Below are 55805 nucleotides of genomic sequence, written 5' to 3' on the forward strand. Positions count from 1 at the left end.
ACCGTCCGGGTGCCCGAGGCGTCCGCCCAGTCCCACACCTCGGCCAGCAGCTGCTCACGCGAGAGCACCGCGCGCGGGGTGTTGGCCAGGCAGACCAGCAGGTCGAACTCGGTCGGGGTCAGGTGCACGTCGTCGGCGCGGACCCGCACCCGGCGCTGCGCGTGGTCGATCTCCAGCTCGCCGAGGCGCAGTATGCCGCTGCGCGGCGTCACCGCGGCCAGCGCGGCCCGCTCCACCCGGCGCAGCAGCACATGCACCCGGGCGGCCAGCTCACGCATGGAGAACGGCTTGGTCATGTAGTCGTCGGCGCCGACCCCGAGCCCGACGAGCATGTCCGTCTCGTCGTCCCGCGCGGTCAGCATCAGCACCGGCACCGGCCGCTGGGCCTGGACCCGGCGGCAGACCTCCAGGCCGTCGAAGCCCGGAAGCATGATGTCGAGGACCATGAGGTCCGGCTGCCACGCCTCCGCCGCGTCCACGGCCGCCGGGCCGTCGAGAGCGGTCTGCACCAGGAAGCCCTCCGCCCGCAGCCGGGCGGAAATGGCATCGACGATCGTGGCGTCGTCCTCGACCACCAGCACCCGGCGCTGCGCGCCCGGGGTTGCCGCGACGCCGGTCTGGGTGGTGTGTGTCTGTTCCATCGCCCCGCCCCTGCCCGTTCTCACGGAGGCCATTCCCCCGGACGTACGGTTTTCGCTCGTGAATTTCGTGGGTGATCCCGCTACCGGTCAGCAGCGTAGAGGCAGCGGAGCCTTTTCGGCTACGCAGGGTGCAAGGCCGGACCGCCGAGAGGGACCTTCGCACGGGGCGGGGCGACGTGCTCCCGGCCCCGGGCCCACGGGCGTTCGGGGGCTTCCGATACCCGCAGGGGGGATCTCACTCACCCCGGATTGCGAGATGGACCACGTCCGGCACACCTCGGGCAACGCCCACTTCTTCCGCCCTTACCCCCTGGAACCCGGCATTCCGTAGGGCCCGGTCGAATGCGGCGGACGGTTGTGCGGACCAGACGGCGAGCACCCCGCCCGGGTTGAGCCGCGCACGGCAGTCGGCGAGACCGGCGGGGGAGTAGAGGTCGTTGTTGTCCTCGGTGACCGTCCAGTCCGGCCCGTTGTCGATGTCCAGACACAGTGCGTCGTAACGGTCCGTAGTCGTACGCAGATACGCGACGAGGTCGGTCGTCAGGATCGCCGTACGGGGGTCGGCGAGCGCGGGCCCCGAGATCCGGTCCAGCGGCCCCCGCCGGTGCCAGTCCACGATCGCCTCCTCCCGCTCGGCGACCGCGATCCGGCCCCACCGGGGCTCGGCGGCGGCCCGGGCGAGCGAGAACCCGACGCCGAGCCCCCCGATGAGCACGGCGGGCGCGGTGCGGCCGGCCGGGAGCGCGGCGAGCGCGGCGTCGATCAGCAGCCGCTCGGAGCGCCCGTCCGAGGTGTCCATCAGGAAGCACCCGTTGGCGATGATCTCGAAGTCCTCCCCGCGCCGGCGCAGGACGACCTCCCCGTACGGTCCCTCGCGGCGGTCCAGGATGACGGGTGCGTCGGCGTCGGGGCCGAACGTGTGGGGCATGGCGCTGATCTCCTGTGACCGGGGCGGCTGTTCCGGCCATCCTGTCGTGCCGGGGCGGGCGCGTGCCAGCGAGTTCGTACGGGGGACTGCCTCGGTCAGCCGCGTTCGCGGCGCGCCCCGCGTACGGCGTACAGCGCCGCGCCCGCCGCGAACGCCGCCGCCGCCACGGCCCACGCCCCCACCTGCGGCCCCGGCTGCATCGGCCAGGCCCACACGGAGGCCGCGCCGCCCGGGGTGCGCGGCGCGGCCAGATAGACCGCGCCGATGTACACGGTGACCGGGAGCCAGCTGAGCCGGGCGCCGATCAGGGCGGCCGCGGCGGCGGTGACCCCGGTCGCACCGAGCACGTTGCGCACCATGCCGGGCGCGCCGAACGCCTCCGGGTGCCCGGGCACGGCGAGCGCGAGGGCCGCGGCGGCCGGGACGGTGAGCGCGAGCAGGTGCGCCAGCCGGCGGGGCCACCAGCGCCGGACCGCCGTCCGGTCGAGCTCGTCGGCGGCGGCGTACAGGCTCGTCCCGATGGCCGACGAGACGAGCAGCGGGGCCAGGACCAGGACGGGGACGCGGGCGCTGTGGTCGAAGGTCGGCTGCGCCTGGATCCAGTACGCCGCCCAGGCCGCGAGCAGGGCCGTGCAGGCGAGGGCCGCGGCGGTGCGGGGGAGGGCGCGGGAGCGGAGGTAGAGGAGGGGGAGGCTCACAGCGCCGGAACCTCCGAGGGGTCGCAGCTGGTGCGCGTGGCCATGTAGCGGCCGAGCCAGGCGCGGCGCTCGGCTTCGGGCATGGCTTCGAGGCGGCGGAGTTCGGGGGACTTCTCGTCACCGGGGAACGACGCGGAGGGGCCGTTGAGCCAGCTCGCGACAGCCTGGTCCGTCGTCCAAACCCGACCGTCGCCGGCGTCCATGGAGTCCGAACCGTGGCATCCCCGGTCCGTCAAGTGGTAACCCACCTGCCAGGCGTAGTCCTCCGTGTGCTGCAACCGTCCACGCAGGAGGTACCAGCCTGCGTTCGGCGTTGGAATCCACGTGTCGTCGGCGCGCTGCTCGGGAAGGCGATCGACGTAGCGCTCGGGTGCGCCCCGCACCCCCTCCAGCTGCCCGGTCAGTCCCGACAGCGCCTCGGCGACCTGGGGCAGCAGGTGCTCCTGACGCTCGCTCAGGCAGATCTGCGGGCTCCCCTCCGTACACGCGAGGCGGCTCGCCGCCGGGTCGTCCTGGAACAGGTCGTCGCCCGTGGACACGATCAGCGGTGCGAAGGCTGCGGCGACGGCGAGCGGGACGAGAGCGGACATCCGGCGCCTCGCCGCCACGGCGGTGAGCGCGGCGGCCCCCAGCCCACAGGTCCACGCCACCATGGCGGGAGCGAACCACCAGACCGGCAGCCGGTCCCAAAGCGGGTACTGCACGGCCGGGTCGAGGTACCGCGCCGAGGACTCCGAGTAACTGGGCACCCCGAGCACCAGGTACATCAACGCGGCGAGCACGGGCGCGGCCAGCCGCCACCGGCACAGCACGCCGATGGAGAACCCGAGCAGCGCCACGGCCGCCAGGAACGCGCCGTCCACCACGGCGAGCGAGAGGAGCGGGCCCCCGCCGCCCGCGTACGGCCAGGTGGCCGCCAACGCCCCGGCCAGCGCGACCGCGTACCCGACGACCGCCCACAGCGCGAGCGCCAGCGCTGCGACCGCCATCCGCTGCCACCGGGCACGCGGCGTCGAGCGCCACAGCTCATCGGTGGCGCGTCGGTGGTCGCGGGCGCCCTGCCAGCAGGCCGCCGCGGCCACCAGCGGGCCGGCGAGGAGAGTGGCTCCGGAGTGCAGCAGGCTCTGGGTCTCGATCCAGTCGCCCTGCCAGTCGTCGGCCTTCGCGGCCATGGTCACGCCGAGCATGAGCGCCGTGGACAGCCCGGTCCACGGACCGATGCCGCGCCGCGCCTCGGCCCGCAGCGCGGGGCCGGGGGTCTTGCGCCGTACGGGGGCCTCGGTGACGGTCATCGGGCGCCCGCCGTCGCCCGGTGGGAGCGCAGGGCCGTCGTGTAGCCCCGCTCGATCGGGCTGCCGTGGAGCGCGTCCGTCTCCTCGTCCTCACCGAGGGCCGCCAGCTCGTCCGTCGTCCCCCGGTAGGCGACGCGGCCCGCCTCGATCAGCGTCACGTCCTCGCAGGCCGCCACCACGTCCTCGACGAGATGCGTGGAGAGGATGACCGTCGCGTTCTCCCCGAGGTCCCGCATCAGGGCGCGGAACTCGACGCGCTGTTCCGGGTCGAGACCGGCGGTCGGCTCGTCCAGGAGGAGCAGCTCGGGCTCGTTGACGATGGCCTGGGCGATGCCGACGCGTCGGAGCATTCCGCCGGACAGCGTCTTCATCCGGGAGTCGATGCGGTCGGCGAGGCCCACGCGGTCCACCGCGCGCTCCACGGCGGCGGCCACCCGGGTGCCGTCCATCTCCTTGAGCCACGCCACATAGGCGACGAACTCGCGGACGGTGAAACCGGCGTAGAAGCCGAACTCCTGCGGCAGATAGCCCAGCCTGCGCCGGACCTCCGCCCGGGCCCGGTGGTCGGACGCCGACCCCACGTCGGAACCCAGCAGCTCGATCCGGCCGGCGTCCGGCGCGGCGGCCGTGGACAGGACGCGGATCAGCGAGGTCTTGCCGGCTCCGTTGGGGCCCAGGAGCCCGTGCACTCCGAGTCCGAAGGCGAGATCGACGCCGTCCAGGGCGGTCCTGCGGCGGTGCCGGACCGTCAGCCCGGACACCTTGACGGTGCTGTTCACACGATCACGCTCATGACGTCTCCAGATGGTCGAAGGATCGGCGGCGCAGGACGAGCAGCGCCGCGCCGAGCACGGCCGCCCCCGCCCACGCGCCCTGTGCGGGGAGCCCCGCGAAGTAGCGGAGCGCCGTCGGCGTTCCGTCGAGCAGTGCGGACGGGGACGTGTCGAGCGCCGGTACGGTGACGGCGGCCGCCCAGCCCGCCGCGACGACGAGGGCCGCGGTGCGGCAGCCGACGTACGAGCCGAGTCCCAGGGCCGCGAGGGTCAGAGCGAGCCCGGGCAGCAGCCAGGCCAGGGGCCCCGGCCCGCCGGCCGACGCGGGCAGCACCGCCCAGGCCAGGGCGAGCACCGGGACGGTCACCCCGAGCACCGCGGCCGTCCTGGTCAGCAGCAGCCGCAGTCCGCCGCCGGGCGACGCGGCGATGATCTCGTGCAAGGGGTCGGCGGAGCGCCCGTACGAGACCCCGACCCCGGCGAGCGGCAGCACCGGCGCCACGAGCAGCAGCAGCGCCCGCGCCGAACCACCGAGCCCACCCCCGTACGCGAGCGCCACGGCCGCGCACACCACGAGCAGCAACGCCCCGGTCCACGGACCCCGCAGGGCGGGCCCGGCGGCCCAGAGCGCCCGCCCGAGGCGGCGGGATCCGCGCACGCGGCGCCACCCACCCGCGCCGCGCACCCGGCGCCACGTGCCCGCCCCCGCCACCGGAGCCGGCTCCGCCCTCGCCTCCGCCAGCACCGCCGCCCGGACCGTGTCCAGCACCGCCGCTGCGACCGCCCGGTCGCGTACCGCCGCCGACACCCGCTCCGCGCACTCCGTGCAGGATTCGACGTGCTTCTCCAGGGACCAGGAGTCCGTCTCCGGGGCCGTGCTCTCCGCGTACCGCAGGACCAGATCGTCCGTCACGTGCCACGTCGTCATGCCGTGCCTCCCAGGGGGCCGTTCTCCGTGACCAGCCGGTCCAGGGCGGCGCGCAGCTCGCGGCGGGCGCGCATGGCCCGGGTCTTGACCGTGCCCTCCGGTATGCCGAGCAGCCGGGCGGCCTCCCTGGTGGTCAGGCCGTCGACCACCGTCGCCCGCAGGACCTCGCGGAGCTCCGGCGAGATCCGGTCGAGTGCGGCGCCCACGTCCCCGTACTCCAGGCCGGCCAGGACCCGGTCCTCGGCGGACGGTGCGGGGGCGGCCCAGTGGGCGTCGCCCGCCTGCCCGGCCGCCGTCGCGCGGTCCGTCCTCGCCCGGGTCCGCTGGGCGTCGACCAGGCGCCGGGCGGCGATCACCCAGAGCCAGCCGCCCGCCTCCGCGCCCCGGTGCGCGGCGGCGGAGCGCCAGACCGTCACGAAGGTGTCCTGCACGACCTCCCGCACGGTCTCCGGGTCCGGGCACCGGCGGCTCAGCCGGGCGAGGAGCCAGCCGGCGTGCCGGTCGTAGAACGCGGCCAGTGCGGCCGTGTCCCCCTGGGCGACGGCACGCAGCAGCGCCTCGTCGCTCCGGTCGTCCCCCGAAGGGCGCAAGTCGCTCACACCCCCTCTATCGGCGGCCGCCCGCCGCCCGGTTCACGCCCCCGGCGGCGCCGTGAACCGTACGGCCGAGGCGGGTGTGGTGACGTCCGCGTCCGCGCTGATCGCCCAGGCGGCGACCCGGGAGACGACGGCGGCGGGGACCGCGTCGCTGATCCCGGGTGCGGCCGGGACGTCGTGCGTGGCGTGGGCGTCGTGCGGGAGGACGACCCGGTAGCCCCGCTCCAGGGCGGTGCGGGCCGTCGCCTGGACGCACATCTCCGACATGACGCCGCAGATGGCCAGTGACTTCACGCCCGCCTCCGTCAGGGCGGCGCCCAGGGGCGTGTCCTTGAAGCCGTCGTCCCAGGTTTTGCGGATCACCGACTCCGTAGGCCCGGCCACGACCGGCAGATGCAGCGCCCAGCCCGGCGTGAACGGCTCGTCGCCCGACCCGGGGGCGCCGTCGTTCTGGAGGTGGACGACCACCGCGCCCGCGCGCCGGGCCCGCGTCAGCAGCCCCGCCGTACGGTCCAGCAGCACATCGGCCCCGGGGACGGCTCCCGCGCCGGTCACCCCGTCCTTCTGCACGTCCACGACGATCAGGGCCTGCACGGGGAGCGGGGTCTCGGTCATACGGCCATCCTGTCCGGCGCGGCGCGCGGGCTCCACGGAATAACGGGGCCGCTCAGGGGCGGGGCATAAGGACCCCGCGCAGCTGGTTGATCCCCCCGTCTCGACCGCAGCTGATCGCTCAGAGCGAACAACGCTTGGGGAACATCGCGGGGCTCACAAGCATTGAGCCGGTATAGCTCAACTTGACTGCCGAAGGGGAGATCATGGCTACTGAGTCCAACGCCGTCACACCGCTCACCCTGCCCGTGCTGCCGCTCGACGACGAGGTCGTGCTGCCGGGGATGGTGGTGCCGCTGGACCTGTCGGACACCGAGGTGCGCGCCGCCGTCGAGGCCGCGCAGGCCGCCGCCCGGGAGGGCGGGGGCAAGCCCGAGGTGCTGCTCGTCCCGCGCATCGACGGGACGTACACCGGGATCGGTGTCCGCGGCACCGTCGAGCAGGTGGGGCGGCTCTCCGACGGCGACCCGGGCGCCCTCATCCGGGGCCGCGGCCGGGTCCGCATCGGAGCGGGCACCGGCGGCCCCGGCGCTGCCCTCTGGGTGGAAGGGGTCCGGGTGGACGAATCCGTCCCCGACCCCCTGCCCGGGGCAGTCGCCGACCTGGTCAAGGAGTACAAGGCGCTCGCCACCAGCTGGCTGAAGAAGCGCGGGGCCTGGCAGGTCGTGGACCGGGTCCAGCAGATCGAGGGCGTCTCCGCGCTCGCCGACAACTCGGGGTACTCGCCCTTCCTCACCACCGCCCAGAAGGTCCGCCTCCTGGAGACCGCCGACCCGGTCGCCCGTCTCAAGCTCGCCATCCAGTGGCTGGGCGAACACCTCGCCGAGCAGGACGTCGCCGAGTCCATCGCCAAGGACGTCCAGGAGGGCGTCGACAAGCAGCAGCGCGAGTTCCTGCTGCGGCGCCAGCTCGACGCCGTACGCAAGGAGCTGTCCGAGCTCAACGGCGATCCGGAGGACGAGTCCGACGACTACCGGGCCCGCGTCGAGGCCGCCGACCTGCCCGAGCACGTCCGCGAGGCCGCGCTCAAGGAGGTCGACAAGCTGGAGCGCTCCTCCGACCAGAGCCCCGAGGGCTCCTGGATCAGGACCTGGCTCGACACCGTCCTCGAACTGCCCTGGACCGAGCGCACCGAGGACGCCTACGACATCAAGGGCGCCCAGGAGATCCTGGACGCCGAGCACGCCGGGCTCCAGGACGTGAAGGAGCGCATCACCGAATACCTCGCGGTGCGCAAGCGCCGGGCCGACCGCGGCCTGGGCGTCGTCGGCGGACGGCGAGGCGGCGCGGTGCTGGCCCTCGTCGGGCCGCCCGGCGTCGGCAAGACCTCGCTCGGGGAGTCCGTGGCGCACGCCATGGGCCGTAAGTTCGTCCGCGTCGCGCTCGGCGGTGTCCGGGACGAGGCGGAGATCCGCGGCCACCGGCGTACGTACGTCGGGGCGCTGCCCGGACGCATCGTGCGCGCCGTCAAGGAGGCCGGCTCGATGAACCCGGTCGTCCTCCTGGACGAGATCGACAAGGTCGGCTCCGACTTCCGGGGCGACCCGGCCGCCGCCCTCCTCGAAGTCCTCGACCCCGCGCAGAACCACACCTTCCGCGACCACTACCTGGAGGTCGAGCTCGACCTCAGCGACGTCGTCTTCCTGGCCACCGCCAACGTCCTGGAGGCCATCCCGGAGGCGCTGCTCGACCGCATGGAGCTGGTCAGGCTCGACGGCTACACCGAGGACGAGAAGGTCGTCATCGCCCGCGACCACCTGCTCCCGCGCCAGCTGGAACGGGCCGGTCTGGAGAAGGGCGAGGTCGCCCTGGACGAACCGGCGCTGCGCAAGCTGGCCGGCGAGTACACCCGCGAGGCCGGCGTACGGAATCTGGAGCGCGCCGTCGCCCGGTTGCTGCGCAAGGTCGCGGCCCAGAGCGAGCTGGGCGACCGGGAGCTGCCGTTCACGGTGGGCGCGGACGACCTGCGCGGTCTGATCGGCCGCCCGCACCACGTGCCCGAGTCCGCCCAGGATCCGGCCGAGCGCCGTACGTCGGTGCCGGGCGTGGCCACCGGGCTCGCGGTGACCGGGGCGGGCGGGGACGTCCTCTTCGTGGAGGCGTCACTCGCCGACCCGGAGACCGGGGCGTCCGGTCTCACCCTCACCGGCCAGCTGGGCGACGTCATGAAGGAGTCCGCGCAGATCGCGCTGAGCTTCCTCCGGTCGCACGGCGCGGAGCTGGAGCTGCCGGTCGCGGACCTCAAGGACCGGGGCGCGCACATCCACTTCCCGGCGGGCGCGGTCCCCAAGGACGGCCCGAGCGCGGGCATCACGATGACGACCGCGCTGGCCTCGCTGCTCTCCGGCCGGCTGGTCCGCACGGATGTGGCGATGACCGGTGAGGTCTCGCTGACCGGGCGGGTGCTGCCGATCGGCGGCCTGAAGCAGAAGCTCCTGGCCGCGCACCGGGCGGGCATCACCACCGTGGTGATCCCCAAGCGGAACGAGGCCGACCTGGACGACGTCCCGGCCGAGGTACTGGAGACCCTGGAGGTCCACCCGGTCACCGACGTCCGCCAGGTCCTGGAGATCGCCCTGGCCCCGGCCGCGGCGGAGCGCAGGATCCCGGCGGCACAGGCGGCGTAACGGAGGCAGGGGAGCAACGGGAGCAAAGGGGGCAACGGACGCGGAACGGCCCGGGCGCGCGGGCCGTTCCGCGTACCGCCGCGTCTACGGCCGGTAGATCGTGCCCGGCACCGGCTCGGCGGGGGCCATCAGCTGGGGGACCGTCACGAAGGTGTAGCCCTGCTTCTTCAGCGTGTCGATGATCCCGGGCACGGCGGGCACGGTGCCCTTGTAGATGTCGTGCAGCAGGATGATGCCGTCCTTGCTCGCCTGGTCGACTATCCGCTTCCTGATCAGCGCCGAGTCGGTGGTCGAGTAGTCCTTGGCGGTGGCGCTCCACAGGATCTGGGAGAGCCCGAGGTCCTTGCAGATGCCGGAGATCGTGTCGTCGGTGCGGCCCTGCGGCGGGCGCATCAGCCGGGGCTTCCTGCCGGTGATGTCCGCGATGGCGTCCTGCGTCTTCTCCAGCTCGGCCCGTATCTCGGCCGGCTTCCGGTCGGTCAGGATCTTGTGCGACCAGGTGTGGTTGGCGATCTCGTGGCCCTCGGCGGCGAGCCGCCGCACGGTGTCAGGGTGCTTCTTGACGTGGTTCTTGCCGAGCAGGAAGAACGTCGCGTGGACCTTCTTCTCCTTGAGGATGTCCAGCAGACGGGGCGTGTCCTCGGCCGGGCCCGCGTCGAAGGTCAGGGCGATGCACTTGGCCTTGCGGCAGTCCACCGGGCCCATCGGCCCCTTGGCGTCCGATGCGGCGTCGTCGCGGGCCGAGCCGGGCGCGGTGGTCTCCATCGTGCAGCCGCTCAGCGTGAGCGTGAGCGCCGTCACAAGAGCGACGCCCAACCCCGTACCGATCGACTTCCTCTTACTGGGCACGGCGTGCCACTCCCTCCCGTGAACGAACGCACTGGTGTGCAACCTGGAGCGGCGACTATACCTGCGATGTATACACCGGGTGCATAGTGGGGTGGCCCGGACGCGACGGAGCCCGGTGACGGGGTACGTCACCGGGCTCCGCAGGGTCGGGAACTATCCGTTGGCGAGTGCCTGTACGCGGTCGAGGGCGCCGTTGAAGTGGTTGTGGTCGCCCACCGTCGGACCGGAGGACGTGTACTGCCAGATCGTGTAGAAGCCCCAGCCGGCCGGGAGCGTGCCGACCGTGGTGTTGTAGCGGGCCACCCACAGCGGGTTGGTCGTCCCGAAGCTCGCGTTGTTGCCCGTGCAGGACTGCCACCAGCTGGTCGCGGTGTAGATCACCGCGTCGCGCCCGGTGCGCGCCTTGTACGTGTTCACGAAGTCACGGATCCACGAGACCATCTGCGCGGCGGTCTTGCCGTAGCACTGCGCGCCGTACGGGTTCCACTCGATGTCGAGCACGCCCGGCAGGGTCTTGCCGTCCTTGGACCAGCCGCCCCCGTGGTCCACGAAGTAGTTGGCCTGGACGGCGCCGCTCGTGGTGTCGGGCGTGGCGAAGTGGTACGAGCCGCGGATCATCCCGACGTTGTACGAGCCGTTGTACTGCTGCGCGAAGGAGGGGTTCGTGTAGTACGTCCCCTCGGTGGCCTTGGTGTAGGCCCACTTCACGCCGCTGTTCCAGAGCGTCGACCAGGCGACGTTGCCCTGGTGGCTGCTGACGTCCACGCCCTCGGTCTGGGCGGCGCGGCCCTCGACCGGCAGACCGCCCTTGCCGTCGTGGGCGATGACGCCCATGCCCATGGTGGCGGTGCCGCGCGCGGGTGCGGTGGGGTCGCCGCCCGCCGCGTTCGAGGCGCCGGGGAGCGCGATGAGGAGGGAGAGGGCTGCGAGCAGAGTGCCGGCCGCGGCGAGGCGTGGGCGGCGGGACTTCGTGGAGCCGGATCTGTGCACGGGCATTGCGTGCCTCCGAGACCTCGGTGGGGGGATCTGCTGACCCGGGAGGCGCCGCACGGCGACCCCGGCGGCATGCCATGGTGTGGACATGCCATGCATGACGCTACGCACGTAGACCCGTGCGGCGGAAGAGGGCCTGGGCGGCGCCGTTGGTCTACTCCTGCGAAATACTGGCGGAGCTGCGGTGATGACCGTCGGCGGAAGAAACTTTCATCTGCGGGAAAGCTCTTGAGGGGAGTTGACGTGCACGGGAGCGAAAGCGGACGTGAACCCGGCGCTGCCGGCGGAAGTGGTGTGGACCACGAATTCCTCGCCCTGGAGCTGGAGTTGGCCGTCTTTCTGCGCCGGGCGCGGGCCAATTCCGGCGAGATGGCGCGCGAGGTGCACCCCGAACTGGAGGCGGCCGCCTACGGCCTCTTCGTACGCCTGGAATCCGCGGGCCGACAGCGGGCCACCGATCTCGCCGTCTACTTCGGCGTCGGCAAGGCCACCATGAGCCGCCAGCTCCGCGCCCTGGAGGCGCTCGGCCTGGTGGCGCGCGAGCCCGATCCGGCCGACGGGCGCGCCTTTCTCGTGCACCTCACCGAGGAGGGGCTCGCCCGCTTCCGGAGCGTCCGCGACGCCCGCCGCGACCGCTACGTCCGCAAGCTCGCCGACTGGGACCGCGCCGAGGTCGCGGAACTCGCCCGCCTGCTGCACCAGCTGAACGCGAGCGCCGAGGACTGAGCGCTCGCGGGGCTCACGGCCGCCGGGGGCCTACAGGCGTACGTACGCCGCCGTCGCGTCGTCGTGGGTCTTGCCCCGGAGGTGCTTACGCTCCGTGTCCGCGGCCTCCAGGGTCCGGACCCGGTCGATCAGCGCCTGCGGGCCCTCCTTCTCCAGGACCGCCAGGCACGCCGCCCAGTCGCCCTCGCCGAACATCTCCGTCCAGCGGCTCGCCCCGTCCGTCAGCGCGGCCAGGGCCCGCACCCCGGCGCGCGGCGTCCGCCCGGTCACCGCGCGCTCCGCCACGGCCGGGTCGGCGGCGGCCGTGAAGAAGCCGCCCTCCTTGTTGCGCGCCCGGGCGTCGGCCACCGCGTCCGAGACCAGGAACTCCCGGGGCAGCCGGTCGAGCCGGTCGTCCAGGACCGCGCGGACGCCCCCGTCGGGCGCTTCGAGGAGCAGCACCGAATCGGACAGCACCAGGTGCTCCACCTCGGCCTCGTCCCAACGCACCACGACGACGGTTGCCTGTGGCGTACGTACGTGAGAAAGGTCACAGGTCGAGCGGTGGGCGTCCGCGGTGCGCCGGATGGACTCCGCGAGGATCTCCCGCAAGGTCAGATCCCGCCGCGAACCGGACAGTTCGACCAGGGCCCCGCCCAGCCGGGCCGTGAACCACGGAACCGGGTGCACACAACCGGCATCGCCCTGCGGCGGGGTCACGCCGTCGAGCAGCACGAGCCCGCCGCCCTGACCGGAAGCGGGGAGGACCGAGGCCGTCCAGTCCTCGTTCGGGCGGTCCGGAGCGCCGGGGGCGGTCGCGAGTTCGATGCGCATCCCGCCAGTCTGCACGATGCCTTCACTTTGCCTGCACGGCCCCGTGATTGGTGTGTACCAGCAGGTCAGAGGGGTGGCCGGAGCGGAAGGAATCACTCCGCCCGGAGGTGCGGGCGGGCATCCTGCCAAAGCCCGGGCGGAAGTTCCAGCCGGTGTCCACGCATGGCGCCGGGGCCCGCTGGGGAGACTTGTTCGCCAACTCGGGAGTGTTGTTCACTCGTTCGTGTGGCGGAGCGGTTGATGCGCGCCCCCTCCTGAAAAGCACTGGAATGGTCGGGAGCCGTACCAGGGGGCGGGACGCTCGTTCATGTGACCGTGCGTCACCTCTGCTTCAAGGGCGGACGAGTCGAGATTGCGAGCACCGGTGCAGAAGAAGCGGCCTCGGAGCAAGGGCGGCAGCAACAGCGGTTCCGAGGCGGTGCCGACGACCCCGGCCGAGGGCGGTCGTCGCGTGCGCGTCCGCAGCCGGCTGGTCGCGGGCGTCGCCGTCGTCGGGATCACCGTCATAGCGGCGGGGACACCGGCCGTGCTCGCCGCCTCGTCCGACCTCAACGACTCGCAGCACCTGGTCACCCTCGCCGAACTGAACCAGCAGGCCATCTCCCTGGCCCACTCCCTCGCCGACGAGCGCGACGAGGTCACCGTCTACATCGCGGGCGGCCGCGAGGGCGAGCCGGGCAGCCGGGGCGCCCGCGTCGACCAGCAGGTGGACGAGATCCGCGGGACGGCCCCGGCCGACCTCCTGCGCGACCTGTCCACCATCCCGTCCCTGCGCCGCGACGCGATCAGCGGCAAGGGCACGGCCCTGGAGGCCCACCGGGCGTACTCCGAGGTCATCGCCAAACTCCACGGCCTCGCCGACGAGCTCGCCCGCTCCACCCCGCCGCGCGCCGCCGACGCCACGCGCACCCCGCAGGCGCTCGGCCGGGCCACCGAGGAGGCCTCCGCCGCCCGGGGGCTGCTGCTCGCCGCGCTCGCCGTGCCCCGCCCGGAGCCGGCACCCCCGCGCATCGACCCGTTCACCGGGCTGCCCGTGCGGAGCGAGGACGAGGGCGAGACCAAGGAGGACCGCACCCGGAACGCGCTGAGCGCCGCCGCCCAGCAGGCCCGGGTCGGCGAACTCTCCGCGCTCGCCGACTTCGACCAGTCCGCCGGCGCCACCGCCCGCGACAAGCTCTCCTCCACCGTCACCGGCCCCGAGGTCAACAGCGCCGAGAAGTACCTCGCCGAGCTGACCGACCGTCCCGAGCTGTCCGACTCCGACCTGAAGGTCAGCGACAAGAAGGTCGCCGCGGCCCTCGCCGCCCGCGTCGACCGGATGCGCTCCGTGGAGTCCGCGCTCGGCACCGCCCAGGTCCGGGGCCTCGAACAGCTCCGCGACGACGACGTCACCGCCCTCGAACTGCGCATCGCGCTCCTCGGCGGCTGCTTCCTCGTCGCGATCGCCGTCTCCACCGCCGTCGCCCGCACCCTCACCCAGCCGCTCGCCGTCCTCCGGATCGGCGCCGCCCGCCTCGCCGCTGAACCCGCCACCGCCGAACCGGTCCGCTACACCGGCCGCAACGACGAGTTCGCCCAGACCGTCCGCTCCATCAACGCCCTGCACGGCCGCCTGCAGGAGCTGCTCCAGCAGTTCAACGTGCGCTTCGAGAGCCTGGAGACCGAGCGCGCCGAACTGCTCGCCGGACGCGAGGCGCTCACCGTGCAGCGCGCCGAACTCCAGGTGCGCGCGGCGGACCTGACGGCCGAGCTGGAGAAGCTGCGGAACACCGTCCACCACACCTTCGTCAACCTCTCGCTGCGCACCCTCGGCCTGGTCGAACGGCAGCTCGGCGTCATCGAGTCCCTGGAGGAGCGCGAGCAGGACCCGGAACGGCTCAGCACCCTCTTCAAGCTCGACCACATGGCCACGGTCATGCGCCGCCACAGCGAGAACATGCTGGTCCTCGCGGGCGCGGACCACGGACACGGCCACCAGGGCCCGATCCCGCTGGTCGACGTCCTGCGCGCGGCCGTCAGCGAGATCGAGCGGTACGAGCGGGTCACCATCCAGTCCCTGCCGCCGCACGCCCAGGTCGCCGGGTTCGCCGCCGACGACCTCAGCCATCTGGTCGCGGAGCTGCTGGAGAACGCCACCTCGTTCTCGCCGCCCGACTCCCACGTCCAGCTCTCCGGCTGGCTCCTGGAGAGCGGCGAGGTGATGCTCTCCGTGCAGGACGAGGGAATCGGCATGTCCTCCGTGCGGATGGGCGAGCTCAACACCCGCCTGGCCGACCCGGCGCTCTTCGAGGCCGGCGAGCAGAACGCGGACGGGGCCGGGCTCGGTCTCCAGGTGACCTCACTGCTCGCCGCCCGGCACGGCGTACGCGTGGAGCTGCGCGAGCAGAAGGGGAGCGGGGTGACCGCGGTCGTCGTCCTGCCCGAGGCCCTGCTGCCCAAGGCCCTCCCGGCGGCGACGCCCCCGCCCGTCACCGCCCCGGGCGACGCGCCCACGCTGAACCTGCCGGGCTCGGTGGCCGAGGCCAACTCCAACACCCTGCCGGGCCGCACCGCGTCCCCCTCGGACGACCCGATGATCGCGGCAGCGGAACGGGCCCTCGCGGGCGCGGCGCAGCCGCCCGTGGCGCCGGAGACTCCGGTGACCCCTGAGGTCGTCGAGGCGCCGGAGGCCCAAGAGGCCCCTGAAGCCGACGTGACCCCTGAGGCCCCCGCCCCGGCACCCGCCCCCGAGCCGGAGGCCGAGACCGACCCCGAGCGCACCCTCCAGGTCCGCCTGCCCCGGCCCCCCGAGCCGGCGGACGCCGGCCCGTACGCCATCGGCCCCGACCGTCACGAGCGCGCCGCCGACGAGGCCCCGGCCCCCGTGACCACCGAGGCTCCCGCGCCGGCGGACATCGTCCCCGCCCCCCGTCGGCCCGAGGCCGACCCGGTCACCGACAAGGGGCTGCCCAAGCGGACGCCCAAGGTCGTCCGGCCCGCCGGGGCGCCCGTCGCCGAACGGCGGGGGAGCGTCGACAAGGAGGCCCTGCGGCGCAGGCTCGGCGGCTTCCAGCAGGGCGCCAGGGACGGCCGCCGCGACGTCGAGGCCGAACTCGCCGAAGGCGCGAGCCCCACACGTACCGAGCACGCCGAGCCGGCAGGCCGTAGCGACGGCCGGACCGGAGAGACGGGGGACACAGTCGAGGAGGCACGCAGTTGACTGCGCCCAGCACATTCGGGCTGAGCACCGAGGCCCGGAACCTGCACTGGTTGCTGAGCAATCTCGTGGAGGAGGTGCCAGGGGTCCACTCGGTCACCGTCGTCTCGTCCGACGGGCTGATGCTGCTGTCCTCCGACCCCGGCCACCACAGCGCCGCCGAGCCCGCGGGCCCGCAGAGCGGACCGCGCGGTTCCAGCGCCGACCTGGCGACCATCGTCTCCGGCATCAGCAGCCTCACCGTCGGCGCCGCGAAGCTGATGGACGGCGGCGGCGTGAAACAGACCATGGTCGCCATGGAGGAGGGCAGCGTCTTCGTGATGTCGATCAGCGACGGATCGCTGCTCGGGGTGCACGCCGCCCCCGACTGCGACATGGGCGTCATCGCGTACCACATGGCGCTGTTCGTCGGCCGCGCCGGACACGTACTCACCCCCGAACTCCGCAGTGAGCTGCGCACATCGATGGAGAGCGCCCAGTGAGCCACGCCGCAGCCGGACCCGCCCGCAAACTGCCCGTCCGGGGGGCCGGCAAACGGCCCGCGCGGGTCCGTCCGTACTCGCTCACCGGTGGCCGCACCCGCTTCGGGCACGTCCTGCTGGTCGAGACGTTCGTCGCCGCGCTGGAGGCCCCCGAGGAGCGCCGCGAACTCACCAACGGCAATCTGGCGACCCGTCTGATGCCGGAGCTCAGGGCCATCGTCGAGCTCTGCCGCCGGATGCGTACCGTCGCCGAGATCTCGGCGCTGCTGAAGATGCCGCTCGGCGTGGTCCGGGTGCTGCTCAGCGACTTGGCCGACCAGGGAAAGATCCGCGTGTACGGGACCGGGCACGGCACCGGCCAGCCCGACCGCGCACTGCTCGAAAGGGTGCTCGATGGACTCCGCCGTCTCTGAGTCGCTGTTCGCCCCGCGGCAGCCGGGCCCGGAGGAGCGGCCCGAGGAGAAGCTCCAGCCCTGGCAGCTGGACCGCACCAGGGCCCCGATCGCCACGAAGATCGTGGTCGCGGGCGGCTTCGGCGTCGGCAAGACCACGTTCGTGACCGCGGTCTCCGAGATCACCCCGCTGCAGACCGAGGCCATGATGACCCGGGCGAGCGAGGACACCGACGACCTCAGCGCCACCCCGGACAAGGCCACCACGACCGTCGCCATGGACTTCGGCCGGCTCACGCTGGACGACGACCTCGTGCTCTACGTGTTCGGCACCCCGGGCCAGCAGCGGTTCTGGTTCATGTGGGACGACCTGGTGCGCGGCGCGATCGGTGCCGTCGTCATGGCCGACACCCGCCGCCTCGCCGACTGCTTCCCCGCCCTCGACTACTTCGAGAGCTGCGGGCTGCCGTACATCGTGGCCGTCAACCACTTCGAGGGGACGCCGGGCTTCGCGGCCGAGGACGTCCGGGAGGCCCTGACCGTACCGGCGCACGTGCCGATAGTGATCATGGACGCGCGCAACAGGATCACGGTGGTCGAGTCCCTGCTGGCCCTCGTCGGCCACGCCCTCGACGCCACCCCCGCGTAGCCCCCTCAGCACCACACAACGGAGAACCGCGATGCGGAAGATACTGATAGTCGGAGCCGGTCAGTCCGGACTCCAGCTCGCCCTGGGACTTCAGTCCGAGGGCTACGAAGTCACCCTGATGTCCAACCGCACCGCCGACGAGATCCGCTCCGGCCGGGTCATGTCCACGCAGTGCATGTTCCACACCGCGCTCCAGCACGAGCGGGACCTCCAGCTCAACTTCTGGGAGTCGCAGGCCCCCCGCATCGAGGGGCTCGGCGTCTCGGTCGCCGCCCCCGACTCCTCACGGGCCGTCGACTGGGTCGGCAGGCTCGACGGATACGCCCAGTCCGTGGACCAGCGCGTCAAGATGGCCGGCTGGATGGACACCTTCGCCCAGCGCGGCGGACAGCTCGTCATCCACGGCGCGGCCGTCTCCGACCTGGACTACTTCTCGCGCACCTACGACCTGGTGCTGGTCGCGGCCGGCAAGGGCGAGCTGGTGTCGATGTTCGGCCGGGACGCCTCCCGTTCGCCGTTCGACGCCCCGCAGCGCGCGCTGGCCGTCGCGTACGTGCACGGCATGGGCCCGCGCCCGGAGCACCCCGACTTCGACGCGGTCCGCTGCAACCTGGTCCCGGGTGTCGGCGAGCTCTTCGTGATGCCGACCCTGACCACCTCCGGCCGCGCCGACATCCTGTTCTGGGAGGGCGTCCCGGGCGGGCCGCTCGACGCGTTCCAGGGCATCAAGGACCCCTCCGAGCACCTGGCGAAGACCCTGGAGCTGATGGAGACCTTCACGCCCTGGGAGTACGCCCGCGCCACCAAGGTCGAGCTGACCGACGCCAACGGCACCCTCGCCGGCCGCTACGCCCCCACCGTCCGCAAGCCCATCGGCCGGCTGCCCGGCGGCGGCCTGGTGCTCGGCGTCGCGGACGTCGTCGTCGCCAACGACCCGATCACCGGCCAGGGCTCCAACTCGGCGTCCAAGTGCGCCGCCGCCTACCTCGAATCGATCGTGGAGCACGGCGACCGGGAGTTCGACGAAGCGTGGATGCAGTCCACGTTCGACCGCTACTGGGACACCGCCCAGCACGTCACCAAGTGGACCAACGCCATGCTCGGCGTTCCGCCGGAGCACGTGCTGAACCTGATCGGCGCCGCCGGACAGCTCCAGCCGGTCGCGGACCGCTTCGCCAACGGCTTCAACGACCCGGCGGACTTCGAGAACTTCTTCTTCGAGCCCGAGAAGGCCGACGCCTACCTCGCTTCGGTGGCGGGCCCGGCCGCCTGATCCCGCGTGCCCCCGGCCCCGGTCGTCACGCGCCCGGGGCCGAGGAAGCGCCGTACCCCTCGTCCGAACCGTCCGTCGCACCCTCGGGCAGCTCCGGGCCCTGGTACGAGGCCAGCGGCGAGCCGTCCGGGTCGGGCCGGACCGCCCCCAGCACCGGGTTGGACGCCACGGGCGAGACCTTCACGCTGGTGCCGGGCCGGGGCGCCTGCACCACCAGGCCGTTGCCGATGTACAGCGCCACATGGGTCGCCTTCGGGAAGTAGACCACCAGGTCGCCGGGGCGCAGCGCGTTCATCGGGACCCTGGTCAGCAGCCGCCACTGCTCCTGCGAGGTGCGCGGGATGACGCGGCCTGCGTTCGCCCACGCCTGCGAGGTGAGTCCGGAGCAGTCGAACGAGCCCGGCCCCTCCGCGCCCCACACATACGGCTTGCCGATCTGGCGGACCGCGTACTGGACCGCCTGGCCGCCCTGGGCGGTCGGCGGGCGGGTCGAGGAGAGCGCGCCGGAGGCCACCAGGGCGCTCTGGGCCTGGTCCGTGTTCTTCCGCTCCAGGCCGGAGACGTCGGCGAGCTGGTCGGCGGTGAGCGTGGCGAGCCTCGCCTCCACCTGTTTCAGGCGGGTGCGTACGGTGTCGCGGTCCTTCTTCTTCCGCGCGGCCAGGGTCCGCTGCTCGGCGAGCACCTTGCGGGACTCCTTCGCCAGCTCGTCGGCACGCTTCTCGGCCGCGCCCAGCCGCTGCACGGCCGCCACCCGCCCGGCCGCGAGGCGCTGGATGACCTGGCCCTGGGTCAGGGCGGCCTCCGGGTCGCGCATCAGCAGCAGCCGCAGATACGCGGAGAGCTCGGACCGGCCCTGGTACTGCTCGCGGGCCAGCTGTCCGGCGGCGTCCCGGCCCCTGGCCAGCGAGCGGCGTGCGGTGACGAGGGCCGCGTCGAGCTTCTTCGCCCGCGCGGCCCGCTTCTTCAGCTCCGCCGTCGTGCCGTTGTAGGTCTCGGTGGCCTCTTCGGCCTGCTGATAGAGGCGCTGCAACTCGCTCAGCAGCCCGGCGACCCTGCCGGCCGGAGCGCCGGGCGCGGGCGGCGGGGGCGAGGGGGCCGCTACGGCGGTGGCCGGCGAGACCACGACGACGGCGGCGAGCGCCGCCGTACCGAGAGAACGCACCAGGGTGCCCGACGACACGACATCACCTCCGGAACCGGGGTGAATCGTGCGACTACCCCATGAGTGAGCGCAATTCGTCCATACGCTCACCCGTGCGACGGGGCGATGCAAGAACCCACGGCCGTGGCGGCCCCCACCCGCCCTCCGGATTCGCCCGGAAGGCGGCGGGCGGTGGGCCGGGCGGTGCGGTCAGGCGACCGGGAACGCGTACACCGTGCGGCCGCGCCGGACGATCGCCGTCTTGTCGTACGCCAGCACCTGGTAGCCGGCGTTGACGGTCTCGCCCTCCGGGCCCTGGTCGCCGATGTCCTGGAACTTCCAGAGCCGCTTGCCGTCCGCAGTGGAGAAGACGGTGACCTGGCCGGTGTCGGCCGCGAGCAGGGTGTCGCCGGTGGAGCTGACGGAGAGCACGGCGGAGCCGGTCCCGGCCGCCTCCGTGGAGCGCTGCCACGCCGGCTTCCCGCTCCGGCGGTCGACCGCCCCGACCATGTGGTTGCGGTTCGTGGTGTACAGCACGTCGCCCGCCGGGAGCGACGGGCCGAAGACGGAGCCGTTCGCGGTGGCCTTCAGCGTCCACCGAGCCTTGCCGCCCGGGGTCTCGAAGGCGCGCAAACCGCTGCCCTCGGCCGCGTACAGCATGCCGTCCTTGTCGCCGACCGCCGCCCCGCCGAGGTTGACGTTGCCGAACGTGCGGCTCCACTGGGCCTTGCCGGTCCGGCGGTCGAAGCTGCGGAAGACACCCTTGTTCTTCGCGGCCTTCAGGTCGGCCGGGGTGAGCGTCAGACGTTCCTGCCGTACGACGATGGCGTCCGGCCGGATCGCGATCAGGCGGAGCACGGGCGCGATCGGGCCCACCGCGTTGGGGACCGGAGCCCGCCACAGCTCCTTGCGCTGCACGATGTCGTAGCCGAACAGGTAGGACTTGACGACCTGCTGGTCCTTGCCGGGCTTCTGGCCCTTCTTCGGCTTCGGCGCCTTCACGGTGGTCCGGTGCGAGCCGGTGAACCAGATGGTCGCCCCTTCCGACCCGACCAGCGTGCGGATTGTCATGCCGGGCACGCCCTGGAAGCCGTCGGAGAACGGGACCCGGTGGGCGGCCTTGCCGTCCTTCGCCGACAGCCACAGGAACTCCGTCGGAGTCGCGATGAAGCAGAACTCGTCGCCCGCGGCCAGCGCCGCCTGCCCCTTCGCGCCGTCCGCGTTCTGCCACACCCGGCGGCCGGTCCGCAGGTCGACGGCGCTGGCCTGGCTGTCGTCGGTGAGGACCAGCAGGCGGTCCTTCCAGACCGCGGCGGTCCGGGGGAGCGGATCGGAGTCCGGATGGTTGTAGACCCAGCGCGGCGTCGGGGCGGCCCCCGCGACGCTGGGCCCGCCGGAGGTCGGCGCCGGCTTGGGGTCCGGTCCGGGCTTGTCGTCGTCGCCCGAGGTCAACGCGTACAGCGTCCCGCCGCCGACCAGCAGCCCGGCCACGCCGCCCGCCGCCCCGAACAGCAGCCCGCGCCGGCTGGGCCCGGACCGCCGGGGCTCGGCGGGCGGTGCGACGTTCGGGAGGGGCGCGGGCGGCAGCGGTACGGGGACGGGCTGGGGAGCCTGGTGCTGGTACGGGTGCTGCGGCTGCTGCTGCGGGTACCCGTACCCGGACTGGTCCGGCCACGGAGCGGGCTGCCCCTGCTGCCCGATCGCCCCGAGCTGCGTGGTGCGGGTGTCCGGGATGCCGGCGGACGCGTCCGGGACCGTGCTGCCCCCGGCGACCGTCGGCTGCTGCCACGCGGGCACCGGCGTCGGCTCGTGCCGCGGCGGCACGGCGTCCTGTATATCGGGCTCGGGCTCCGGCCGGGGCGCGGGCGCGACGGCGTCCCAGACGTCCCCGTACGACTTCGGGGGATGGGCACCCCGGGCGCCCGAGGGGTTCTCGTCGGACACCGGATACTGATCGGACACGGGGTTCTCCACAGACGCGTTCTGTACGGGCACGGGCAGGTTCACGGGCGGGGCGGCGCTCACGGGCGCGGCGTCGGACAGCGGCGCGGAGTCCGGCGCCGGGGCGGCGGGGTCGGGCGCCGCATCCGCCAGCCTCCGGGCCTCGGCGCCCTGCTCGGCCACCGCCGCCGCCAGCTCCTCCGGGAGCCAGCCGGGCGCGGCCAGCGCCGCCGCGCCCTCCAGGGCGAGTTCGGCGGCGACCGTGCCCGCCGTGGGGCGGTCGGCCGGGTCCTTCGCCAGGCAGCGGGCGATCAGGTCGCGCAGCTCGTCGGGGACCCCGCCGAGCTCCGGGGCGGCCTGCGCGATGCGGTCGGCGGCCTCGGCCGGGGGGCCGTCCGCCAGCGGGGTCGTCCCGGTCGCCGCGTACGCGAGCAGCAGGCCGAGCACGAAGAGGTCGGAGGCCGGGCCCGCCTCCTCGCCCGCGAGCTGTTCCGGGGTCAGATAGCCGAGCCTCACGGAGAGCCGGCCGCCCGGGCCCGCCGACGCCTCGGCCGCCGCGCCCAGCGGGCCGAAGGCGGTGAGCCGGGGGCCGTCCTCGGCGAGCAGTACGGTCCCGGGCGCGAGGCCGTGCAGGACGGCGCCGGTGGCGTGGACCCGGGACAGGGTCTCGGCGAGGCCCGCGCCCAGTATCCGCACGGCGCGCCCCGGCAGCGGACCGGCGGCCTCTATGGCCTCGGCCAGGGTCAGCGCGGGGACGTACACCGCGGCGGTCCACGGCGCGTCGGCCCCGTCCGTGCGGGTCTCCAGCGGCCCGTCGACCCAGCCCCCGGCGAGCCGGCCGGCGAGGTCCGCCTCCGCGTCGAAGCGGTGGCGGAAGGCGGGCGAGGCGGCGAGCCCGGGCCGGGCGGCGGTGACCACGACGAGCTCACCGGGGTCCGCGCCGCGCGCGAGGTACTGCGCCGCGGCGGCCGTCTCGCGCAAGCGGGCCAGCACGGTGTACGGACCGAAGCGGCCTGGCTCGTCCTGACGCGGCGCCTCCATGGCGCATCCCCCCTCGTGACCGTCCCCGTCCCCATCCCCAGGGACCAGACGTTCGATCCTAGTGGGGCGGTTCCTGGCGCCTGCCGCCCGGCTTGGACCACGGCCACCGGGGCCGCTCGCGTCCCTCGGGGGCGTACTCGTAGATCCAGCCCCGCTGGATGCCGAGCCGCTTCGTGTGACCGGCCGGGGTCCTGCGGTACGTGTGCACCGTGGGCGGTCCGCCGGCCGCGTCCGGGACGGGGACCTCGTACCACTTGGGCGGGTGGCCGGTCGCGCCGGTCAGGACGGGCAGGACCCGGCCGTCCAGCGGGCCGCCGACGAAGGCGGTGTTCTCGCTTCTCACCGGGCCAGTCTGACCGATCGTGGGGCGGGCCCCGTGCGGTCGGTCACTCCGGCGGCAGCAGATGCGCGGCCACGCCGGTCAGCGGGGCCAGCCGGTCCACCAGCCGCCCGGCCGGGCCCTCCACGGTCTCCAGCGGAAGCAGCGCGGCCACGGCGGCCGCGGTCCGCGGGTCCGAGGACGAGGTGACGGCCAGCAGGCCGATGAACTGGTCGACCAGCCAGTCCCGCAGCTCGGCGGCGTCCGGCCGCTTGCCCTCGTCCAGCCAGATCAGCGAGGCGGCCTCGACCGCCGCGATCCAGGTGCGCACCATCATGCTCATCCGGGGCGCGGGTTCGCTGTGCTCGTCCTGGCCCAGGTGGAAGAGGATCTGCTCGGCCGCCGCGCGCCGCACCTCGTCCACGATGGTGGTCGTCCGGGAGGTCTCGGCGACGCTGCCGCCCCGCAGCAGGGCGCTGAAACCGGCGTCGTGCTCGTCCACGAAGGCCAGATAGCGGTCGAGGACGCGGGTCACCCGCTCGGTCGGCGGGCCCTCGGCCGGCTCGGCGAAGCACAGCTTCAGCTGCTCGGCGGCCGAACGGAGCGCCGCCTCGTACAACTGCTGCCGCCCGCCCGGGAAGTAGCGGTACACCAGCGGGCGGGACACCCCGGCCACCGTCGCGACCTCGTCCAGCGAGACCTCGTCGGGGGACCGGTGCGCGAAGAGCGTGAGGGCCGCGCCGAGCAGCTGGGCGCGGCGTTCCTCGACACTGAGTCTTCGGTACGCACGGCCGGGCGGCGCGGCGGCGGCTGGGGTCATGACACCCAGACTAAGCGCACCCACCCTCACGCCAGCAGGCCCGAGCTCTTCCAGAGCCTGCGCCCCACCCCGTTCAGGACGCCGATGTCCTCGAAGAAGTCGGTCAGCCGCTTGGCGCCGGTCTGCATGACCTCCGTGCGGTGTCCGCTGGCCTTGACCTGGGCGACCGCCTCGTGGCGGTCCAGCCCGACGTTCTCGTACACCTGCGGGTTGACGAAGCAGACGGAGAAGACGCGGGCGGCCTGTCCGCAGCTGACGCGGGCCAGTTCGCGTTCCCAGCGGGGCGCCGTCACCATCTGGCGGCGCAGCTCCTCGCGGGCGTAACGGACGTGCCGCGCCTCCTCGATGACGTGGATGCGGGTCACCCCGCGCACCAGGGGCTGGACGCGCTCGTCCGGGAAGGTCAGCCGCTGCATCCAGTCGAGGATCTCCTCGCCGAGGAGCGTCCCGGCGAACGAACCGGGCGTCGTGGACACGCTCTTCAGGACGCGCGCCATGTTGTGGTAGCGGCGCGGCACGGTGTACGTGGGCCCGCCGCCCCAGGTGATCATGCGGCCGAACATCATCGAGTGCCGGCACTCGTCGGCGATCTCGGTGAGCGCGTAGCGGACGTGGTTGCTGGTCGGGGGCTTGTCGTAGACGTGCCGTACGAGCAGCTGCATGAGGATGATCTCGAACCAGATGCCGAGCGAGGCGAGCGAGGCGGCCTCGTGCCGGGCCAGTTCCTGCCGCTGGTCGTGGGACATCCGCCGCCACAGCGGGGTGTCGTACAGCGAGACCAGCTCGGGCGGCCAGAACCACTTGCCGTCCTCGGGCAGCGCGTCCCAGTCGAGCTCCTTGTCGGGGTCGAAGGAGTGCTTGGCGGACGCCTCCAGGAGCCGTTCGGCGATCTGCTCGCGGCCGCGCAGCGGGCCGAGTGCGTCGCGGAGCGTCTGTACGTCGCTTTCGGTCACGGTCGTCATCGCGGATCCACCTCACCCATGGGTTACCGACGGTCACCCGCTATGAGACTGCTTGTCAGCAAGGCCGTCAATCCCTTGTGCGCGACTTGTTGACCGCGCGTCTACCAACGTGTGAACCTGCCAACTGAGCGGGGAGCCCGCCGACTTCCCGGCAGTCGCGAGGCGAAGGAGCCGTCCGTGTCGACCCACGACCTCTACACCACCGCCCCCGAGGAACCGCTGTGGACCGTGCCCGCCACCGGCGCCGCCCGCTTCAGCTGGGACTACGACGACGGCCGCGAGCGCCTCCTCGCCCTGTACCAGAAGGGCAAGGACAAGCAGTGGGACGGCAACAAGCGCATCGACTGGAGCCTGGAGGTCGACCCCGCCGACCCGCTCGGCACCCCCGACGAGGCCCTGACCCTGTACGGCACCCCGCACTGGGCGCGGATGACCGAGAAGGACCGGGGCGAGCTGCGCAAGCACTACACCTCCTGGCAGTTCAGCCAGTTCCTGCACGGCGAGCAGGGCGCGATGATCTGCGCCGCCCGCATCGTGGAGGCGGTCCCCGACCTGGACGCCAAGTTCTACTCCGCGACCCAGGCGATGGACGAGGCCCGGCACGCGGAGATATACGGCCGGTTCCTGCACGAGAAGATCGGGATGCTCTACCCGGTCAACAACAGCCTCCAGGGCCTGCTCGGCGACACCCTGCGCGACTCCCGCTGGGACATGCCCTACCTCGGCATGCAGGTCCTCATCGAGGGTCTGGCCCTGGCCGCGTTCGGCATGATCCGGGACACCACGACCCGGCCGCTGCCCAAGCAGATCCTGGCGTACGTGATGCAGGACGAGGCCCGCCATGTCGCCTTCGGGCGGATGGCGCTGCGCGACTACTACCAGCAGCTCAGCGACGCGGAACGGCGCGAGCGCGAGGAGTTCGTCATCGAGGGCTGCTACCTGATGCGCGACCGGCTCAGCGGGGTCGAGGTCCTGGAGAATTTCGGCATCGGCAAGCAGGAGGCGAAGGAGCTCAGCGAGCACTCCGAATTCCTCCAGCTCTTCCGTAAGCTGCTGTTCAGCCGCATCGTCCCGTGCGTCAAGGACATCGGCCTGTGGGGCGAACGGCTTCAGAAGGCGTACGTCGACATGGGCGTCCTCGAACTCGGCGACTCCAGCCTCGACCTGCTCATGGCCCAGGACGAGGAGATCGCCGAACAGCTCGACAAGGACCGCTTCGAGGCGGAGGAGCGGGCGAGGGTGGCGGAGGTGGCCGAGGCGATCGCACAGGGCGGGGCGGATGGGGCAGAAGCATGACGGCGGCCGCGCGGCCGTCCACGCGGCGGTGGCCACCCGGCTCGCCCTGCTGAGCGACCGCCGCCTCGGGCAAGAGGTCGCAGCGGCCGCCCCACTCGGCTCCGGCATGGGCGGCAGAGCGGCGGAGCTGGACGTCGACGGCACCCGCGTCTTCGTGAAGCGGGTGCCCCTCACCGACCTCGAACTGCGCCCGGAACACGTGCGGTCCACCGCCAACCTCTTCGGGCTGCCGCTGTTCTACCAGTACGGGATCGGCTCGGCCGGATTCGGCGCCTGGCGGGAACTGGCCGCGCACACCCTCACCACGCACTGGGTCCTCACCGGCGCCCACCCGGACTTCCCGCTGATGTACCACTGGCGGGTCCTCCCCGACACCCCGCCGCAGGGTTACATGGACGCGCTCGGCGGCATCGAGGGCGCCGTGGCCCACTGGGAGGGCCACCCCGCCGTACGCACCAGGCTGGAGGCGATCGGCCGTTCCACCGCGAGCCTGGTCCTCTTCCTGGAACACGTCCCGCACACCCTGGACTCCTGGCTCGCCGAGCGCCGCGCCGCCGCCGCGCGGGGCGGCGAGACCCCGCCGTACGCCCGGATCGACGCGGCCCTGCGACGCGGCGCGGACTTCATGAGCGCGCAGGGGTTCGTCCACTTCGACGCCCACTTCCGCAACGTGCTCACGGACGGCCGGTCGATCCGCTTCGCCGACTTCGGCCTGGCGCTCAGCACCGCCTTCGAACTCTCCGCCGAGGAGTCCGCGTTCCTGGCCGCCCACCGGGCGTACGACCGGCACTACGTCGCAGGCGACCTGCTGCGCCACCACCTGTCGGACGAGGTGTACGACGCCGCCTTCCTCCGCGCCTGGCTCGCGGGCACCCGCCCCGCCGCCGTACCCCCCGAAGCCGCCGCCCTCCTGGACCGCCACACCCCGGCCGCCCTCGCCCTGGACGCCTTCCACCACAGCCTCCTGAGGGAGAGCAGACGCACGCCGTACCCGGCTGCCGCGATCGACGAGGCGGCGGGGCGGTGACCTACGCGGGCCGCTCCATACAGACGAGGTCCGCGCGCTCGTCCCATGACGGCACCACGGTGAAGCCGAGGCGTTCGTAGAGCGCGACGGCCCCGGTGCGCCACCGCCAGACCGAGAGCCGCACGGTGCGGGCGCCCGCGCGCCCGGCCTCCTCCAGCGCCCCGCCGAGCAGCGCGGAGGCCACGCCCCGGCCGCGCGCTGCGGGGTCCGTCCAGAGCCGCTTGATCTCCGCCGCCCCGTCGACCGGGCCGGTGACCACGACACAGCCCACCGCCGCACCGCCGTCCCGGGCGACGAGCACGGTGGCGTCCGCGAACGCGCGGTCCGGGGCCTCCGTCTCCCGCCGGTAGCGGTCGGGCAGCCCGGCGGCGTCGGGGACGGGCGCGCCCTTCTCCGCCTCGGTGCACAGGTGGTAGTCGGTGAGCAGCGCGGCCAGGCCGGGCACGGCGTGCAGTGAGCCGGGCGGCGGGCAGTCCACGGAGACGGGGCGGTGGTCGTTCATGGCCCGAGAATCGCATGGTGGGGGCCCGCCCCGGCCGGGCAGGCCCCGGAAGGCGGTGCGGGGGCATGCCGTAGCTTGTGCGGCATGAGCATGCCCCCGCCGCCGCAGGACCCTTACGGTGCACCCCCGGGCCCCTACGGCCCGCCGCAGCCCCAGCCGAACCCGTACGCCCAACAGCAGCCCTGGGGAGCCCCGCAGGGGCCCGCGCCCCAGCCGTGGGGCGCCCCGCAGGGCGCCGCGCCCCAGCCGTGGGGGGCTCCGCCCGGCGGGCCCGGGTTCCCGCCGGGCCGGCGGACCCGGCCCGGGGTGATCGCGGCGGTCGTCGCCGGGGCGCTCCTGGTGGCGGGCGGCGTCGTCTTCGGCGTCGTACAGCTCGGGGACAAGGCCGACGACAAGCTGCCGGTGGCCGGCGGGGCCGACCGAGCCGACGGGTCCGACGGGTCCGACGGGTCCGACGGGTCCGACGGGTCCGACGGGTCCGACGGGTCCGACGGGTTTCCGGCGGCCGAGTACAGGCTCACCGTGCCGAAGACGCTGCTTGAGGGCGACTACACCCTTCAGGCCGACACCTCGGCGACGGACGGCAAGGACATCGAGGAGACGTACGACCCGACCATCCGCGACCCCAAGGCCGTGGTGACGCAGTACACGTCGAAGGACGGCGGGACGCTGATCGTCTCCGGGATGTGGGGGCGTATCAAGAAGCCCGAGTTCTCCCGCGACACGATCCTCAAGGGGGCCGCCGAGGCCGAGGGGATGACCGTGGCGGTGCCCGCGCGGGAGTTCACGCCCGCGGGCTACGGGATCACCGTCGCCTGCGAGGTCGTCCGCTCCGAGGACGGGGGCGTCACCAGCACCCTGCCCATGTGCGCCTGGGGCGACGACAACACCGCCTCCTTCGTCGCCGTCGTCACCGAGGAGACCGCGCTCCAGGACCCGGACAAGGTCGACCTCGCCGAGGCGGCACGCCAGGCCGCGCAGGTCCGCAAGGAGATGCGCGAGCCGATCGGGGCGGGGGCGGCCGGCTGACCGGCCGTTACTGCGAGACCTCGATGATGTTCCCGTCCTTGTCGAGGCTGTGCTCGTTCCAGTACGTCCACCACTTGTCGTCCACGTGCTCCGGGACCTTGCCCTCCGGGTAGCGGGCGTACCCCTTGGGCGGCTCCTCGCCGTCCTTCACGCACGCGCCGCCCGTGCTGCCGACGTACAGCACCGGGTACTCGCCGCCGGAGCACACCGCGTCCGCCGTCGAGCAGGCGGACGTGAGCAGCGCGAACACCGCACTGCCGGCGGCGAGGGCGGCGGTGGTCCGCAGGGATCGGGGACGGCTGGTCGTACGCATCGTGACACTCCTTCAGGGGGTGGCTGTCGGAGTCCAGGCTGCCGTCCCGGGCACCGGACCGCCCTGAGTACACGTACTCATCCACGAGGTCCGCGTACGTGGGCGAACGGCGCACCCGGCCCCCACAGCGCCCGCTCCACCGCCCCCGCCGCGCCCAGGAGTTCCGCGTCCCGACCCCGGGCGGCCACCAGCTGGAGCCCCACCGGGCAGCCGTCCCCGGTGAACCCGGCGGGGACGCTCGCCGCCGGATGCCCGCTCAGGTTGAACGCCCAGGTCAGTGCGGTCGAGAAGGTGTCGCCCGGGCCCTCGTGCCCGTGTGGGCGGTTGGGCGTGACCGGGGTCAGGAGCAGGGGCGTCCGGGCGAAGAAGGCGTCCAGACGGCGGTCGTTCTCCGCGCGCACCTCCGCCTCCGTGGGCCGTACGTCCCCGCCCCGCACCGCCAGCCATGCCGCCGCCGGGTCCAGCAAATCGAAGCCCCCGGTGAGCCGCACGACCCCGGCCGCCTCAAGCCGCCGCACCGCGCCCCGCACCACGGCCGCCACCTCCGGCTCGGTCTCCGCGAAGCCCAGGTCCGGGCTGAAGGCGGCGGACAGCGGCAGCACCGGCGAAACACACGCGTACCCGTCCAGCACGCAGCGCAGATACGCCTCCGCCTCGGCCGCCGACGCCGCCAGCACCCCGGCCGACGCGAGCCCCGACCGGTCCGGCGAGGGCAGCAGCCCGTTCGTCGTCTTCAGGCCGAACACCCCGCACCAGGCGGCCGGGATGCGCACCGACCCCGCCCCGTCGCTGCCCGTCGCCAGCGGCACCAGGCCCGCCGCGACCGCCGCCGCCGAGCCCGCCGACGAACCGCCCGGGGTCCGGTCCGGGCGCCAGGGGTTGACCGTACGGCCGTGCCGCCCGAGGCCCCACGTCTGCCAGTACGTCCCCGGACCGGGCACGGAGGTCGAGCCGACCGGGACACCGCCCGCCGCGATCAGCCGCCGCGCCGCGTACGAGCGGAGGCCGGTGGGGCCCTTCACCGCGAAGGGGAGCCCGGCCAGCGGGAGCCGGGACGCGGCGGGGAGCCGGGCGAGCGCGTCCTCGGGCCAGACGTCGAGGAAGGCACGGAGCCCGGGGTCCTCGCGGTCGATCGAGGCGAGCACCGCGCGCAGTTCCCCGTGCGTGTCTCCGGAAGCGGCCATGGGCTCAGTCTTCCAGGGCCGCCTCCATCACGGCACGGGCGATCGGGGCCGCGCTGCCGCCGCCGCTGATGTCGGCGCGGTCGGCCTCGGCGTCCTCCACGACCACGGCGACCGCCACGGCCGGCCGGGCCGCGCCGTCGGCCTGTGCCCAGGAGATGAACCAGGCGTACGGCAGGTCGGAGTTGTCGACGCCGTGCTGGGCGGTGCCGGTCTTGCCGCCGACCGTCGCCCCGTCGATCGCCGCGTTCGTGCCCGTGCCGTCCTGGACGACGTCCACCATCATCTGCCGCAGCTGCGTCGCCGTCATCGGGTTCATCGCCCGGTGGTACGACGTCGACCCCGTGGTGCGGACGGTGGCCCCGTCGTGCTTGGTCGTCCGCTCCACGAGGTGCGGATACATCAGCTCCCCGCCGTTGGCGACGGCCGCGGCGACCATCGCCATCTGGAGCGGGGTCGCGGTGGTGTCGAACTGGCCGATCGAGGACTGCGCCAGCTGGTCGTCGCTCATCTCCGTGTCGAAGTTGCTCTTCGCCACCCCGGACGGGATCTTCAGCCCGGTGTCGTTGAAGCCGAACCGCTCGGCCGCGTCCACCATCCCGTCGAGCCCGACCTGTACGCCGAGGTGCGCCATCACGGTGTTGCAGGAGACCCGGATCGCGTCCGCGAGCGACGCCTTCTCGCAGCCGCGCGACTCGTTGGGCAGCACGGTCGAGGTGCCCGGCAGGACGTACGGGGACGGGGTGTCGGTCTCCTCGTCCGGATCGGTGACGACCTCCGCGTCCAGCGCGGCCGCCGCCGTCACGATCTTGAACGCGGAGCCCGGCGGATAGGTCTGCCGGATCGCCCGGTTGAGCATGGGCCGGCTCTCCGCGTCGTTCAGCTCCCGCCAGGCACCGGTGACGGACGCGCCGGTCCCGGACAGCCGCTCGGGGTCGTACGACGGCGTCGAGACCAGGGCCAGGATGCGCCCGGTCGACGGCTCGACGGCGGCGACGGCGCCCCGCCGGTTGCCCAGACCCTCGTACGCGGCACGCTGCATCGCGTCCCGGACCGTGGTCACGACGTCCCCGCCCGGCTGCTGGCTCCGGCTCACCTCGCCCCACAGGGGGACCGGGGCGAGCAGCGGGTCGGTGCCGGCGAGGATCCCGTCCTCAGCGTTCTCGATGAGGGTGGTGCCGTACGTCTGCGAGGCGTACCCGGTCACCGGCGCGTACAGCGGCCCGTAGCGGTAGGTCCGCTCGTAGGCGAGCTGCTCGCCGGTGTTCTTCGAGCCGGTCACGGGCCGCCCGTCGACCAGGATGTTGCCGCGCGCCTGGTCGTAACGGGCGATGGTGTTGCGGCGGTTGGCCGGGTTGTCGTCCAGCGCGTCGGCCTCGAAGACCTGGACCCGGGCGGCGTTGGCCAGCAGCGCCACGAGCAGCAGCAGGCAGAACGCGGCGGCGTGCCGGATGTAGCGGATCACCGCCCGTCCTCCTCATCGGGGAGGGCCGCCGGGACCGACGCCACGATGCCCGTCTCCACCTCGTCCGGCGCGGGCCTGCGGGCGAGATCGCTGACCCGGATCAGCAGCGCCACGATGATCCAGTTGGTGACCACGGACGAACCGCCCTGCGCCAGGAACGGCATCGCCATCCCGGTCAGCGGGATCAGCCCCATCACCCCGCCGGCGATCACGAAGACCTGGAGCGCCAGGATCGAGGCGAGGCCGATCGAGAGCAGCCGCCCGAAGGCGTCGCGCAGCGAGAGCCCCGCCCGGAAGCCGCGCGCCACCAGCAGCGCGTACAGCATGAAGAGCGCGGTCAGCCCCGCGTACCCCAGCTCCTCGCCCGCCGTCGCCAGGATGAAGTCGGACTTCGCGGCGAACCCGATGAGCACGGAGTGGCCGAGCCCCAGCCCCGTACCGAGCATCCCGCCGGCCGCGAAGGCGAACAACGACTGGGCGAGCTGCCCAGGACCGCGTCCGGCGTCGATCGAGGCGAACGGATCGAGCCAGTCCTGCACCCTGCTGTGCACATGCGGTTCGAACGAGCCCACGACGAACGCGCCGACCGCCGCGAGCAGCAGCCCCACCGCGATCCAGCCCCGGCGCCCGGTCGCCACGTACAGCAGGATCACGAAGAGGCCGAAGAACAGCAGAGAGGTGCCCAGATCGCGTTCCAGGACCAGCACGCCGACGCTGAGCAGCCAGATCGCCACGATCGGGCCGAGCACCCGCCCGGTGGGCAGCTGGAACTTCCAGACCTTGCGGCCGGTGTACGCGAGGGCGTTGCTGTTCGCCGCGAGATAGGCGGCGAAGAACACCGCGAGCAGGATCTTGGCGAACTCGCCGGGCTGGAAGGAGAAGCCGCCGATCCGGATCCAGATCTTCGCCCCGTTCACCGCCGGGAAGAAGATCGGCACGATCATCAGGACCAGCGCGGCCGCCACCGACACATACGCGTACCGCTGGAGGAACCGGTGGTCGCGCAGGAACACCACGACCGCGATGAAGAACGCGACGCCGATCGTGGACCAGATCAGCTGCGTCGTCGCCGCCCGGTCGCCCGGGGTCTCCAGGTCCAGCCGGTAGATCAGCACCAGCCCGATCCCGTTGAGCAGCACGGCGATGGGCAGCAGCAGCGGATCGGCGTACGGGGCGCGGAACCGCACCGCGAGATGCGCGAGCAGGGCCAGCAGCCCGAGACCGCCGCCGTAGCCCGCGACATCGGGCGGGACCGCGTCGTCGTGCGCGAGCCCGACCGCGGCGTAGCCGTAGACGGAGATCAGGACGGCCCCGATGAGGAGCGAGAGTTCCACGCCGCGCCGCCGGGGCAGGCGCAGCTCGGGCGGGGGTGCGTCCGCCGTCGATGCGGTCATGCTCCGCAACGTAGCAAGACACGGGTGTTATGTCGGTTATGTCGCGGCGCGTACGGGGCGGCTCAGGGCCCTTCGTGAGCGCCTCCGCCCTCCGGGCGTACGTACCGGGGCAGCGTCAGCCGGGCCACCGCGCCGCCGTCCGGCGCGTTGCCGAAGGTGAGCGCCGCGCCCATCACCTCGGCCTGGCCGGCCGCGATGGTCAGCCCGAGGCCGTGCCCCTTGCCGCCGCCCTCGGTGCGGAAGCGCTGCGGGCCGCCCGCCGTCAGGTATTCCGGGAAGCCGTCGCCGTGGTCCCGCACGGTCACCACGGGCCCGTCGACGGTGAGCACCACGGGCGGCCCGCCGTGCCGGTGGGCGTTGCTGATCAGGTTGCCCAGGACGCGTTCCAGGCGCCGCCGGTCCGTCACGACGCGCACGGGCTCCCCGGTGACCTCGACCCGGGTGTCCGTGCCCCGCGCCACCCGGGCGGCGAGCGGGGCCAGTTCATGGGCGTCCAGGTCCACGTGCTCGGTCCGGGCGTCCAGCCGCGAGATCTCCAGCAGGTCCTCGGTCAGGGCGCGCAGGGCCCGGGCCCGGTCCTGCACCAGCTCGGACGGGCGGCCCGGCGGCAGCAGCTCGGCGGCGGCGGACAGGCCGGTCAGCGGGGTCCGCAGCTCGTGCGCCACGTCCGCGGTGAACCGCTGTTCCGCCTGGAGCTTGCGCTGGAGCGCCGAGGCCATGGTGTCCAGCGCCCCGGCGACGACGGCGACCTCGTCCTGCCGCCGCGACGGGTCCGCCGTGCGCGGGTCGTCCACCCGGGCGTCCAGGTCGCCCGCGCCGATCCGCCGGGCCACCCGCGCGGTCTGGTGCAGCCGCCGGGTGACCCGGGTGACCGCGAAGGCGCCGACCAGCAGCGTGGCGCCGATCGCCAGCACCGAGGAGCCGATGATCGCGCCGTCCAGGCCGTTGATGGTGCGGGCGCTCTGGCTGTAGTCGGTCCACGTCGCCAGCGCCTGCCCGCCGTCCGCCGGGGCCGCCGCCCACATCACCGGACGCCCCCGCAGCCGCCCGGTCATCGTGCCCCGCCGCCCGCCCGCCGCCAGCGCCCGCAACGGACCGGGGAGCCCCGGCGGGTCCACCCCGGAACGCGGCGGCAGCGCCTCGCCCGCCTCGAAGGCGGCCGTCACTTCGGTCAGCCGGGCGAGGGACTTCTCGCGGGCGTGGCCGACGGTCTGCCGGGTGACCGCGGTGTGCACCAGGACGCCGAGGAGCGCGGCGAGCACGCAGCACATCACGGTGATGAACACCGCGGCCTTCCAGGTCAGCGTCGCCGTCCAGGCCGGAAGCCGCGGCCGCGAGCGCCGCCGCGAGGCCTCCGCCCGGCGGCTCACCGGCGCTCCGCCGACAGGGAGGCCGTGGGCCGGGGCGCGCGCGGGGCGGAGGGGCGCGGCACCGGCGTCCGCCGCCCGCCGTCCCGGGTGCGCAGGATCTCGTCCTGCGTCGGGAGCATCGCCCGCTGCCGGCCGTCCCAGGACCAGGCCGTGCGGTACTCGTACCCCGTGATCGCCGACGGCGCCCGCATGATGAGGTCGCGCCCGGCCAGCTGGACGCTGAGGACCGCGTCCGAGGTGGACATGATCCGGGTCAGCCCGCCGGACTCCGGCATGTAGACCCGTACGGACAGCTGGCGGCCCGGCATCCGGACCGCGAGGACCATCTCGTCCCGGCCGTCGCCCGTCAGGTCCCGGAAGTACGGCGGCAGCACCGGGCAGGTCCGGGGCGCCGACCGGCAGGCCTCGACCAGTGCCACGGTCCGGGCCGGCAGCTCCCCGCCCTCGCCGGCCCGTTCCGGCGGCACCTTCAGGCCCGCCCGCACCACCGCCACCGGGTCGAGCCGGCGCACATCGCCGGCGGTGACCCGGATGCCGGGGATGCGCGCGGTCTCGCCCTCGCCGTAGTCGTAGGGGGCGGCGGAGGCCGGCGGGAGCGTCGGCCACAGCCGCACCGGGCCGTTCGCGGGCGGAGTCCGCCCGGCGCTGCGCAGCTCCCCGCCGGTGCCGCAGCCGGTCAGCAGCACGACCCCCAGGGTCGCCAGGGCGGGCAGCCGCAGACGCATGACTTCCTCCGTTTCCGGCGGACGGACGGACGGGCGGGCGGACGGACCGGCCCTGCCGACCTTATTCGGAAGGAAGTCTCTTATGTGTATTTAGTGCTGATGCGCGGTCAGGGTGGCGCCCGCTACTGCTGGTACGGGTTCTGCCCCTGCCCCGAGGGCCCCGAGGCGCCCGGCGCGTAACCCTGCTGCGGCGCCTGGCCGTACGGGTTTCCGCCCTGCGAGGCCGCTTGCTGGGCCAGCAGCTGCTCGGCCTGGTCCTTCGCTATCCGCTGCTCGCCGCCGCAGAACGTGCACTGCGTGGCGTACGAGGTGGAGATCGGGAACAGCGGCACGAAGAACAGCGTGAACTTCGTGACCCGCTTGCGCAGCGTGTGCGCCGCCGGGTTCCCGCACCAGCCGCAGACCAGCGTCAGGATCGCCAGCTGGTACAGATATCCTCGCGTGCCGAAAATGATCATGTCGGTTCCTTCCCCGTGTTCCCCGGGAGCGCCCGGCGGCAGAGCGCCAGCAGCTTTTCGTCGGTGTACGTGTCGTGGCTGCCGTAGGCGCCTTCCGGCGCGTTGTGACGGCGTACGGAGGTGAGCTCAGCGAGCAGCACACGTGCCGCGTCCGACCCTGCACCAGCCGGCCGCATCCGCGCCAGGCATTCCGCCACCCGGACCCGGACCCGGTGGTTCTGCCCCCAGGCGGCCAGCAGCACCGGGACGGACTCCTCGGCACGACCGGAAACCTCCCACAGAGCGGTCGCCGCGTCCACCCGCAACCACAGGTTCCCGTCACGCAGCAGCTCCCGCAGCCGGGGTGCGCCCGCCGCCGCCCGACCACCGAGCCGCCCCACCACGCCCACCGCCGCATGCCGCGCGTCCAGGTCCCAGGCGGCCAGCCCCGCGATCAGCGTGGGCAGCACCGCGTCGGCGTCCCCCTCCACCGCCCACAGCGCGCCCGCCGCCTCGGCCGCCTCCACCGTGCCGGTCCGCCGCAGCAGGGCCCGCAGCTCCGGCACGGCGCAGCGCGCGGCAGGCCCGAAGGCGGCGAGCGCCCGCAGCGCCGCCGTCCGTAGTAAGTCGCTCCCGGGCTCCTGGGCCCCGCGCAGCACCCGCAGCACCTCCGGGGCCGCCTCGCCCGCCCGGAGCGCGGTGAGCGCGCCCAGCAGCGGGCCCGCCCGGTCGTACGCCCCCTCGTCGAGCACCGCCTCGCCCAGCCGCTGCCGCAGCGCACCGGTCAGCGGCCGGGCCGCCTCGCCGAGCCGCGCGATCCCGGGCCCCACCTCGGACGGCACCAGGGGATGGGCGAGGGCCGCCGTCAGGGCCGGCAGGGCGCGCGGGTCGCCGAGCCGAGCCAGGGCGGTCACCGCGCTGCCCAGCCGGGTCCGCCCGTCCGGCCGGGTCCGCACCCAGGCCCCGGGGTCCGCCGCCACCCGCTCCGCCAGCGCGTCCGCCGCCGGGGCGGCCAGCCCGAACAGCCCCTCCAGCAGCTGCGAGGCGGCCTCGGCGAGCCTCGGCTCGGGCGCGGCCAGCTGCTCGCCCAGCAGCCGCACCAGCTCCGCGTACGGGCCCCGCCAGCCGCCGATCAGCCGGTCGCTCATGCGGACGGCGTCGACGCGCTGCCCGGGGTCGGGGCTCCTCAGCTGTTCGGCCAGGAGGGCCGCCCGTTCGGCGACCCGGTCGTCGAGCCCGTCGTGCAGCGTGCGCAGCAGATCGGCGGTCCAGGGCGCGGCCCGCCCCGCCATCTCCTCGGCGGACAGCGCCCGCACCTGCCCCCGCAGGGTCAGCGGGGCCGCCTCGGCGCCGGGGGCGGGTGGTTCGACGGGGCGCGGCCGGGTGCCGCCGGGGCCGGCGGGCGAGGTGCGCGGCCGGCCCAGCAGGCCCGTCACCAGGGGCACCACATCGCCGGGCAGCGAACCCGGGGCGCAGCGCGCCAGCTGGGCCAGGGCCGCGAGTCGCAGCCCCGGCGGGCCGGCGTCGCGCGCCAGCCGGCCGAGCCAGTCGGCGACCGCACCGGCCAGCGGCCGGTGGCGCAGGGCGAGCCGCCCCGCCGCCTCGATCAGGGCGAGCCGCACCTCCTCGTCCCGCTCCGCCGCCAGCCGCGCCCGCAGCAGGGCCAGCACCCTGGCCGGGTCGTCGTGCAGGGCGGCCAGCGCGACCGGGGCGCTCAGCCGGACACCCGGGTCCTCGTCGGCCAGCAGCGCGAAGAAGACCCCGGCGCCTGCGGAGACGGCCGCCGCGGCCATCGCGTAATTGGCGGCGTCCTCCGCCTCGTCCTCGTCGAGCTCCTCCTCGTCGTCCTTGCCGAGGTCGATGCCGCCGATGCTGGTCAGTAACTCGACTATGTCGCCCCGGTCCGGCACCCAGGGATCGGCGACCAGCTCGAAGAGGAAGGGGATGCAGGCCAGCGTGCACGGATAGACGTCCCCCTGGTGGTGCACCGCCCCGTACATCCCGTCCAGCGCCTGTTCGCGCTCGACCGGATCGGCGGAGGCCAGCCCCCGCAGCAGCGCCGGCACGTCGTCCGCCGGTCCGTAGGCATGTTCCATCGAGGCCCAGTCGACCTCTTCGATCCCCGCGAACACGCCATCGCCTCCCCGCCGACGTCACACACGCAGTGTCTGCGCAGAGTGTGCACCACGGCTCGGACGATCCGACCATGCCCGGCGCGCTTTTGCCCTGTGACATGACAAGAGTCGCGTGCGTACGGTAAAGGCGGGGCGGGGTGCGTACGGTCAGTCCGGAAGCGGCCGTCCCGCTTTCGGGTCGCACAGCGGGGCCAGCAGATCGCCGTGCCGGTCGAGCCGCGCCGCCATGCCGTCCGCCAGAAACACCAGATCGCCGGGGGAGCGGCAGCCCTCGATCTCCGCCCAGGTGACCGGCGCCGAAACGGCCGGCTCGGCGCGGGCGCGCAGGGTGTAGGGCGTGGCGGTGGTCTTCGCGGCGGCGTTCTGGCTGAAGTCGACGAAGACCTTGCCCGGCCGCAGCGCCTTCCGCATCCGGTGCACCACCAGCTCCGCGAGCTCCTTCTCCGCGCGGACGGCGAGGCCCTTCGCGTACGCCGACACCGCCGCCGAGTCCGTCGGGACGATCGGCACCAGCAGATGCAGGCCCTTGGCGCCCGAGGTCTTCCCGTACGCCGTCAGGCCGTCCTCGGCCAGCCGCTCCCGCAGCCACAGCGCGACCCGGCAGCACTCGACCACCGTGGCGGGCGCCCCCGGGTCCAGGTCGAAGACCAGCCGGTCGGCCACCGCGGGGGTCTCGGCCCGCCACTGCGGGGTGTGGAACTCCACGACGAGGTTGGCGGCCCACATCAGCGAGGCCAGATCCTGCACGACCACCTGTTCGGACGGCTCGCTCTCGCGGTGCGGCACCGGGGCCCGGCGTACCCAGGACGGAGTACCGGGCGGCGGGTTCTTGGTGAAGAACAGCTGGCCCTCCGGCCCGTCCGGATAGCGCAGGAAGGACACCGGCCGGTCCCGCAGATGCGCGAGGAGCACCCCGGAAGCCGTGGCCGCGTAATAGTGCAGCACCTCGCCCTTCGTGGTGCCGGTGGCCGGATACAGCACCTTGTCCAGATTGCTCAGGGACAGCCGTCGCCCCTCCACCTCGGTGATCGGCGTCATACGATAAGAATCACACGCAAAACGCATCTTTCTCCGTATCCACGGATGCAAGGGGTGAACCGGTGAGATCCATCTGGAACGGCGCCATCTCCTTCGGGCTGGTCAGCATCCCGATCAAGCTGGTCAACGCCACCGAGAACCACTCGATCTCGTTCCGGCAGGTCCACGTCGAGGACGGCGGACGCATCCGCTACCGCAAGGTGTGCGAGCTGGACGGGGAGGAGGTGCCGTCCGCCGAGATCGGCAAGGCGTACGAGGACGCCGACGGCAGCATGATCCCCATCACCGACGAGGATCTGAGCCAGCTGCCGCTGCCCACCGCGAAGACCATCGAGATCGTGGCCTTCGTCCCGGCCGACGCGATCGACCCGCTCCAGATGGACGCGGCCTACTACCTCTCCGCCAACGGGGTCCCGGCGGCCAAGCCGTACACCCTGCTGCGCGAGGCCCTGAAGCGGAGCCGGAAGGTGGCCCTCGCCAAGTACGCGCTGCGCGGGCGCGAGCGGCTCGGCATGCTCCGGGTCGTGGACGACGTGATCGCCATGCACGGGCTGCTCTGGCCGGACGAGATCCGGGCCCCCGAGGGCGTCGCCCCGGAGTCCGACGTGACGGTGCGCGATGCGGAGCTGGACCTCGCGGACGCCCTGATGGACACCCTCGGCGAGGTCGACATGGACTCGCTGCACGACGACTACCGGGAAGCGGTCGAGGAGCTGATCGCCGCGAAGGCGTCGGGCGAGGCCCCGGAGCCGGCCGAGAAGGGCGCGAAGGGGGGCGGCAAGGTCATCGATCTGCTCGCCGCGCTGGAGAGCAGCGTCAAGGCGGCGAAGGAGGCCCGGGGCGAGGACGAGGACTCCGTGGCGGACGTGACGTCCCTGGCGGACCGCAAGTCGTCCGGCGGCGCCGCCGCCAAGAAGTCCGCTTCTTCCCCGAAGTCCACCGGCGGCAAGAAGTCCACATCGAGCGGTACGGGCAAGCCGGCGGCCAAGAAGACGGCCGCCAAGAGCACCGCGAAGAAGACGGCCGCCAAGAAGACGACGGCGAAGAAGACGGGTTCCAAGAGCACGGCGTCCCGCAAACGCGCCTCGGCCTGACGCCTGCCCCGTACGAATGGACAGGGGGCCGGTCCACCGAGATCGGTGGCCGGCCCCGTGCCTCGTCCCAGCGCCGGGCGGTCAGCGCCGGCGGTAGGAGCTCACATAACCGGCGGCCGGGGTGCCGACGCCGGTCACGTCGTCGTAGCCGCGCACGGCCGCCAGCGAGGCGTCCTTGCCCAGGCTGCGCACGGTGGTCCGCAGACCGTCCGCCGCGTCGACGCCGTTGACGTAGTCCACCCGGACGACCGCCAGGTCACGGCGTGCGCCCAGCGGGTGGTCGGTCACGTCGTGGTACGCCTTCGAGTGGTACCGGGCGTAGATCGCCGGGTTGGCGAAACCGATCGGTCGGCCGCGCTGGGCCTGCTGTGCCAGGGCCTGGATGCCCGCGATGACCGGGGCCGCCAGCGAGGTGCCGCCGATGCGGTACTCGTCGTAGCCCAGCGAACCGTCGGGCAGGGTCTGGGTCTGGCCGACCAGGAAGCCGGTGTTCGGGTCCGCGACGGCCGCGATGTCCGGGGCCGTGCGCATCCGGGTCTTCCCGTTCGCCCGCGCCAGCGAGTCGGGCACGATGCCGCGCTGGTAGAACGGCTGCTTCACGGTGGAGCTGGTGCCGCCGCCCGCGCCCGAGGTGTACGCGCCGGGGAACCCTTCCCAGCTGCGGCCGTTCTTCGCCAGCGGGGCGTTGAGCGTGCCCCAGCCGGTCTCCCAGAGGTACTTCTCGTGCTTGCCGACCGCGAGCGCGGTGCCGCCGACCGAAGTCACCCACGCCGAGTTGGACGGGACGTCGATCTGCTTGGTGCCGGTCGAGTCGACGTTGTCGCCCGCGTCACCGGAGGAGAAGTAGAAGCCGATGCCCTCGATCGCGCCCATCTGGAACACATGGTCGTAGGCGAGCGCCAGGTCCGGGGTCTGGTTGGCCTCCACATCGCCCCAGGAGTTGGAGACGATGTCCGCGAGGCGGTGGTCGACGACCTTGTTCAGCGAGTCCAGCAGATCGTTGTCGTAGCAGGACGCGCCGCCCACGTACACGATGTCGGCGGCGGGCGCGACCGCGTGCACGGCCTCGACGTCGAGGGTCTCCTCGCCGTACCAGCCGGAGGCGCCGCACTCCTCGGTCTTCGTGTAGTCGTCCGGCAGCACCTGGCTCAACTGGCCGCGCTTGTAAGAGGCGTCACCGTTGCGCTTCGCGTACTCGGCGGCGTCCTTCGCGATGGTCGGCGAGGCGTACGCGTCGGTGATGGCGACGGTCACCCCCTTGCCGGTGTAGCTCCCGGCCCCGTACGCGGCGCGCAGCTGCTTGCCGGTGTAGCCCTTGACGGCGTACGGCGCCTTCGACCCGTACGCCTTCGGCAGCGAGGAGGCGGTCTTCGACCCGAAGTACGAGGAGAACGGGCCGGAGTTGCGGAACACCGCGTCCGGCGGCGGCAGCACGTCGTCGTGGCGGGCGGTGTGCGGGGCGCTGTCCAGACCGGACACGGCCAGCACGGCGTCGCCCAGCTCGGCGGGGACCGAGGCGGTGGTGGACGGGGCTCGGTAAGTGCGGCTGCCCTTGCGGTAGTTGCGCAGCTGGGTGGAGAACGCCTTCTCGGCGGCGGCGACGTCACCGGTGGCCGAGACATAGTGCTCGTTCGCCCCGGTGACCGTCAGCCCACCGGCCTTCAGCCACTGACTGACCCGCTCGATCTGCTCCCGGGTGGCCCCGAACCGGGCCTGCGCCTGCGCGGGGCTCAGGAACTTCCCGTACGAGGACGAGTCCGGATCCGACACGGCGGCGGCGTAGGCGGCGAGGCCCTTCGCGTCCCGGCCCGCCAGGTGCACCCGGACGGACACCTTCGTACGGTCGGACGCGGCCCCCTGGTCGGCGGTGGCGGTGGCCCAGGCCGGTTTGGTGCCCTGCAACGCGTTCCGGCCCCCTTGCCCGGCATCGGCACTGGCGTCGGGCATCCCGAGGGCGAGCGCCCCGGCGAGCAACGGCAGTGTCACTGCCATGCTCAGCCCGGCGCGTCGTCCGGCGCGGCTGAATATCAAAACAACAACCCCCTGCGATATGGGTCTCGCGTACGGAGCATGTGCCGAATGAAGTGCACATGTAATGCGCCACTCTGGCGAGGAACGCTTCATGCAGGGGGCATGTACTGACCAAGACTCGGCCAAGTGCACTCGGAGGTGGCCGGGTTCATCCCGCCTCGGGCTGCCGCCGCCCGGTAAGGTGCGGAGGGCCGCGACTGGCGCGCACTCCTCGCGGGGTGCTCAGTGGAATCGACCACGAGGGAGCGGCACACCCCGGGCGCGCCCGGGGGCGTCATGCCGGAGAGCCGTCCGCCTGGGCATCCGGGTCCACGCCGCAGCGATGCGACCGACCCGGGAGGAACCCGTGACCGCGTCCGTACCCGCACAGCCCTGCCACCCCGCCCTGGCGGCCACCGACCCCGAACTCGCCGCCCTCGTGGCCGCCGAGGAGCGGCTCCAGGCGGACACCCTGCGCCTGATCCCCAGCGAGAACTACGTCTCCGCCGCCGTGCTCGAAGCGTCCGGCACCGTGCTCCAGAACAAGTACTCCGAGGGCTACCCCGGCAAGCGCTACTACGAGGGCCAGCAGGTCATCGACCAGGTCGAGACGCTGACCGCCGAGCGCGCCCGGTCCCTCTTCGCCATGGACCACGCCAACGTCCAGCCGTACTCGGGCTCCCCGGCCAACCTCGCCGTCTACTTGGCCTTCCTCAAGCCCGGCGACACCGTGCTCGGCATGTCGCTGCCCATGGGCGGCCACCTCACGCACGGCTGGGGCGTCTCCGCCACGGGCACCTGGTTCAACGGCGTCCAGTACGGCGTGCGCCGCGACACCGGCCGCGTCGATCTGGACGAGGTCCGCGACCTGGCCCTCGCCGAACGCCCGAAACTCATCTTCTGCGGCGGCACCGCCGTGCCCCGCACGATCGACTTCGCGGGCTTCGCGGAGATCGCCCGCGAGGTGGGCGCGGTCCTGGTGGCGGACATCGCGCACATCGCGGGCCTGGTCGCGGGCGGCGCCCACCCCTCGCCCGCGCCGCACGTGGACGTCGTCTCCACGACCACCCACAAGACCCTGCGCGGCCCGCGCGGCGCGATGCTCCTCAGCCGCGCCGAGCACGCCCGCGCCCTGGACCGCGCCGTCTTCCCCGGCCTCCAGGGCGGCCCGCACAACCAGACCACGGCCGCGATCGGCGTAGCCCTGAAGGAGGCGGCGACCCCGGAGTTCCGCGCCTACGCCCACGCGGTGGTGGCCAACGCCCGTGCGCTGGGCGAGGAGTTGGCGTCCCGTGGCTACGACCTGGTCTCCGGCGGCACCGACAACCACCTGCTCCTGATGGACCTCACGGCCAAGGGCGTCCCGGGCAAGCCGGCGGCGAAGGCCCTCGACCGGGCGGGCATCGTCGCCAACTACAACGCGGTGCCGTACGACCCACGCAAGCCGTTCGACCCGTCGGGCATCCGCCTGGGGACGCCGGCGCTGACGTCGCGGGGCGTCCCGGTCGCGGAGATGGCCAGGATCGCGGGGTGGATCGACCGCGTGATCACGGCTGCCCGCACGGGCGACGAGGACACGATCGGGAAGGTCCGCGCGGAGGTGAAGGACCTGATGGACGCGTACCCGGCCCCGGGGCTGCCGGTCGCCTGAGCCACTGCATACGACAGCGCCCCGCACCGGAGGGGGTCCGGCGCGGGGCTTAGGCGCCCGCGGGGGCGCCGATGGCCTCCGCGATCGCGGCCACGGCATCGGCGCGCATCACGCCCAGGTGCACGTACGGCTTGCCGCTGTTGGTGACCATCGGTCGCACGTCGACCCAGACCCGTTCCGGCAGTCCCAGCCCGGCCAGGGCCGCCCTGAGGGCGTTGGCCGCGTCGTCGGCGGCCTGGCGGCTGTCCCGGTAGGTCTGCATGTCCATCGGCATCAGTGGCTCCCCGAGGCGTGGTCGCGGATCTTCGTGGCGTGCCGCGCGGCGTGCCAGACGTCCCCGGCCTCCTCGGCGGACTTGAGACTCCGCCACTCGGCGCCACAGGTCGTGCAGCCCGGGGCGGGGGCGCAGTCCAGCAGCCAGGCGTAGAAGCCCACGGGAAGGTCGATGGGCGGCTCTTGGGTGCTCTTGTGGCGCATCGTCATTTCTCCCCGGTTGCCAGCGCCAAAGGAGGGCCCTGGGCAGGCCCTCCTTTGATGCTAGGGAGCGGCCGTGCTGAGGCTCGACTGCCTTGCATGAGCTTGCGTGCCAATTAGGCTTTCCTGTAGCGGTGTTGACGTATCTGGGCAGGCCGGGGAGGCTGATGCAAGTCTGAGCAAGCACCTGATTCGGGAGGCTGGCATGTCCGTGGAGTTCGTAGGGATCGACCCGAACACCGACCGCGACCACTGCCCGGCCGTGTGGGTCGACGCGGCGGCGCAGGAGGTTCTCCTCCAGGGCTGGAAGCCTGACGCCGAGACCCATGCCGAGTGTGAGGCGACCAGTCCGGCGAATGGCTCGGTGCCGGACATGGAAGCGATCATCCGGATTCCGGCCCGGATGATCCCGATGATCAGGGAGGCTTGTGATGCCGTCGAGCGTGCCCGGCTTCGGTGAGCTGCTGGGTAAGTGCCAGCGGTCCGCCGTCCATCTGGAGATGCGTGACTTCTACGCGCCCACGGGGCGATTCGAGGCGTGGCAGCGGGGAGAGCGCATCAACTGGCCGGACAAGGAGACCTGGTGGCATCCGTACGACCAATTGATCTCCGACACCGTGGCCCGTGGCGTCACCATCCGCCGTGCCCGGATCGTCTCGGAGCCGGTGAGTGAGTACATCCGCTGGGAGCACTACGTCACTCACGCCAACGTGACAGCGGGCGAACAAGTCCGATGGCTGCCAAGAAGGATGGCGACCGGCCTCGCGCTGCCGGGAAACGACTTCTGGTTGTTCGACGGCACCCTGTTGCGGGTTCATCACTTCTCGGGTGACGGTGTCGTGGTGGAGGACGAGATTACGGACGAGCCGGCGGTCGCGGAACTGTGCCGCTCGGCGTTCGAGGCCGTCTGGCAACTCGCCACCCCGCACGAAAAGTTCGAGATCTGACAGAACGGCCGTTCGTTGCCCCAATACCCGTCGCCCCACGTCCAAAAGGCGCGTGAGGCTATCGCTGCCCGCCTCCGGGGACTTCGTCTGGACGCCGGCATTTCTGGGCGCGAACTGTCCGTTCGCTGCGGATGGCACGAGTCGAAGTCGTCACGCATCGAGAACGCTCGGACGCCCCCGTCCGACGCCGATATTCGGACCTGGTGCACCGCCTGTGGGGCCGCCGAGCAGGCGGACGACCTGGCTGCGGCCAACCGGCAGTCGGCGGAGGCGTACGTCCAGTGGAAGCGGCTCCAGGGCACCGGCCTACGACGCTTGCAGGAGAGCGGGGCGTCCCTGTACGACCGCACCAAGCTGTTCCGTGTCTACTGCTCCGACGTGATCCCCGGATTCCTCCAGACGCCCGAGTACGCCACAGCACTGCTCTCGTCCATCGCGGCCTTCCGGGGGACCAAGAACGACGTGGGCGAGGCCGTGGCGGCCCGCATGGACCGCAACCGGGTCATCCGGGAGGGGGACCGCCGGTTCCTGATCGTGCTGGAAGAGTCGGTCCTGCGGTACCGCGTCGCCGACGCCGAGACGATGGCCGCCCAGTACGGGCATCTGCTGGCCGTCATGGCCCTGCCCAGGGTCGCCATGGGCATCATCCCGTTCGCCGCCGAGCGCACCGTCTGGCCGATGGCCACCTTCACCATGTTCGACAAGCGGAGGATCCACGCTGACACACTCGACGCTGCCCAGACCCTCGTTGAACCGAGCCAGGTGACCCTGTATGCGCGGGCATTCGACCGGCTCTCCGAGCACGTCGTACGGGGACCGGCGGCCCGTGGAATCATCGCGAACGCCATCGCGACTCTCGACTCCTGATCGGCGTGAGGTGGTCGCCGCTCGGATCTCGGATCTCGGGCCCCGGGCGGGGTGTTCACGGCGCGCTTGAGCTTCGAGATCCGAGACCCGAGCGGTGCTTTTCATCCGGCGGGGAAATGCGGGAAAGGGAAAACCCTCCCACCCTCCCCACCCCGTCACGGCTAGCAAGTATGACTAATAGTGAGCGAGTTGCAGCGGAAAGTCGCGCCTGCTTACGGTGCCCCCAACGAAACGACCCCGACGCGGTGTCTTCAGCACCGGCCGGGGTCTGACCAAAGATCGACCAAGGCAGAAAGCACCGATCTCATGGCTGCCCAGCACTTTAGTCCCGCCCTGCCCGCGCCCGGGGCGCCGCGTCCGCACCGCGCGGCCAAGTCCGGCTACGGCAAGCAGGCCGCCCCCGGTCAAGGCCCTTCCCACCCCGCCGACTTCGCTTCCCTGCCGGAGCGCGAGCGGTACGTCGCCGCGTACCTCGACCGCCTCCCCGAGGGCGCCGCGATGGACATCAAGTCGCTGGCCAAGGATCTTCCCCTGTACGGCCAGATGGCCATCGGCACCGCCCTCCGCGCGCTCGCGGTGGCCGGGCACCTGCGCCGCGTACGACGCCGGGTCGACGGCGACGGGACGTGCCGGTGGGTGACGTACACCTACTGGTCCCGGACCGCCCACGACAACGAGTGGTGGACCACCGCGCTCTCCGGCGGGGCCGCCACCCCGGCATCCGCGCCGGTGGCCGTGCCCCCGCAGCGCCCCGCCCCCGAGCCGCCCGCGCCCCCGCAGTCGGGCGCGCCCTCCGCCGCCTACCTCGCCCTCGCCGGACTCGGCCGCCGCGACCCCCGGCTGACGCTCTCCGCCGCCGACTGCGCCGCCCTGGAACCGCTCGCCGCCGCCTGGTTCGCGCGCGGTGCGGGCGCCGAGCACCTGGCGTCGGCGCTCACCGCCGGACTGCCGGAGGACGTCACGCACCCGCTTGGTCTGGTGCGTCGCCGCCTCGCCGACAAGATGCCGCCGCACGTCCCGGACGCGCCCCGCCCCGCGCCCGACCTCCGGGTCGAGTGCGTCGAGTGCGGCCGCCCCGGCCCGGCGGCCGCACTCCGGGACGGCCTCTGCCACCCGTGCCGGGGCACCCACGCCCAGCCATCGACTCCGGACCGGGCCAACGACGTCGCGACCCGCGTCGCCGGACTCCGGGGACTGATGCGGACACCCTGAGCACGTACGCTCACGCGGAGTACGCGGGTGATCACTGGTGCACGCCATGGACGTACCGCCGGATTGTCGGCATGACACCACTGCCCACCGCGGTCACCCCCCACGCTCCGGCCACCGCGAGCGCGTTCACCCAGCGCTTCAGCTCCACCCCGCGCGGCGCCCGGCTCGCCCGGCGGCTCGCCCTGCACCAGCTTGACACCTGGGGCGTGCCGTACGGCAGCACGGCCTCCGACACCGCCGCCGTGCTCGTCGCCGAACTCGCCGCCAACGCCGTCACGCACGGCCGCGTCCCCGGCCGGGACTTCGAACTGGTCGTCCGTCTCGCCGGCTGCACCCTGCGCATCGAGGTCTCCGACACCAGGGGCGAACACCGCCCGCCGTCCGGCGCCGTGGCCGAGCCCGCACCGCTCGCAGAGGAGGGCCGAGGACTGCTCCTGGTGGCGGCCCTCGCCACACGGTGGGAGGTGCTGGACCGGGCACCGGTGGGCAAGACGGTCGCGGCGGAGCTGGAGCTGGATAGTGAGAAATTCTGAAAGTGGGAATCTCGCACATTCCTCCCTGCCCGGGTATGCTGCATCCACGAGGCAGACACGGAATGCGGAGAGGGAGGTCACTTATGGCTGCGACCACGTTCCATGCCGGTGTGCGCGACAAGGGGCAGCTGACGCTGCCCGCAGGGGTCCGCGAGGCGCTGGGAGTCTCCCCGGGTGACGAGCTTGAGTTCGCCATCAACGACGACGGCGTTGTCGAGGTGCACGGACTACGGAAGATCCGCACGGACCAGGCGTGGTTCTGGACGGAGCGGTGGCAGGCGGGTGAGCGTGACGCGAGCGAGGACATCGCCGCAGGGCGCACCACCCGGCATGAGGACGTGGACGAGATGTTCGCGCACCTCGCCGAGGAGAACTGACCCCGACCCCTGGGAGGCCCATTGCCGACTTTCGAGACGACCGCTCGCTTCGACCGTGATTTCAAGAAGCTCCTCCCCGAGGAGCGGGCACGGTTCCAGGACTGCGTTCGCAAGAAGTTCGTGCCGGACGCGGCTCACGGGCGGTTTCGGCCCGGCCTCCGGGTCAAGCCGGTCCAGGGAGTGCCACTCCCGGCCGGCGCACGTCCCGTCATGGAGATGACTTGGGCGCCCGACGGGCGTGCCACCTGGCAGTACGCGGACGAAGTCCGCGCGGGTGAGCCGCATATCGTCTGGCGCCGGGTCGGTGGGCACGAGATCTTCGATCCCGGCCCCGCTTGAGGGGCAGAGGGCCGCATCCGACGCGGTGCGGCCCTCGGTGCTTTCCGTCGGCGGCCTTCCGGCTCCGGCGTGCGCCCGCGCATACGCGAAGACCCCGACCTCAGTGTTTCCACTGACGGCGGGGTCTTTTCGGCACTTCTTGCGAAGTGCCCCCGGCAGGATTCGAACCTGCGCACCCGGCTCCGGAGGCCGATGCTCTATCCCCTGAGCTACGGGGGCGTATCGCTGTGGTGCTCTGCGACGGGTGAAACACTACCAGTTCCCACGGGGTGCCCGTGAACAGGTATTCCGCGTCATCGCGGGAGGGCGCCCGCCCCCTCGTACACACATCCGGCCATCCTCGGCAGGCCCTCTCCGGGGGCGGAAGTGGGCAAAACCCGGACGCAGCCCCTCCGGCGCGCCTACCCTCGAAGGGTGTCTGGGGCATGCGGCCGCGTGCTTGTTGTCGACGACAACAAGGTCATCCGGCAATTGATCAGGGTCAACCTTGAGCTGGAGGGCTTCGAGGTCGTGACCGCGGGCGATGGTGTCGAGTGTCTGGATCTCGTGCACCGGGTCCGCCCCGACGTGATCACGCTCGATGTGGTCATGCCCCGGCTCGACGGCCTCCAGACCGCCACCCGGCTGCGGTCCGACCCGCGCACCGGGCACCTGCCGCTCGCGATCGTCAGCGCCTGCACGCCGTACGAGGTGGACCACGGGGTCGCCGCCGGGGTGGACGCGTTCCTCGCCAAGCCGTTCGAGCCGGGTGAGCTGGTGATGCTCGTGCGCCGGCTCGTCGAGCGCGGCCGCCCACCGGTGCGGGCCGGCGGGCCGGGTGCCGGGCGGGCGGACCGCACCGTCGGCTGACCGCATGGCGAAACCGGTTCGCGAAGGGCCCCCCTCCCTCCCATACGCTGGTCCCGTGACCCCCGTCGATCTCTCCACGACCGTGCTGCACGCCGTGCGCCGCGCGGTACGCGAGGACGCCCTGCGCGCGCCCGTGCCCGCGCGCGTACGGGTGGAGAGGACCCGGCCCGGTGGGCGTGGCGACTACGCCAGCGCCGTCGCGCTCCAGCTCGCCGGCCCCGCAGGCCTCGGCGCCCGCGAGGTCGCCGAGATCCTGCGCGACCGGCTCGCCGGAGCCCCCGGAGTCGCCGGGGTCGAGATCACCGGACCCGGCTTCCTCAACTTCACGCTCGACGCCGCCACCGGCGCCGCCGCCCACCGCGCCCTCGTCCACCGGGTGCGGGAGGAAGGGGAGCGGTACGGGTACGGGGACGCCCTCGCCGGACAGCGGTTGCTGCTCGTCCACGCCCGCGAGGTCCGGGCCGCCGTCACCGCCGACGCCGTCCGCCGCCTCCTGGCCGCCCAGGGCGCCGACGTACGCATCGGCTGCGAGGGCGAGCCCGACCCGGACTGGACGCGGCTCGGGGTGCGTACGGAGGCGTCCGGCGCTCAGGCGGAAGCCCCCATACGCCCCGTCCCCGCCGGCGAAACCGCCGCCGCCCTCCTGACCCGGCTCGGCCCCGACGCCGCCCGCTGGGGCCTCCTCCGCGCCGCCGGGCACGACCGTGCCCCCCTCGGGCCCGAGCTCCTCGCGCAGACCGAGGCCAACGCCCTCTTCCGCGTCCGTTACGCGGACGCCCGCGCCCGTGCCGTCGTCCGGGAGGCGGCCCGGCTCGGGGTCGCCCTCGCGGGGCCCGGCGAGGACATCGACGCGACTGGAGCCGCCGCAGCGCCCAGCCAGGACATACACGCGACCGCGGCCACCGCAGGGCCGCGCATCGACGCCACCGAGGCGTCCACCGCCCTGCTGACGCTGCTCGACGCGCACCCCGCCGTCCTCGCGGGCGCCGCCCGCCACCGCGCCCCCGACCGGCTCGCCCGGCACCTGGACGCGGTCGCCGGTGCCTTCTTCGACTTCCACGACGCCGCCCCACCGCTCCCCGTCGGGGACGAGAAACCCTCGGCCGCCCACCGCTCCCGGACGGCCCTCGCCGAAGCCGCCGGGACGGTGCTGGCCGGCGGCCTGTCCCTGCTCGGCGTCAGCGCGCCCGAACACCTCTGAGCACCCCGAGAGAGCAGAGCAACACGATGAGCCGATCCGCACACCCCGCCGGACCCCGTCACGCCGACGTCATGTCCGAGGGCCACTACCTCGCCCCCGCCGACGACCTCAACGTCCTGGACGAGAAGGTGTGGTCCCGCACCGTCACCCGTGACGAGCACGGCGCCGTCACCGTCGGCGGGCTCACGGTCTCCCGCCTCGCCGAGGAGTTCGGCACCCCCGCCTACTTCCTGGACGAGGCCGACTTCCGGGCCCGCTGCCGCGCCTGGTCCGACGCCTTCGGGCCCGGGGCGGACGTCTTCTACGCGGGCAAGGCGTTCCTCTCCCGGGCCGTCGTGCGCTGGCTCAAGGAGGAGGGGCTCAACCTCGACGTCTGCTCGGGCGGCGAGCTGGCCACCGCGCTCGACGCCGGGATGCCCGCCGAGCGCATCGCCTTCCACGGCAACAACAAGACCGTCGAGGAGATCCAGCGCGCCGTCGCGGCGGGCGTCGGACGCATCGTCCTCGACTCCTTCCAGGAGATCGTCCGCGTCGCGCACGTCGCGCAGAGCCTCGGCAAGCGCCAGCGCGTCCAGATCCGGGTGACCGTCGGCGTCGAGGCCCACACCCACGAGTTCATCGCCACCGCCCACGAGGACCAGAAGTTCGGCATCGCGCTCGCGGACGGACAGGCCGCCGAGGCCGTACGCCGGGCGCTCACCCTGGACGGGCTCGAACTCGTCGGCATCCACTCCCACATCGGCTCCCAGATCTTCGACATGGCCGGCTTCGAGGTCTCCGCCCGCCGCGTCGTGCAGCTCCTCGCCGAGGTGCGCGACGAGCACGGCGTCGAGCTGCCCGAGATCGACCTCGGCGGCGGCCTCGGTATCGCGTACACCTCCGACGACGACCCGCGCGAACCGCACGAGATCGCCAAGTCGCTCGGCGACATCGTGACCCGCGAGTGCGAGGCCGCCGGTCTCGCCACCCCCCGCATCTCCGTCGAGCCCGGCCGCGCCATCGTCGGCCCGACCGCCTTCACGCTGTACGAGGTCGGCACGGTCAAGCCGCTGGAGGGCCTGCGCACCTACGTGAGCGTCGACGGCGGCATGTCGGACAACATCCGGACCGCGCTGTACGACGCCGAGTACAGCGTCGCGCTCGCCTCGCGGACCTCGGACGCCGAACCGATGCTCGTCCGGGTCGTCGGCAAGCACTGCGAGAGCGGCGACATCGTGGTCAAGGACGCCTACCTGCCGTCCGACCTGGCCCCCGGCGACCTGATCGCCGTGCCCGCCACCGGCGCGTACTGCCGCTCGATGGCGAGCAACTACAACCACGCCCTGCGCCCGCCGGTCGTCGCCGTGCGGGACGGGGAGGCACGGGTCATCGTCCGGCGCGAGACGGAGGAAGATCTCCTGCGTCTCGACGTCGGCTGATGGCGTATTTCCGGGGGCGTACCACGCTGTCCCCATAAACATCTCAGGATCCGGACGGGTGGCGGGAACACCCGTCCGGTGAGTGAGACTGGTCCGTACTACAGGTGTAAAGGAAACGAGGTCGGATGATGCGTACGCGTCCGCTGAAGGTGGCGCTGCTGGGCTGTGGTGTGGTCGGCTCAGAGGTGGCGCGCATCATGACGACGCACGCCGACGACCTCGCCGCGCGCATCGGCGCGCCGGTGGAGCTCGCCGGTGTCGCCGTCCGCCGGCCCTCCAAGGTGCGCGAGGGCATCGACCCCGCCCTGATCACCACGGACGCGACCGCCCTCGTCAAACGCGGCGACATCGACGTCGTCATCGAGGTCATCGGCGGCATCGAGCCCGCCCGCACGCTGATCAGGACCGCCTTCGAGCACGGCGCGAGCGTCGTCTCCGCCAACAAGGCCCTGCTCGCCGAGGACGGCGCCGCCCTGCACGCCGCCGCCGAGCAGCACGGCCGGGACCTCTATTACGAGGCCGCCGTGGCCGGTGCCATCCCGCTCGTACGGCCGCTGCGCGAGTCGCTGGCCGGCGACAAGGTCAACCGGGTGCTCGGCATCGTCAACGGCACCACCAACTTCATCCTCGACAAGATGGACACCAGCGGCGCCGGATACTCCGAGGCGCTGGACGAGGCCACCGCCCTCGGTTACGCGGAGGCCGACCCCACCGCCGACGTGGAGGGCTTCGACGCCGCCGCCAAGGCCGCCATCCTCGCCGGGATCGCCTTCCACACCCGGGTGAGGATCGGCGACGTGCACCGCGAGGGCATCACCGAGGTCACCGCCGCCGACATCGCCTCCGCCCGCCGCATGGGGTGCACCGTCAAGCTCCTCGCCATCTGCGAGCGCGCCGCCGACGGCGCCTCCGTGACGGCCCGCGTGCACCCCGCGATGATCCCGCTGAGCCACCCGCTCGCCTCGGTGCGCGAGGCGTACAACGCGGTGTTCGTGGAGGCCGAGGCGGCCGGGCAGCTGATGTTCTACGGCCCCGGCGCCGGCGGGGCGCCCACCGCGTCCGCCGTCCTCGGCGACCTCGTGGCCGTCTGCCGCAACAAGCTCAACGAGGCCCCCGGGCCCGGCGAGTCCGCGTACACCCGCCTGCCGGTGAGCCCCATGGGCGACGTCGTCACGCGGTACCACATCAGCCTCGACGTGGCCGACAAGCCGGGCGTGCTCGCCCAGGTCGCGACGGTCTTCGCCGACCAGGGCGTATCCATCGATACGGTCCGCCAGCAGAGCCGGCCGGACAGTCAGGAAACCGACGGCGAGGCCTCTCTCGTCGTCGTCACCCACCGCGCGCCCGACGCCGCCCTCTCCGGGACCGTCGAAGCGCTGCGCAAGCTCGACACCGTGCGCGGTGTCGCCAGCATCATGCGTGTTGAAGGGGAGTAAGGACCCATGACCACCAAGGGCACCCACCAGTGGCGCGGCATCATCGAGGAGTACCGGGACCGTCTCCCGGTCACGAGCACGACGCCGGTCGTCACGCTCCGTGAGGGCGGTACGCCGCTCGTCCCCGCTCAGGTCCTCTCCGAGCGCACGGGCTGCGAGGTGCACCTCAAGGTCGAGGGCGCCAACCCCACCGGGTCCTTCAAGGACCGCGGCATGACCATGGCCATCACCCGGGCCAAGGAGGAGGGCGCGCAGGCCGTCATCTGCGCCTCCACCGGCAACACCTCCGCCTCGGCCGCCGCCTACGCGGTCCGGGCCGGCATGGTCTGCGCGGTCCTCGTGCCGCAGGGCAAGATCGCGCTCGGCAAGATGGGCCAGGCCCTCGTGCACGGCGCCAAGATCCTCCAGGTCGACGGCAACTTCGACGACTGCCTGACGCTGGCCCGCTCGCTCTCGGACAACTACCCGGTCGCGCTGGTCAATTCGGTCAACCCGGTCCGTATCGAGGGCCAGAAGACCGCCGCCTTCGAGATCGTCGACGCGCTCGGCGACGCCCCGGACATCCACGTCCTCCCGGTCGGCAACGCCGGCAACATCACCGCGTACTGGAAGGGCTACACCGAGTACGCCGGGGACGGCATGTCGACGCACAAGCCGCGCATGTGGGGCTTCCAGGCGTCCGGCTCCGCGCCCATCGTGCGCGGCGAGGTCGTCAAGGACCCGTCGACCATCGCCACCGCGATCCGGATCGGCAACCCGGCCTCCTGGAACTACGCGCTGGCCGCGCGCGACGAGTCCGGCGGTTTCATCGACGAGGTCACGGACCGTCAGATCCTGTCCGCCTACCGGCTGTTGGCCTCCCAGGAGGGCGTCTTCGTGGAGCCCGCCTCGGCCGCGTCCGTCGCCGGCCTGCTGAAGGCCGCCGAAGAGGGCAAGGTCGACCCCGGCCAGCGCATCGTCTGCACGGTGACCGGCAACGGCCTCAAGGACCCCGACTGGGCCGTCGCGGGCGCCCCGCAGCCCGTCACCGTCCCGGTCGACGCGGCCGCCGCCGCCGAGAAGCTGGGCCTGGCGTAACCACGTAACACCCGAACCCCCGGGCCGGTCCGCACGACGGCCCGGGGCAGCGCGCGACGACTCGTCAGAAAGAGCGTCCTACCGGCCCTTTCCGGCGACAAGAGCGCACCGCGGGCGTGCGACACGCATCGTGCGCCTCCTGTGCGCCCTATGTCGCCACAGAACCTTCCTTCGATAAGCTGTACCCAACCCGCCCCGCCGCATCTGCCGGGGTGCCCCGGGCCGTTGCGGCTCCCCCGAACAACCCCCGCCCGCAGCCCCCGGAATCCCCGCCGCCTCACAAGGAGAGTCGTCACAGCGATGGCCGGTCCCGCCTTCCGAGCCGCCGCCGTCCGGGTGCGCGTCCCCGCGACCAGCGCCAACCTGGGCCCCGGTTTCGACGCCCTCGGCCTGTCGCTCGGCCTGTACGACGACGTCGTCGTCCGCGTCGCAGACTCCGGACTGCACATCGACATCGCCGGTGAGGGCGCGGACACCCTGCCCCGCGACGAGAAGCACCTGCTCGTACGGTCCCTGCGCACCGCCTTCGACCTGCTCGGCGGACAGCCGCGCGGCCTGGAGATCGTCTGCGCCAACCGCATCCCGCACGGACGCGGCCTCGGCTCCTCCTCCGCCGCCATCTGCGCCGGAATCGTCGCCGCCCGCGCCGTGACGACCGGCGGTGACGCCCGCCTCGACGACGCGGCCCTGCTGGAGCTCGCCACCGAGATCGAGGGCCACCCCGACAACGTCGCGGCCTGCCTGCTCGGCGGATTCACGCTCGCCTGGATGGACGGCGCCTCCGCCCGCGCGATCCGGATGGATCCCGCTGATTCCATCGTTCCGGTGGTCTTCGTCCCCGGCAAGCCGGTGCTCACCGAGACCGCCCGCGGCCTCCTCCCGCGCACCGTCCCGCACGTCGACGCCGCCTTCAACGCCGGCCGTGCCGCCCTCCTCGTCGAGGCCCTGACCAGGCGCCCCGAGCTGCTGCTCACGGCCACCGAGGACCGGCTGCACCAGGACTACCGCGCGCCCGCCATGGCCGAGAGCGTCGAACTCGTCGGCCGGCTGCGCGCCGAGGGCGTCCCCGCGGTCATCTCCGGCGCCGGACCGACGGTGCTGGCCCTGGCCGGCGACGGCGACGCCGACAAGGTCGCCCGACTGGCGGGCGAGGGATGGGCGGCCAACCGGCTCGCTCTCGACGCGCAGGGCGCGAGCGTCCTGCCCCTGGCCCCGTAGCCCGCGAGGCCACTGGCCGAGAAGTGATTGCCGGTGAGTGAGAGGGGGAATGTTTGTTGGAGCCGGTAGTGTTAACCTCAAGTCTGCAATCGACGTCCATGAGGCGCGTTGCTTCGTGTCCCCTTCGGGACCACCATTTCTTCCGGGAGCCTCCCCAACTGCCTGAGCAGCCTGCCTGAGCAGTTGCGAGCACGCTCCGGAACCGGCACGACACCCCTCGCTCGTCCAGGAGTGGGCCGAGCAGGGGGATGCTCGCGCCGGGCACATGCACACCTCATCTCTCCGCCGTTCCATCCGGCGGACCACCGCCCCGGCACGGGCCGCACCAACCAGGGACCGCAGCCGGACAGCACAACCGGTCGCCGAGCCAGAAGGCCGACGTCCGCTCCAGGGAAGGACCCTTCGTGAGCGACACCACCGATCTGATGGGCGTGACTGCCGACAAGAACGTCGACAGCGCCGCGCCCGCCGAAGGTGCTGCCACTGGCACCACCGCAC

At 73.1% G+C, this 55805-nt stretch carries 55 protein-coding genes and 1 tRNA gene (2 of these 56 only partly in view); 26 read left to right on the forward strand and 30 right to left on the reverse strand.

Features of this window, described 5'->3' with window-relative positions:
• From ACIQZN_RS02880 to ACIQZN_RS02915, 8 genes are all read right to left on the reverse strand, one after another.
• Positions 1–641: the 5' portion of a response regulator transcription factor gene (locus ACIQZN_RS02880; RefSeq protein ID WP_018521091.1), read on the reverse strand. Its footprint begins 97 nt before the window's first position; only the first 641 of its 738 coding nucleotides appear in the window; the start codon lies at positions 639–641; its stop codon lies off the left edge, out of view.
• Between the two features lie 235 nt (positions 642–876).
• Positions 877–1569 carry a spermidine synthase gene (locus tag ACIQZN_RS02885; RefSeq protein WP_403987543.1) on the reverse strand — a complete coding sequence of 231 codons (693 nt, stop codon included), beginning with the start codon at positions 1567–1569 and terminating at the stop codon, positions 877–879.
• Positions 1570–1664: 95 nt separating this feature from the next.
• A complete protein-coding gene (locus tag ACIQZN_RS02890; protein ID WP_403987546.1) occupies positions 1665–2267 on the reverse strand; it encodes a hypothetical protein in 603 nt (200 codons plus the stop codon).
• Complete coding sequence (locus ACIQZN_RS02895; protein ID WP_403987549.1) at positions 2264–3559, reverse strand: hypothetical protein; 1296 nt, start codon at positions 3557–3559, stop codon at positions 2264–2266. The genes ACIQZN_RS02890 and ACIQZN_RS02895 overlap by 4 nt, the downstream gene beginning before the upstream one ends.
• On the reverse strand, positions 3556–4338 hold the full coding sequence (locus tag ACIQZN_RS02900) for an ABC transporter ATP-binding protein (RefSeq protein WP_403987552.1): 783 nt from the start codon (positions 4336–4338) through the stop codon (positions 3556–3558). Before ACIQZN_RS02900 ends, ACIQZN_RS02895 begins: the two co-directional genes overlap by 4 nt.
• A 10-nt stretch (positions 4339–4348) precedes the next feature.
• Entirely contained in the window at positions 4349–5260 is a 912-nt protein-coding gene (locus ACIQZN_RS02905; protein WP_403987555.1) for a hypothetical protein, read from the reverse strand.
• Positions 5257–5859, reverse strand: a complete 603-nt coding sequence (locus ACIQZN_RS02910; protein ID WP_403987558.1) for an RNA polymerase sigma factor — start codon at positions 5857–5859, stop codon at positions 5257–5259. The genes ACIQZN_RS02905 and ACIQZN_RS02910 overlap by 4 nt, the downstream gene beginning before the upstream one ends.
• Positions 5860–5892: 33 nt before the next feature.
• Positions 5893–6471, reverse strand: coding sequence for an isochorismatase family protein (locus ACIQZN_RS02915; RefSeq protein ID WP_403987561.1), 579 nt, complete (start codon positions 6469–6471; stop codon positions 5893–5895).
• Between the two features lie 203 nt (positions 6472–6674).
• Here ACIQZN_RS02915 and lon point away from each other — a divergent pair, with 203 nt between their 5' ends.
• On the forward strand, positions 6675–9095 hold the full coding sequence (gene lon / locus ACIQZN_RS02920; RefSeq protein ID WP_403987565.1) for an endopeptidase La: 2421 nt from the start codon (positions 6675–6677) through the stop codon (positions 9093–9095).
• A gap of 84 nt (positions 9096–9179) precedes the next feature.
• Here the strand turns inward: lon and ACIQZN_RS02925 are convergent, their stop codons facing one another.
• A complete protein-coding gene (locus tag ACIQZN_RS02925; RefSeq protein ID WP_403988433.1) occupies positions 9180–9860 on the reverse strand; it encodes a polysaccharide deacetylase family protein in 681 nt (226 codons plus the stop codon).
• 237 nt (positions 9861–10097) lie between these two features.
• A complete protein-coding gene (locus tag ACIQZN_RS02930; protein ID WP_403987568.1) occupies positions 10098–10940 on the reverse strand; it encodes a lysozyme in 843 nt (280 codons plus the stop codon).
• A 240-nt stretch (positions 10941–11180) separates the two neighbouring features.
• On the opposite strand from ACIQZN_RS02930, the gene ACIQZN_RS02935 reads away from it, so the two are divergent.
• A complete protein-coding gene (locus ACIQZN_RS02935; protein ID WP_403987571.1) occupies positions 11181–11663 on the forward strand; it encodes a MarR family winged helix-turn-helix transcriptional regulator in 483 nt (160 codons plus the stop codon).
• 30 nt (positions 11664–11693) lie between these two features.
• Here ACIQZN_RS02935 and ACIQZN_RS02940 read toward each other — a convergent pair whose 3' ends face one another.
• Entirely contained in the window at positions 11694–12476 is a 783-nt protein-coding gene (locus tag ACIQZN_RS02940) for a hypothetical protein (RefSeq protein ID WP_403987574.1), read from the reverse strand.
• Between the two features lie 364 nt (positions 12477–12840).
• On the opposite strand from ACIQZN_RS02940, the gene ACIQZN_RS02945 reads away from it, so the two are divergent.
• The 5 genes from ACIQZN_RS02945 to ACIQZN_RS02965 are packed head-to-tail and all read left to right on the forward strand — an operon-like array spanning position 12841 to position 18468.
• Positions 12841–15675: a nitrate- and nitrite sensing domain-containing protein gene (locus ACIQZN_RS02945; RefSeq protein WP_403987577.1), complete on the forward strand. Its 2835-nt coding sequence runs from the start codon at positions 12841–12843 to the stop codon at positions 15673–15675.
• Positions 15672–16154, forward strand: a complete 483-nt coding sequence (locus ACIQZN_RS02950) for a roadblock/LC7 domain-containing protein (protein WP_403987580.1) — start codon at positions 15672–15674, stop codon at positions 16152–16154. The genes ACIQZN_RS02945 and ACIQZN_RS02950 overlap by 4 nt, the downstream gene beginning before the upstream one ends.
• Entirely contained in the window at positions 16151–16567 is a 417-nt protein-coding gene (locus ACIQZN_RS02955) for a DUF742 domain-containing protein (protein ID WP_018102680.1), read from the forward strand. Before ACIQZN_RS02950 ends, ACIQZN_RS02955 begins: the two co-directional genes overlap by 4 nt.
• A complete protein-coding gene (locus ACIQZN_RS02960; protein WP_403987583.1) occupies positions 16548–17195 on the forward strand; it encodes a GTP-binding protein in 648 nt (215 codons plus the stop codon). Before ACIQZN_RS02955 ends, ACIQZN_RS02960 begins: the two co-directional genes overlap by 20 nt.
• A 31-nt stretch (positions 17196–17226) precedes the next feature.
• Positions 17227–18468, forward strand: coding sequence for a styrene monooxygenase/indole monooxygenase family protein (locus ACIQZN_RS02965; RefSeq protein WP_403987586.1), 1242 nt, complete (start codon positions 17227–17229; stop codon positions 18466–18468).
• Positions 18469–18493: 25 nt separating this feature from the next.
• Here the strand turns inward: ACIQZN_RS02965 and ACIQZN_RS02970 are convergent, their stop codons facing one another.
• The 5 genes from ACIQZN_RS02970 to ACIQZN_RS02990 form a co-directional block, all read right to left on the reverse strand.
• A complete protein-coding gene (locus tag ACIQZN_RS02970) occupies positions 18494–19648 on the reverse strand; it encodes an NlpC/P60 family protein (protein WP_403987589.1) in 1155 nt (384 codons plus the stop codon).
• A 171-nt stretch (positions 19649–19819) separates the two neighbouring features.
• Positions 19820–22591, reverse strand: coding sequence for a PQQ-binding-like beta-propeller repeat protein (locus tag ACIQZN_RS02975; protein WP_403987592.1), 2772 nt, complete (start codon positions 22589–22591; stop codon positions 19820–19822).
• A 58-nt stretch (positions 22592–22649) separates the two neighbouring features.
• Entirely contained in the window at positions 22650–22934 is a 285-nt protein-coding gene (locus ACIQZN_RS02980; protein ID WP_403987595.1) for a hypothetical protein, read from the reverse strand.
• 43 nt (positions 22935–22977) lie between these two features.
• On the reverse strand, positions 22978–23730 hold the full coding sequence (locus ACIQZN_RS02985) for a TetR/AcrR family transcriptional regulator (RefSeq protein WP_403987598.1): 753 nt from the start codon (positions 23728–23730) through the stop codon (positions 22978–22980).
• A 26-nt stretch (positions 23731–23756) separates the two neighbouring features.
• Entirely contained in the window at positions 23757–24692 is a 936-nt protein-coding gene (locus ACIQZN_RS02990; RefSeq protein ID WP_403987601.1) for a diiron oxygenase, read from the reverse strand.
• 177 nt (positions 24693–24869) lie between these two features.
• Here ACIQZN_RS02990 and ACIQZN_RS02995 point away from each other — a divergent pair, with 177 nt between their 5' ends.
• Positions 24870–25988 (forward strand): ferritin-like domain-containing protein, encoded by a 1119-nt coding sequence (locus ACIQZN_RS02995; protein WP_403987603.1) that lies wholly within the window; start codon positions 24870–24872, stop codon positions 25986–25988.
• Positions 25972–27015 (forward strand): protein kinase family protein, encoded by a 1044-nt coding sequence (locus ACIQZN_RS03000; protein ID WP_403987606.1) that lies wholly within the window; start codon positions 25972–25974, stop codon positions 27013–27015. The genes ACIQZN_RS02995 and ACIQZN_RS03000 overlap by 17 nt, the downstream gene beginning before the upstream one ends.
• A 1-nt stretch (position 27016) precedes the next feature.
• Here ACIQZN_RS03000 and ACIQZN_RS03005 read toward each other — a convergent pair whose 3' ends face one another.
• Entirely contained in the window at positions 27017–27517 is a 501-nt protein-coding gene (locus ACIQZN_RS03005) for a GNAT family N-acetyltransferase (protein ID WP_403987609.1), read from the reverse strand.
• 84 nt (positions 27518–27601) lie between these two features.
• On the opposite strand from ACIQZN_RS03005, the gene ACIQZN_RS03010 reads away from it, so the two are divergent.
• Positions 27602–28546 carry a hypothetical protein gene (locus ACIQZN_RS03010; protein WP_403987612.1) on the forward strand — a complete coding sequence of 315 codons (945 nt, stop codon included), beginning with the start codon at positions 27602–27604 and terminating at the stop codon, positions 28544–28546.
• Positions 28547–28553: 7 nt separating this feature from the next.
• Here ACIQZN_RS03010 and ACIQZN_RS03015 read toward each other — a convergent pair whose 3' ends face one another.
• The 9 genes from ACIQZN_RS03015 to ligD form a co-directional block, all read right to left on the reverse strand.
• Complete coding sequence (locus ACIQZN_RS03015; protein ID WP_403987615.1) at positions 28554–28859, reverse strand: SCO0607 family lipoprotein; 306 nt, start codon at positions 28857–28859, stop codon at positions 28554–28556.
• 77 nt (positions 28860–28936) lie between these two features.
• The gene (locus ACIQZN_RS03020; protein ID WP_403987618.1) at positions 28937–30043 is read right to left on the reverse strand and encodes an amidase family protein; all 1107 of its coding nucleotides are present in this window, start codon (positions 30041–30043) and stop codon (positions 28937–28939) included.
• A 4-nt stretch (positions 30044–30047) separates the two neighbouring features.
• Complete coding sequence (locus ACIQZN_RS03025; RefSeq protein ID WP_403987621.1) at positions 30048–31505, reverse strand: penicillin-binding transpeptidase domain-containing protein; 1458 nt, start codon at positions 31503–31505, stop codon at positions 30048–30050.
• Positions 31502–32899 (reverse strand): FtsW/RodA/SpoVE family cell cycle protein, encoded by a 1398-nt coding sequence (locus tag ACIQZN_RS03030; RefSeq protein ID WP_403987624.1) that lies wholly within the window; start codon positions 32897–32899, stop codon positions 31502–31504. The genes ACIQZN_RS03025 and ACIQZN_RS03030 overlap by 4 nt, the downstream gene beginning before the upstream one ends.
• Positions 32900–32961: 62 nt before the next feature.
• Positions 32962–34269, reverse strand: a complete 1308-nt coding sequence (locus tag ACIQZN_RS03035; protein ID WP_403987627.1) for an ATP-binding protein — start codon at positions 34267–34269, stop codon at positions 32962–32964.
• Positions 34266–34994 carry a hypothetical protein gene (locus tag ACIQZN_RS03040; RefSeq protein WP_403987630.1) on the reverse strand — a complete coding sequence of 243 codons (729 nt, stop codon included), beginning with the start codon at positions 34992–34994 and terminating at the stop codon, positions 34266–34268. Before ACIQZN_RS03040 ends, ACIQZN_RS03035 begins: the two co-directional genes overlap by 4 nt.
• Before the next feature lie 122 nt (positions 34995–35116).
• Positions 35117–35452, reverse strand: coding sequence for a zinc-ribbon domain-containing protein (locus ACIQZN_RS03045; protein WP_403987633.1), 336 nt, complete (start codon positions 35450–35452; stop codon positions 35117–35119).
• A complete protein-coding gene (locus ACIQZN_RS03050; protein WP_403987636.1) occupies positions 35449–37563 on the reverse strand; it encodes a PBS lyase in 2115 nt (704 codons plus the stop codon). The genes ACIQZN_RS03045 and ACIQZN_RS03050 overlap by 4 nt, the downstream gene beginning before the upstream one ends.
• 150 nt (positions 37564–37713) lie before the next feature.
• On the reverse strand, positions 37714–38604 hold the full coding sequence (gene ligD / locus ACIQZN_RS03055; RefSeq protein WP_403987639.1) for a non-homologous end-joining DNA ligase: 891 nt from the start codon (positions 38602–38604) through the stop codon (positions 37714–37716).
• Positions 38605–38666: 62 nt separating this feature from the next.
• Between ligD and ACIQZN_RS03060 the strand changes: the two genes are divergently transcribed.
• Positions 38667–39698: a Ku protein gene (locus ACIQZN_RS03060; RefSeq protein ID WP_403987642.1), complete on the forward strand. Its 1032-nt coding sequence runs from the start codon at positions 38667–38669 to the stop codon at positions 39696–39698.
• An 81-nt stretch (positions 39699–39779) separates the two neighbouring features.
• On the opposite strand, the gene ACIQZN_RS03065 is transcribed toward ACIQZN_RS03060, so the two are convergent.
• Complete coding sequence (locus ACIQZN_RS03065) at positions 39780–41690, reverse strand: protease pro-enzyme activation domain-containing protein (RefSeq protein WP_403987645.1); 1911 nt, start codon at positions 41688–41690, stop codon at positions 39780–39782.
• A 361-nt stretch (positions 41691–42051) separates the two neighbouring features.
• Here ACIQZN_RS03065 and glyA point away from each other — a divergent pair, with 361 nt between their 5' ends.
• Positions 42052–43359, forward strand: coding sequence for a serine hydroxymethyltransferase (gene glyA / locus ACIQZN_RS03070; protein ID WP_403987648.1), 1308 nt, complete (start codon positions 42052–42054; stop codon positions 43357–43359).
• 49 nt (positions 43360–43408) lie between these two features.
• Here glyA and ACIQZN_RS03075 read toward each other — a convergent pair whose 3' ends face one another.
• Both ACIQZN_RS03075 and ACIQZN_RS03080 read right to left on the reverse strand, forming a co-directional pair.
• Positions 43409–43633 carry a hypothetical protein gene (locus tag ACIQZN_RS03075; protein ID WP_403987651.1) on the reverse strand — a complete coding sequence of 75 codons (225 nt, stop codon included), beginning with the start codon at positions 43631–43633 and terminating at the stop codon, positions 43409–43411.
• Positions 43633–43836: a hypothetical protein gene (locus tag ACIQZN_RS03080; protein ID WP_403987654.1), complete on the reverse strand. Its 204-nt coding sequence runs from the start codon at positions 43834–43836 to the stop codon at positions 43633–43635. Before ACIQZN_RS03080 ends, ACIQZN_RS03075 begins: the two co-directional genes overlap by 1 nt.
• A gap of 202 nt (positions 43837–44038) precedes the next feature.
• Between ACIQZN_RS03080 and ACIQZN_RS03085 the strand changes: the two genes are divergently transcribed.
• The 7 genes from ACIQZN_RS03085 (at position 44039) to ACIQZN_RS03115 (ending at position 48108) form a co-directional block, all read left to right on the forward strand.
• Complete coding sequence (locus tag ACIQZN_RS03085) at positions 44039–44293, forward strand: hypothetical protein (RefSeq protein WP_403987657.1); 255 nt, start codon at positions 44039–44041, stop codon at positions 44291–44293.
• Positions 44265–44780: a DUF6879 family protein gene (locus ACIQZN_RS03090; RefSeq protein WP_403987660.1), complete on the forward strand. Its 516-nt coding sequence runs from the start codon at positions 44265–44267 to the stop codon at positions 44778–44780. Before ACIQZN_RS03085 ends, ACIQZN_RS03090 begins: the two co-directional genes overlap by 29 nt.
• Before the next feature lie 15 nt (positions 44781–44795).
• Positions 44796–45647 carry a helix-turn-helix domain-containing protein gene (locus ACIQZN_RS03095; protein WP_403987663.1) on the forward strand — a complete coding sequence of 284 codons (852 nt, stop codon included), beginning with the start codon at positions 44796–44798 and terminating at the stop codon, positions 45645–45647.
• 306 nt (positions 45648–45953) lie between these two features.
• Positions 45954–46859 (forward strand): MarR family transcriptional regulator, encoded by a 906-nt coding sequence (locus ACIQZN_RS03100; RefSeq protein ID WP_403987666.1) that lies wholly within the window; start codon positions 45954–45956, stop codon positions 46857–46859.
• 71 nt (positions 46860–46930) lie between these two features.
• Positions 46931–47392: an ATP-binding protein gene (locus ACIQZN_RS03105; RefSeq protein ID WP_403987669.1), complete on the forward strand. Its 462-nt coding sequence runs from the start codon at positions 46931–46933 to the stop codon at positions 47390–47392.
• 83 nt (positions 47393–47475) lie between these two features.
• Entirely contained in the window at positions 47476–47769 is a 294-nt protein-coding gene (locus ACIQZN_RS03110) for an AbrB/MazE/SpoVT family DNA-binding domain-containing protein (RefSeq protein WP_330313731.1), read from the forward strand.
• A gap of 21 nt (positions 47770–47790) precedes the next feature.
• Positions 47791–48108, forward strand: coding sequence for a hypothetical protein (locus ACIQZN_RS03115; RefSeq protein WP_330313732.1), 318 nt, complete (start codon positions 47791–47793; stop codon positions 48106–48108).
• 147 nt (positions 48109–48255) lie between these two features.
• On the opposite strand, the gene ACIQZN_RS03120 is transcribed toward ACIQZN_RS03115, so the two are convergent.
• Positions 48256–48327 (reverse strand) — tRNA-Arg (locus ACIQZN_RS03120).
• A gap of 195 nt (positions 48328–48522) precedes the next feature.
• Here ACIQZN_RS03120 and ACIQZN_RS03125 point away from each other — a divergent pair.
• The 7 genes from ACIQZN_RS03125 to rho all read left to right on the forward strand — a co-directional run.
• Entirely contained in the window at positions 48523–48957 is a 435-nt protein-coding gene (locus ACIQZN_RS03125; protein WP_403987673.1) for a response regulator, read from the forward strand.
• Positions 48958–49012: 55 nt separating this feature from the next.
• Positions 49013–50158: an ArgS-related anticodon-binding protein NrtL gene (gene nrtL, locus ACIQZN_RS03130; protein WP_403987676.1), complete on the forward strand. Its 1146-nt coding sequence runs from the start codon at positions 49013–49015 to the stop codon at positions 50156–50158.
• 26 nt (positions 50159–50184) lie between these two features.
• Complete coding sequence (gene lysA / locus ACIQZN_RS03135) at positions 50185–51576, forward strand: diaminopimelate decarboxylase (RefSeq protein ID WP_403987679.1); 1392 nt, start codon at positions 50185–50187, stop codon at positions 51574–51576.
• Positions 51577–51701: 125 nt separating this feature from the next.
• Complete coding sequence (locus tag ACIQZN_RS03140) at positions 51702–53012, forward strand: homoserine dehydrogenase (protein WP_018102649.1); 1311 nt, start codon at positions 51702–51704, stop codon at positions 53010–53012.
• A gap of 6 nt (positions 53013–53018) precedes the next feature.
• The gene (gene thrC, locus ACIQZN_RS03145) at positions 53019–54089 is read left to right on the forward strand and encodes a threonine synthase (RefSeq protein WP_073963920.1); all 1071 of its coding nucleotides are present in this window, start codon (positions 53019–53021) and stop codon (positions 54087–54089) included.
• Between the two features lie 300 nt (positions 54090–54389).
• Entirely contained in the window at positions 54390–55307 is a 918-nt protein-coding gene (gene thrB, locus ACIQZN_RS03150; RefSeq protein WP_018102647.1) for a homoserine kinase, read from the forward strand.
• Between the two features lie 404 nt (positions 55308–55711).
• Positions 55712–55805 carry the 5' portion of a transcription termination factor Rho gene (rho, locus tag ACIQZN_RS03155; protein WP_403987684.1) on the forward strand. It continues 1940 nt past the right edge of the window, so the window shows 94 of its 2034 coding nt (coding positions 1–94); it begins with the start codon at positions 55712–55714; the stop codon falls past the right edge of the window.

This window comes from Streptomyces sp. NPDC097595 (assembly GCF_044761525.1).
Taxonomy (GTDB): Bacteria; Actinomycetota; Actinomycetes; order Streptomycetales; family Streptomycetaceae; genus Streptomyces; species Streptomyces drozdowiczii_A.

What these genes read in the sequence shown, in the direction of transcription:
- ACIQZN_RS02885 (WP_403987543.1), bottom strand. Translation starts at nt 1,569, where the DNA reads ATGCCCCACACGTTCGGCCCCGACGCCGACGCACCCGTCATCCTGGAC.
- ACIQZN_RS02895 (WP_403987549.1), bottom strand. Translation starts at nt 3,559, where the DNA reads ATGACCGTCACCGAGGCCCCCGTACGGCGCAAGACCCCCGGCCCCGCG.
- ACIQZN_RS02905 (WP_403987555.1), bottom strand. Translation starts at nt 5,260, where the DNA reads ATGACGACGTGGCACGTGACGGACGATCTGGTCCTGCGGTACGCGGAG.
- ACIQZN_RS02915 (WP_403987561.1), bottom strand. Translation starts at nt 6,471, where the DNA reads ATGACCGAGACCCCGCTCCCCGTGCAGGCCCTGATCGTCGTGGACGTG.
- lon (WP_403987565.1), top strand. Translation starts at nt 6,675, where the DNA reads ATGGCTACTGAGTCCAACGCCGTCACACCGCTCACCCTGCCCGTGCTG.
- ACIQZN_RS02925 (WP_403988433.1), bottom strand. Translation starts at nt 9,860, where the DNA reads ATGGAGACCACCGCGCCCGGCTCGGCCCGCGACGACGCCGCATCGGAC.
- ACIQZN_RS02930 (WP_403987568.1), bottom strand. Translation starts at nt 10,940, where the DNA reads ATGCCCGTGCACAGATCCGGCTCCACGAAGTCCCGCCGCCCACGCCTC.
- ACIQZN_RS02940 (WP_403987574.1), bottom strand. Translation starts at nt 12,476, where the DNA reads ATGCGCATCGAACTCGCGACCGCCCCCGGCGCTCCGGACCGCCCGAAC.
- ACIQZN_RS02960 (WP_403987583.1), top strand. Translation starts at nt 16,548, where the DNA reads ATGGACTCCGCCGTCTCTGAGTCGCTGTTCGCCCCGCGGCAGCCGGGC.
- ACIQZN_RS02965 (WP_403987586.1), top strand. Translation starts at nt 17,227, where the DNA reads ATGCGGAAGATACTGATAGTCGGAGCCGGTCAGTCCGGACTCCAGCTC.
- ACIQZN_RS02975 (WP_403987592.1), bottom strand. Translation starts at nt 22,591, where the DNA reads ATGGAGGCGCCGCGTCAGGACGAGCCAGGCCGCTTCGGTCCGTACACC.
- ACIQZN_RS02985 (WP_403987598.1), bottom strand. Translation starts at nt 23,730, where the DNA reads ATGACCCCAGCCGCCGCCGCGCCGCCCGGCCGTGCGTACCGAAGACTC.
- ACIQZN_RS02990 (WP_403987601.1), bottom strand. Translation starts at nt 24,692, where the DNA reads ATGACGACCGTGACCGAAAGCGACGTACAGACGCTCCGCGACGCACTC.
- ACIQZN_RS03000 (WP_403987606.1), top strand. Translation starts at nt 25,972, where the DNA reads ATGGGGCAGAAGCATGACGGCGGCCGCGCGGCCGTCCACGCGGCGGTG.
- ACIQZN_RS03005 (WP_403987609.1), bottom strand. Translation starts at nt 27,517, where the DNA reads ATGAACGACCACCGCCCCGTCTCCGTGGACTGCCCGCCGCCCGGCTCA.
- ACIQZN_RS03010 (WP_403987612.1), top strand. Translation starts at nt 27,602, where the DNA reads ATGAGCATGCCCCCGCCGCCGCAGGACCCTTACGGTGCACCCCCGGGC.
- ACIQZN_RS03015 (WP_403987615.1), bottom strand. Translation starts at nt 28,859, where the DNA reads ATGCGTACGACCAGCCGTCCCCGATCCCTGCGGACCACCGCCGCCCTC.
- ACIQZN_RS03020 (WP_403987618.1), bottom strand. Translation starts at nt 30,043, where the DNA reads ATGGCCGCTTCCGGAGACACGCACGGGGAACTGCGCGCGGTGCTCGCC.
- ACIQZN_RS03030 (WP_403987624.1), bottom strand. Translation starts at nt 32,899, where the DNA reads ATGACCGCATCGACGGCGGACGCACCCCCGCCCGAGCTGCGCCTGCCC.
- ACIQZN_RS03040 (WP_403987630.1), bottom strand. Translation starts at nt 34,994, where the DNA reads ATGCGTCTGCGGCTGCCCGCCCTGGCGACCCTGGGGGTCGTGCTGCTG.
- ACIQZN_RS03045 (WP_403987633.1), bottom strand. Translation starts at nt 35,452, where the DNA reads ATGATCATTTTCGGCACGCGAGGATATCTGTACCAGCTGGCGATCCTG.
- ligD (WP_403987639.1), bottom strand. Translation starts at nt 38,604, where the DNA reads ATGACGCCGATCACCGAGGTGGAGGGGCGACGGCTGTCCCTGAGCAAT.
- ACIQZN_RS03065 (WP_403987645.1), bottom strand. Translation starts at nt 41,690, where the DNA reads ATGGCAGTGACACTGCCGTTGCTCGCCGGGGCGCTCGCCCTCGGGATG.
- glyA (WP_403987648.1), top strand. Translation starts at nt 42,052, where the DNA reads ATGCGACCGACCCGGGAGGAACCCGTGACCGCGTCCGTACCCGCACAG.
- ACIQZN_RS03075 (WP_403987651.1), bottom strand. Translation starts at nt 43,633, where the DNA reads ATGCCGATGGACATGCAGACCTACCGGGACAGCCGCCAGGCCGCCGAC.
- ACIQZN_RS03080 (WP_403987654.1), bottom strand. Translation starts at nt 43,836, where the DNA reads ATGCGCCACAAGAGCACCCAAGAGCCGCCCATCGACCTTCCCGTGGGC.
- ACIQZN_RS03085 (WP_403987657.1), top strand. Translation starts at nt 44,039, where the DNA reads ATGTCCGTGGAGTTCGTAGGGATCGACCCGAACACCGACCGCGACCAC.
- ACIQZN_RS03090 (WP_403987660.1), top strand. Translation starts at nt 44,265, where the DNA reads ATGCCGTCGAGCGTGCCCGGCTTCGGTGAGCTGCTGGGTAAGTGCCAG.
- ACIQZN_RS03100 (WP_403987666.1), top strand. Translation starts at nt 45,954, where the DNA reads ATGGCTGCCCAGCACTTTAGTCCCGCCCTGCCCGCGCCCGGGGCGCCG.
- ACIQZN_RS03105 (WP_403987669.1), top strand. Translation starts at nt 46,931, where the DNA reads ATGACACCACTGCCCACCGCGGTCACCCCCCACGCTCCGGCCACCGCG.
- ACIQZN_RS03110 (WP_330313731.1), top strand. Translation starts at nt 47,476, where the DNA reads ATGGCTGCGACCACGTTCCATGCCGGTGTGCGCGACAAGGGGCAGCTG.
- lysA (WP_403987679.1), top strand. Translation starts at nt 50,185, where the DNA reads ATGAGCCGATCCGCACACCCCGCCGGACCCCGTCACGCCGACGTCATG.
- ACIQZN_RS03140 (WP_018102649.1), top strand. Translation starts at nt 51,702, where the DNA reads ATGATGCGTACGCGTCCGCTGAAGGTGGCGCTGCTGGGCTGTGGTGTG.
- thrC (WP_073963920.1), top strand. Translation starts at nt 53,019, where the DNA reads ATGACCACCAAGGGCACCCACCAGTGGCGCGGCATCATCGAGGAGTAC.
- thrB (WP_018102647.1), top strand. Translation starts at nt 54,390, where the DNA reads ATGGCCGGTCCCGCCTTCCGAGCCGCCGCCGTCCGGGTGCGCGTCCCC.